The organism is Virgibacillus sp. Bac330, assembly GCF_003667845.1.
Lineage (GTDB): Bacteria > Bacillota > Bacilli > Bacillales > Amphibacillaceae > Virgibacillus > Virgibacillus chiguensis.
This window is the reverse complement of the sequence record NZ_CP033048.1, coordinates 4,094,665-4,151,040: the sequence shown is the minus strand read 5'-3', so window position 1 is coordinate 4,151,040 and position 56,376 is coordinate 4,094,665. Positions and strand designations below refer to the sequence as shown.

The 56,376-nt window shown below is 38.5% G+C and carries 71 protein-coding genes, 2 pseudogenes and 1 other annotated feature (2 of these 74 cut by a window edge); of the genes and pseudogenes, 10 read left to right on the top strand and 63 right to left on the bottom strand.

Going from position 1 to position 56,376, the window contains the following annotated elements:
* The 3 genes in view from D9780_RS19425 to pdhA are tightly spaced (at most 22 nt apart) and all read right to left on the bottom strand, a layout consistent with a single transcriptional unit that may run on beyond the window.
* Positions 1–90, bottom strand: the beginning of a protein-coding gene (locus D9780_RS19425) for a dihydrolipoamide acetyltransferase family protein (RefSeq protein ID WP_121641207.1). Its footprint begins 1,242 nt before the window's first position; only the first 90 of its 1,332 coding nucleotides appear in the window; its start codon is at positions 88–90; the stop codon falls past the left edge of the window.
* A 22-nt stretch (positions 91–112) separates the two neighbouring features.
* On the bottom strand, positions 113–1,087 hold the full coding sequence (locus D9780_RS19420; RefSeq protein WP_121641206.1) for an alpha-ketoacid dehydrogenase subunit beta: 975 nt from the start codon (positions 1,085–1,087) through the stop codon (positions 113–115).
* On the bottom strand, positions 1,080–2,198 hold the full coding sequence (gene pdhA, locus D9780_RS19415) for a pyruvate dehydrogenase (acetyl-transferring) E1 component subunit alpha (RefSeq protein WP_121641205.1): 1,119 nt from the start codon (positions 2,196–2,198) through the stop codon (positions 1,080–1,082). The genes D9780_RS19420 and pdhA overlap by 8 nt, the downstream gene beginning before the upstream one ends.
* Positions 2,199–3,764: 1,566 nt before the next feature.
* On the opposite strand from pdhA, the gene D9780_RS19410 reads away from it, so the two are divergent.
* Together D9780_RS19410 and D9780_RS19405 are read left to right on the top strand one after the other, a co-directional pair.
* Positions 3,765–4,406, top strand: a complete 642-nt coding sequence (locus tag D9780_RS19410; protein ID WP_121641204.1) for a hypothetical protein — start codon at positions 3,765–3,767, stop codon at positions 4,404–4,406.
* 95 nt (positions 4,407–4,501) lie between these two features.
* A complete protein-coding gene (locus tag D9780_RS19405) occupies positions 4,502–5,038 on the top strand; it encodes a DUF3267 domain-containing protein (RefSeq protein WP_162985938.1) in 537 nt (178 codons plus the stop codon).
* Positions 5,039–5,645: 607 nt separating this feature from the next.
* Here D9780_RS19405 and D9780_RS19400 read toward each other — a convergent pair.
* Complete coding sequence (locus D9780_RS19400; protein WP_121641202.1) at positions 5,646–5,975, bottom strand: hypothetical protein; 330 nt, start codon at positions 5,973–5,975, stop codon at positions 5,646–5,648.
* Positions 5,976–6,085: 110 nt separating this feature from the next.
* Between D9780_RS19400 and D9780_RS19395 the strand changes: the two genes are divergently transcribed.
* Complete coding sequence (locus tag D9780_RS19395) at positions 6,086–6,328, top strand: hypothetical protein (RefSeq protein ID WP_121641552.1); 243 nt, start codon at positions 6,086–6,088, stop codon at positions 6,326–6,328.
* A 365-nt stretch (positions 6,329–6,693) separates the two neighbouring features.
* On the opposite strand, the gene D9780_RS21730 is transcribed toward D9780_RS19395, so the two are convergent.
* Positions 6,694–6,774 (bottom strand): putative holin-like toxin, encoded by an 81-nt coding sequence (locus tag D9780_RS21730; protein ID WP_367946665.1) that lies wholly within the window; start codon positions 6,772–6,774, stop codon positions 6,694–6,696.
* Between the two features lie 286 nt (positions 6,775–7,060).
* A pseudogene (locus tag D9780_RS19390) lies at positions 7,061–7,465 on the bottom strand (class I SAM-dependent methyltransferase); the annotation flags it as partial.
* A 94-nt stretch (positions 7,466–7,559) separates the two neighbouring features.
* Between D9780_RS19390 and D9780_RS19385 the strand changes: the two are divergent.
* Positions 7,560–8,468: pseudogene (locus D9780_RS19385) on the top strand (DUF2268 domain-containing protein).
* Positions 8,469–8,868: 400 nt separating this feature from the next.
* Here the strand turns inward: D9780_RS19385 and D9780_RS19380 are convergent.
* Entirely contained in the window at positions 8,869–9,141 is a 273-nt protein-coding gene (locus D9780_RS19380) for a VOC family protein (protein WP_121641201.1), read from the bottom strand.
* Between the two features lie 166 nt (positions 9,142–9,307).
* Positions 9,308–10,252 (bottom strand): serine hydrolase domain-containing protein, encoded by a 945-nt coding sequence (locus D9780_RS19375; protein ID WP_240458730.1) that lies wholly within the window; start codon positions 10,250–10,252, stop codon positions 9,308–9,310.
* A 507-nt stretch (positions 10,253–10,759) separates the two neighbouring features.
* Here D9780_RS19375 and D9780_RS19370 point away from each other — a divergent pair.
* Together D9780_RS19370 and D9780_RS19365 are read left to right on the top strand one after the other, a co-directional pair.
* Positions 10,760–11,059 (top strand): DUF2089 family protein, encoded by a 300-nt coding sequence (locus D9780_RS19370; protein WP_121641199.1) that lies wholly within the window; start codon positions 10,760–10,762, stop codon positions 11,057–11,059.
* Positions 11,059–11,346, top strand: coding sequence for a hypothetical protein (locus D9780_RS19365; RefSeq protein ID WP_121641198.1), 288 nt, complete (start codon positions 11,059–11,061; stop codon positions 11,344–11,346). Before D9780_RS19370 ends, D9780_RS19365 begins: the two co-directional genes overlap by 1 nt.
* Before the next feature lie 484 nt (positions 11,347–11,830).
* Here D9780_RS19365 and D9780_RS19360 read toward each other — a convergent pair whose 3' ends face one another.
* The 6 genes from D9780_RS19360 to D9780_RS19335 form a co-directional block, all read right to left on the bottom strand.
* A complete protein-coding gene (locus tag D9780_RS19360) occupies positions 11,831–12,118 on the bottom strand; it encodes a hypothetical protein (protein WP_120381443.1) in 288 nt (95 codons plus the stop codon).
* A complete protein-coding gene (locus D9780_RS21310) occupies positions 12,070–13,746 on the bottom strand; it encodes a hypothetical protein (protein ID WP_205601102.1) in 1,677 nt (558 codons plus the stop codon). Before D9780_RS21310 ends, D9780_RS19360 begins: the two co-directional genes overlap by 49 nt.
* A gap of 333 nt (positions 13,747–14,079) precedes the next feature.
* Positions 14,080–14,505: a hypothetical protein gene (locus D9780_RS19350; RefSeq protein ID WP_121641197.1), complete on the bottom strand. Its 426-nt coding sequence runs from the start codon at positions 14,503–14,505 to the stop codon at positions 14,080–14,082.
* Positions 14,506–14,833: 328 nt separating this feature from the next.
* Positions 14,834–16,411, bottom strand: a complete 1,578-nt coding sequence (locus D9780_RS19345) for an IS66 family transposase (RefSeq protein WP_121641196.1) — start codon at positions 16,409–16,411, stop codon at positions 14,834–14,836.
* A 67-nt stretch (positions 16,412–16,478) separates the two neighbouring features.
* Positions 16,479–16,829 carry an IS66 family insertion sequence element accessory protein TnpB gene (tnpB, locus tag D9780_RS19340; RefSeq protein ID WP_162985763.1) on the bottom strand — a complete coding sequence of 117 codons (351 nt, stop codon included), beginning with the start codon at positions 16,827–16,829 and terminating at the stop codon, positions 16,479–16,481.
* Between the two features lie 8 nt (positions 16,830–16,837).
* Positions 16,838–17,173 carry an IS66 family insertion sequence element accessory protein TnpA gene (locus D9780_RS19335; protein WP_121641195.1) on the bottom strand — a complete coding sequence of 112 codons (336 nt, stop codon included), beginning with the start codon at positions 17,171–17,173 and terminating at the stop codon, positions 16,838–16,840.
* 59 nt (positions 17,174–17,232) lie between these two features.
* Here D9780_RS19335 and D9780_RS19330 point away from each other — a divergent pair, with 59 nt between their 5' ends.
* Both D9780_RS19330 and D9780_RS19325 read left to right on the top strand, forming a co-directional pair.
* Positions 17,233–17,643, top strand: coding sequence for a hypothetical protein (locus tag D9780_RS19330; RefSeq protein ID WP_121641194.1), 411 nt, complete (start codon positions 17,233–17,235; stop codon positions 17,641–17,643).
* 18 nt (positions 17,644–17,661) lie between these two features.
* Positions 17,662–17,976, top strand: coding sequence for a hypothetical protein (locus D9780_RS19325; protein ID WP_121639562.1), 315 nt, complete (start codon positions 17,662–17,664; stop codon positions 17,974–17,976).
* A 256-nt stretch (positions 17,977–18,232) separates the two neighbouring features.
* Here the strand turns inward: D9780_RS19325 and D9780_RS19320 are convergent, their stop codons facing one another.
* On the bottom strand, positions 18,233–18,901 hold the full coding sequence (locus tag D9780_RS19320) for an SAP domain-containing protein (RefSeq protein ID WP_121641193.1): 669 nt from the start codon (positions 18,899–18,901) through the stop codon (positions 18,233–18,235).
* Positions 18,902–19,572: 671 nt separating this feature from the next.
* Here D9780_RS19320 and D9780_RS19315 point away from each other — a divergent pair.
* Positions 19,573–20,028 (top strand): MarR family winged helix-turn-helix transcriptional regulator, encoded by a 456-nt coding sequence (locus D9780_RS19315; protein ID WP_121641192.1) that lies wholly within the window; start codon positions 19,573–19,575, stop codon positions 20,026–20,028.
* 110 nt (positions 20,029–20,138) lie between these two features.
* Positions 20,139–20,471: a class I SAM-dependent methyltransferase gene (locus D9780_RS19310; protein WP_121641191.1), complete on the top strand. Its 333-nt coding sequence runs from the start codon at positions 20,139–20,141 to the stop codon at positions 20,469–20,471.
* A gap of 89 nt (positions 20,472–20,560) precedes the next feature.
* Here D9780_RS19310 and rpsI read toward each other — a convergent pair whose 3' ends face one another.
* The 48 genes from rpsI to rplK all read right to left on the bottom strand — a co-directional run.
* Positions 20,561–20,953 carry a 30S ribosomal protein S9 gene (rpsI, locus tag D9780_RS19305; protein ID WP_073012653.1) on the bottom strand — a complete coding sequence of 131 codons (393 nt, stop codon included), beginning with the start codon at positions 20,951–20,953 and terminating at the stop codon, positions 20,561–20,563.
* Positions 20,954–20,973: 20 nt separating this feature from the next.
* On the bottom strand, positions 20,974–21,411 hold the full coding sequence (gene rplM / locus D9780_RS19300; RefSeq protein WP_073012650.1) for a 50S ribosomal protein L13: 438 nt from the start codon (positions 21,409–21,411) through the stop codon (positions 20,974–20,976).
* A 329-nt stretch (positions 21,412–21,740) separates the two neighbouring features.
* Positions 21,741–22,481 (bottom strand): tRNA pseudouridine(38-40) synthase TruA, encoded by a 741-nt coding sequence (gene truA / locus D9780_RS19295; RefSeq protein ID WP_077706766.1) that lies wholly within the window; start codon positions 22,479–22,481, stop codon positions 21,741–21,743.
* Between the two features lie 19 nt (positions 22,482–22,500).
* Positions 22,501–23,298 carry an energy-coupling factor transporter transmembrane component T family protein gene (locus D9780_RS19290; RefSeq protein WP_073012644.1) on the bottom strand — a complete coding sequence of 266 codons (798 nt, stop codon included), beginning with the start codon at positions 23,296–23,298 and terminating at the stop codon, positions 22,501–22,503.
* The gene (locus D9780_RS19285; RefSeq protein ID WP_121641190.1) at positions 23,291–24,163 is read right to left on the bottom strand and encodes an energy-coupling factor ABC transporter ATP-binding protein; all 873 of its coding nucleotides are present in this window, start codon (positions 24,161–24,163) and stop codon (positions 23,291–23,293) included. The genes D9780_RS19290 and D9780_RS19285 overlap by 8 nt, the downstream gene beginning before the upstream one ends.
* Positions 24,139–24,984 (bottom strand): energy-coupling factor ABC transporter ATP-binding protein, encoded by an 846-nt coding sequence (locus D9780_RS19280; protein WP_073012640.1) that lies wholly within the window; start codon positions 24,982–24,984, stop codon positions 24,139–24,141. Before D9780_RS19280 ends, D9780_RS19285 begins: the two co-directional genes overlap by 25 nt.
* 212 nt (positions 24,985–25,196) lie before the next feature.
* Positions 25,197–25,550, bottom strand: coding sequence for a 50S ribosomal protein L17 (rplQ, locus tag D9780_RS19275; RefSeq protein ID WP_073012637.1), 354 nt, complete (start codon positions 25,548–25,550; stop codon positions 25,197–25,199).
* A gap of 259 nt (positions 25,551–25,809) precedes the next feature.
* On the bottom strand, positions 25,810–26,754 hold the full coding sequence (locus D9780_RS19270) for a DNA-directed RNA polymerase subunit alpha (RefSeq protein WP_073012634.1): 945 nt from the start codon (positions 26,752–26,754) through the stop codon (positions 25,810–25,812).
* Positions 26,755–26,966: 212 nt separating this feature from the next.
* Entirely contained in the window at positions 26,967–27,356 is a 390-nt protein-coding gene (gene rpsK / locus D9780_RS19265; RefSeq protein WP_073012631.1) for a 30S ribosomal protein S11, read from the bottom strand.
* A gap of 23 nt (positions 27,357–27,379) precedes the next feature.
* Positions 27,380–27,745 carry a 30S ribosomal protein S13 gene (rpsM, locus tag D9780_RS19260; RefSeq protein WP_073012629.1) on the bottom strand — a complete coding sequence of 122 codons (366 nt, stop codon included), beginning with the start codon at positions 27,743–27,745 and terminating at the stop codon, positions 27,380–27,382.
* Between the two features lie 23 nt (positions 27,746–27,768).
* Positions 27,769–27,882, bottom strand: a complete 114-nt coding sequence (gene rpmJ, locus D9780_RS19255; RefSeq protein WP_005999442.1) for a 50S ribosomal protein L36 — start codon at positions 27,880–27,882, stop codon at positions 27,769–27,771.
* Positions 27,883–27,913: 31 nt separating this feature from the next.
* Positions 27,914–28,132, bottom strand: a complete 219-nt coding sequence (gene infA, locus D9780_RS19250) for a translation initiation factor IF-1 (RefSeq protein ID WP_003354757.1) — start codon at positions 28,130–28,132, stop codon at positions 27,914–27,916.
* A complete protein-coding gene (locus tag D9780_RS19245; RefSeq protein ID WP_073012626.1) occupies positions 28,110–28,445 on the bottom strand; it encodes a KOW domain-containing RNA-binding protein in 336 nt (111 codons plus the stop codon). The genes infA and D9780_RS19245 overlap by 23 nt, the downstream gene beginning before the upstream one ends.
* Before the next feature lie 174 nt (positions 28,446–28,619).
* Positions 28,620–29,261, bottom strand: coding sequence for an adenylate kinase (locus D9780_RS19240; protein WP_073012624.1), 642 nt, complete (start codon positions 29,259–29,261; stop codon positions 28,620–28,622).
* Between the two features lie 32 nt (positions 29,262–29,293).
* The gene (gene secY / locus D9780_RS19235; RefSeq protein WP_073012621.1) at positions 29,294–30,586 is read right to left on the bottom strand and encodes a preprotein translocase subunit SecY; all 1,293 of its coding nucleotides are present in this window, start codon (positions 30,584–30,586) and stop codon (positions 29,294–29,296) included.
* Positions 30,586–31,026, bottom strand: coding sequence for a 50S ribosomal protein L15 (rplO, locus tag D9780_RS19230; protein WP_073012618.1), 441 nt, complete (start codon positions 31,024–31,026; stop codon positions 30,586–30,588). Before rplO ends, secY begins: the two co-directional genes overlap by 1 nt.
* A gap of 31 nt (positions 31,027–31,057) precedes the next feature.
* The gene (gene rpmD / locus D9780_RS19225) at positions 31,058–31,240 is read right to left on the bottom strand and encodes a 50S ribosomal protein L30 (RefSeq protein WP_073012615.1); all 183 of its coding nucleotides are present in this window, start codon (positions 31,238–31,240) and stop codon (positions 31,058–31,060) included.
* 13 nt (positions 31,241–31,253) lie between these two features.
* Positions 31,254–31,757 (bottom strand): 30S ribosomal protein S5, encoded by a 504-nt coding sequence (rpsE, locus tag D9780_RS19220; RefSeq protein ID WP_073012612.1) that lies wholly within the window; start codon positions 31,755–31,757, stop codon positions 31,254–31,256.
* A gap of 20 nt (positions 31,758–31,777) precedes the next feature.
* Positions 31,778–32,143 carry a 50S ribosomal protein L18 gene (gene rplR / locus D9780_RS19215; protein WP_073012609.1) on the bottom strand — a complete coding sequence of 122 codons (366 nt, stop codon included), beginning with the start codon at positions 32,141–32,143 and terminating at the stop codon, positions 31,778–31,780.
* Between the two features lie 28 nt (positions 32,144–32,171).
* Positions 32,172–32,708, bottom strand: a complete 537-nt coding sequence (gene rplF, locus D9780_RS19210; protein WP_077706771.1) for a 50S ribosomal protein L6 — start codon at positions 32,706–32,708, stop codon at positions 32,172–32,174.
* A gap of 31 nt (positions 32,709–32,739) precedes the next feature.
* Complete coding sequence (rpsH, locus tag D9780_RS19205) at positions 32,740–33,138, bottom strand: 30S ribosomal protein S8 (RefSeq protein ID WP_073012603.1); 399 nt, start codon at positions 33,136–33,138, stop codon at positions 32,740–32,742.
* A gap of 30 nt (positions 33,139–33,168) precedes the next feature.
* Positions 33,169–33,354 (bottom strand): type Z 30S ribosomal protein S14, encoded by a 186-nt coding sequence (locus tag D9780_RS19200; protein WP_019375521.1) that lies wholly within the window; start codon positions 33,352–33,354, stop codon positions 33,169–33,171.
* Positions 33,355–33,384: 30 nt separating this feature from the next.
* Positions 33,385–33,924, bottom strand: coding sequence for a 50S ribosomal protein L5 (rplE, locus tag D9780_RS19195; protein WP_073012600.1), 540 nt, complete (start codon positions 33,922–33,924; stop codon positions 33,385–33,387).
* A 24-nt stretch (positions 33,925–33,948) separates the two neighbouring features.
* The gene (rplX, locus tag D9780_RS19190; RefSeq protein ID WP_073012598.1) at positions 33,949–34,260 is read right to left on the bottom strand and encodes a 50S ribosomal protein L24; all 312 of its coding nucleotides are present in this window, start codon (positions 34,258–34,260) and stop codon (positions 33,949–33,951) included.
* Between the two features lie 143 nt (positions 34,261–34,403).
* Positions 34,404–34,772, bottom strand: a complete 369-nt coding sequence (rplN, locus tag D9780_RS19185; protein ID WP_073012595.1) for a 50S ribosomal protein L14 — start codon at positions 34,770–34,772, stop codon at positions 34,404–34,406.
* Positions 34,773–34,814: 42 nt separating this feature from the next.
* Positions 34,815–35,078, bottom strand: a complete 264-nt coding sequence (gene rpsQ / locus D9780_RS19180; protein ID WP_050349629.1) for a 30S ribosomal protein S17 — start codon at positions 35,076–35,078, stop codon at positions 34,815–34,817.
* 26 nt (positions 35,079–35,104) lie between these two features.
* Positions 35,105–35,305, bottom strand: a complete 201-nt coding sequence (gene rpmC, locus D9780_RS19175) for a 50S ribosomal protein L29 (RefSeq protein ID WP_073012592.1) — start codon at positions 35,303–35,305, stop codon at positions 35,105–35,107.
* Entirely contained in the window at positions 35,295–35,729 is a 435-nt protein-coding gene (rplP, locus tag D9780_RS19170) for a 50S ribosomal protein L16 (RefSeq protein ID WP_073012590.1), read from the bottom strand. The genes rpmC and rplP overlap by 11 nt, the downstream gene beginning before the upstream one ends.
* A gap of 18 nt (positions 35,730–35,747) precedes the next feature.
* Positions 35,748–36,389 (bottom strand): 30S ribosomal protein S3, encoded by a 642-nt coding sequence (gene rpsC / locus D9780_RS19165; protein ID WP_116279174.1) that lies wholly within the window; start codon positions 36,387–36,389, stop codon positions 35,748–35,750.
* Positions 36,390–36,392: 3 nt separating this feature from the next.
* Positions 36,393–36,734 (bottom strand): 50S ribosomal protein L22, encoded by a 342-nt coding sequence (gene rplV, locus D9780_RS19160; protein ID WP_073012585.1) that lies wholly within the window; start codon positions 36,732–36,734, stop codon positions 36,393–36,395.
* Between the two features lie 20 nt (positions 36,735–36,754).
* On the bottom strand, positions 36,755–37,033 hold the full coding sequence (rpsS, locus tag D9780_RS19155) for a 30S ribosomal protein S19 (RefSeq protein ID WP_073012582.1): 279 nt from the start codon (positions 37,031–37,033) through the stop codon (positions 36,755–36,757).
* A 57-nt stretch (positions 37,034–37,090) separates the two neighbouring features.
* Positions 37,091–37,921, bottom strand: coding sequence for a 50S ribosomal protein L2 (rplB, locus tag D9780_RS19150; protein ID WP_073012579.1), 831 nt, complete (start codon positions 37,919–37,921; stop codon positions 37,091–37,093).
* Positions 37,922–37,952: 31 nt separating this feature from the next.
* Entirely contained in the window at positions 37,953–38,240 is a 288-nt protein-coding gene (gene rplW / locus D9780_RS19145) for a 50S ribosomal protein L23 (RefSeq protein ID WP_073012576.1), read from the bottom strand.
* Positions 38,240–38,863, bottom strand: a complete 624-nt coding sequence (rplD, locus tag D9780_RS19140) for a 50S ribosomal protein L4 (protein ID WP_073012573.1) — start codon at positions 38,861–38,863, stop codon at positions 38,240–38,242. Before rplD ends, rplW begins: the two co-directional genes overlap by 1 nt.
* Before the next feature lie 26 nt (positions 38,864–38,889).
* Positions 38,890–39,519, bottom strand: a complete 630-nt coding sequence (rplC, locus tag D9780_RS19135; protein WP_121641189.1) for a 50S ribosomal protein L3 — start codon at positions 39,517–39,519, stop codon at positions 38,890–38,892.
* 29 nt (positions 39,520–39,548) lie between these two features.
* On the bottom strand, positions 39,549–39,857 hold the full coding sequence (gene rpsJ, locus D9780_RS19130; RefSeq protein ID WP_021292712.1) for a 30S ribosomal protein S10: 309 nt from the start codon (positions 39,855–39,857) through the stop codon (positions 39,549–39,551).
* A gap of 650 nt (positions 39,858–40,507) precedes the next feature.
* Positions 40,508–41,698, bottom strand: coding sequence for an elongation factor Tu (gene tuf, locus D9780_RS19125; protein WP_116279130.1), 1,191 nt, complete (start codon positions 41,696–41,698; stop codon positions 40,508–40,510).
* A 126-nt stretch (positions 41,699–41,824) separates the two neighbouring features.
* Positions 41,825–43,903, bottom strand: a complete 2,079-nt coding sequence (fusA, locus tag D9780_RS19120) for an elongation factor G (protein WP_121641188.1) — start codon at positions 43,901–43,903, stop codon at positions 41,825–41,827.
* 39 nt (positions 43,904–43,942) lie between these two features.
* On the bottom strand, positions 43,943–44,413 hold the full coding sequence (gene rpsG / locus D9780_RS19115) for a 30S ribosomal protein S7 (protein ID WP_073012561.1): 471 nt from the start codon (positions 44,411–44,413) through the stop codon (positions 43,943–43,945).
* 41 nt (positions 44,414–44,454) lie between these two features.
* Positions 44,455–44,868: a 30S ribosomal protein S12 gene (rpsL, locus tag D9780_RS19110; protein WP_073012557.1), complete on the bottom strand. Its 414-nt coding sequence runs from the start codon at positions 44,866–44,868 to the stop codon at positions 44,455–44,457.
* Positions 44,869–44,979: 111 nt separating this feature from the next.
* Complete coding sequence (locus tag D9780_RS19105) at positions 44,980–45,234, bottom strand: 50S ribosomal protein L7ae-like protein (protein ID WP_073012554.1); 255 nt, start codon at positions 45,232–45,234, stop codon at positions 44,980–44,982.
* A 180-nt stretch (positions 45,235–45,414) separates the two neighbouring features.
* Positions 45,415–49,023: a DNA-directed RNA polymerase subunit beta' gene (rpoC, locus tag D9780_RS19100; protein WP_116279128.1), complete on the bottom strand. Its 3,609-nt coding sequence runs from the start codon at positions 49,021–49,023 to the stop codon at positions 45,415–45,417.
* A gap of 229 nt (positions 49,024–49,252) precedes the next feature.
* Positions 49,253–52,789 carry a DNA-directed RNA polymerase subunit beta gene (rpoB, locus tag D9780_RS19095; RefSeq protein ID WP_116279127.1) on the bottom strand — a complete coding sequence of 1,179 codons (3,537 nt, stop codon included), beginning with the start codon at positions 52,787–52,789 and terminating at the stop codon, positions 49,253–49,255.
* A gap of 390 nt (positions 52,790–53,179) precedes the next feature.
* Positions 53,180–53,782 (bottom strand): class I SAM-dependent methyltransferase, encoded by a 603-nt coding sequence (locus D9780_RS19090; protein ID WP_121641187.1) that lies wholly within the window; start codon positions 53,780–53,782, stop codon positions 53,180–53,182.
* Between the two features lie 140 nt (positions 53,783–53,922).
* On the bottom strand, positions 53,923–54,288 hold the full coding sequence (gene rplL, locus D9780_RS19085; protein WP_073012543.1) for a 50S ribosomal protein L7/L12: 366 nt from the start codon (positions 54,286–54,288) through the stop codon (positions 53,923–53,925).
* Between the two features lie 46 nt (positions 54,289–54,334).
* Positions 54,335–54,835 (bottom strand): 50S ribosomal protein L10, encoded by a 501-nt coding sequence (rplJ, locus tag D9780_RS19080; RefSeq protein WP_073012540.1) that lies wholly within the window; start codon positions 54,833–54,835, stop codon positions 54,335–54,337.
* A gap of 49 nt (positions 54,836–54,884) precedes the next feature.
* Positions 54,885–55,035 (bottom strand) — a sequence feature (ribosomal protein L10 leader region).
* Positions 55,036–55,084: 49 nt separating this feature from the next.
* Positions 55,085–55,780 (bottom strand): 50S ribosomal protein L1, encoded by a 696-nt coding sequence (rplA, locus tag D9780_RS19075; RefSeq protein ID WP_073012537.1) that lies wholly within the window; start codon positions 55,778–55,780, stop codon positions 55,085–55,087.
* A gap of 221 nt (positions 55,781–56,001) precedes the next feature.
* Positions 56,002–56,376 carry the 3' portion of a 50S ribosomal protein L11 gene (gene rplK, locus D9780_RS19070; protein WP_019375547.1) on the bottom strand. It continues 51 nt past the right edge of the window, so 375 of the gene's 426 nt are visible here — the last part of the coding sequence; the start codon falls outside the window, past its right edge — the gene reads right to left on this strand; its stop codon occupies positions 56,002–56,004.

Here is a 56,376-nt window from a genome sequence, read left to right as displayed (position 1 = left end):
TACTTTATCCCCAGGTTGTACAACCCACGAGACAATTTCACTTTCGTGTATCCCTTCACCGCTATCAGGTAATATAAATGAATAAATCATTCAGCATCCTCCTTCATTTATTCTAAAAATCATATACTTCCTTCACTTTTTTAATAATATCTTTCGCATTAGGGAGCCAGTCTGCTTCAGCTGCACCAAACGGGTAAACGGAATCTGGTGCGGTAACTCTTGAAATAGGTGCTTCTAAATACATAAAGGCACGCTCCCCAATTTCTGACATTAATTGTCCCGTGACACCTGCCTGACGTTGTGCTTCTTGTGTCACCACAACACGACCTGTTTTCTTAACGGATGCAAGCACTGTGTCCATATCAATTGGTGCAATCGTTCTTAAATCAATAACTTCTACAGAAATTTCATCTTCTAATTCTTTAGCTGCTTTAAGTGCTTCACTAATCATAAGACCATACCCTATAACGGTTACATCAGATCCTTCACGTGTAACTGCTGCTTTATCTAAAGGTACACGATAATCTTCATCTGGAATGTCCTGTTTCATGGAGCGGTAAAGCTTCAAATGTTCTAAGAAAATAACCGGATCATTACTTTCAATCGCAGAAATAAGTAGCCCTTTGGCATCATATGGGTTACTTGGAATAACAATACGCATCCCCGGCACCTGTGCTAATATACCTTCTAAACTATCGGAGTGAAGTTCTGGTGTATGCACTCCACCGCCATATGGTGCTCTAACTGTAATTGGCATACTTCTTGTGTTTGCCATCCGGTAGCGCATTCGAGAAAATTGGGCTACAACTGGAGACATTGCTTCTAGAATAAATCCTAGAAACTGTATTTCAGGGACAGGTCTAAATCCTTCTGTAGCTAATCCTACAGACATACCTAGAATTCCTGATTCTGCTAATGGTGTATCAAATACACGATCCTCTCCATGTTTAGCTTGAAGCCCATCTGTAACCCTGAAAACACCACCGTTAGGTCCAATATCTTCGCCAAACAATAAAACGTTTTCATCTTTATTTAATTTATAGTCCAGTGCATCATTAATAGCCTGTACCATTGTTTTTTTACTCATCTTCCTTCATCTCCCTTGCTTCGTATTCAGCAATTTGTTCTTGAATATTTTGAGGAGAAACTTCATACATGTTCTTCAAGAAATCAGACACTTTTTGTTTGTCAACTTGACCAATTGCTGCAACGGCGTCTTTAATCTCTTGCTTACAAGATTCTGCAACTTCTTTTTCTTGTTCTTCCGTCCATAAGCCTTTATTGCTTAAATACGTTCTCATTCTAACTAGGGGATCTTTTTGCTCCCATTCTCCTAACTCCTCAGCTAAACGATAACGATTTGGATCGTCAGACATCGTATGTGGTCCAAAACGGTAGGTTAACGCTTCTATAACGACAGGCCCTTGCCCTGCCAAGGCATGTTCACGAGCTGTAGAGACTGCTGCGTACATAGCAAGTGGATCCATTCCATCTACTCGAATACCCGGAATTCCAGCCGCTACAGCTTTCTGTGCCAATGTTTCAGCGGCCGTTTGTTGTTCGACTGGTACCGAGATACCATATCCATTATTTTGAACAACGGCAATATAAGGAACCTGATAAGCACCAGCAAAGTTAATGCCCTCATAAAAGTCTCCTTGTGATGTCGCCCCATCACCACTTAATGACAATACGATTGATTTTTTATTTCGCTTTTTCATTCCAAATGCAACACCCATTGCGTGTGTAATGTGCCCACCAACAATCACTTGCGGTGCATAAGCTTGGAGGTCTTCTGGATACTCATTTCCTTTCATATGCCCTTTATACCAAAGGAAAGCTTTTTCTAAAGGTAAGCCATGTAAAATAAGCGGTGCTAAATCTCGGTAGGTTCCTGCAAAAAAATCCTTCTCACCTAAAGCATATTGTGTAGCAATTTGACTAGCTTCTTGTCCTCCACCTGGAGCATAATTTCCTAAAGCTCCTTGACGGTTTAGTAATGTAACTCTTTTATCATATGTCCGGGCCCATACAAGTCTTTTCATTAATGTAGTCAGTTCTTCATCACTTAGCTTAGGTTCTAGGTCAGAATGCACAATTTCTCCTGATGGAGCTAGTACTTGGTAAAAAGGAAACGAATCTTTATATCCTTTTACAAGGCTAACTAAATCTAACTTTGTTGTACTTTTTTTAGACATGCGTTAACATTCCTTTCTGTTTTTACTGGTGAACCTCTTCACAATTCAACCTTAGCATTGATTGAAAGACTTGGATAATTGATAAATTTTATAGCCATATAGAAAATATTTAAGCGCTTACAATACAAGACTTTGAAGACTTCTGTTCATTATTAGTGTCTAAATTATGAATGGTATTATTTGCTAATAAAAAGCAGGGATCAATACTAGAGAAAAAACATCTTCCATTCGAGGAAGTTTTCTATGATTGCTCTCCGATTGTTTAAGTGTTGTTCTTTCCAAAGGAGATGACAAGAACAGAGACGTAAGCGCCCATTTAGCAACGTAGCGAGTGGAACGAATTAACTAAAGTTTTAGCAATCATGTCACTAAAACGGGAGTATGACGACGTTTTGGGCAAGCCAGTTTTAATCGACCTTCCTCTTAGGCACGAACCGATGGTGACTTAGCTTAGGGCGATTGTAAAGTACCTAGTTGCTGGGCGATGGAGTCGGACGGGGCTGATTTGGTTATTTGGTTATCTTATAGCATCATAATTTTATACTTTCTTATCTTGCTAAAAAGGCGCACACCGCCCCGTAACGCCATTACTCCATTGCTTTCAGCAGATGCACATTTTTACTGCATTTACTTCATTATATTTTTTACTTTCGTTAGGTATAACCTATCTTCTAAATCAAAACAAACCTTTTTTCGAAATGCTTGGTTATTGCCAAGCTATCTAGCTATAAAATATCATCGTTTTGCTTATTCTCTATAAAAATATTATATTTGCCTATCCTGTAAAAACTATGTTTCCTTCTTTATTGGGCACCAGTTTTATCATAGGCTAGATTCTTATCCTAGCCACTCTTTCATAATTCCCTTTAACTGTCATTTACGATCAGCCTTTTGCTATACCAAGGGATATGCTCCAACCATTGGCAGAGCGCATTTATTATTTCCTGCTTATTAGACTTTTTCTTTCCTATCTAGACTTGCCTTAGGCACTATCACAGGTCTATTATTTGGCTATATAGCTTATGAACTTATAGTGGAAAATGGTAGAATAAGGGGAAATGTTGTCACTTATTCTATGGGGGGATGTAAGTTCGAATGTACACATGTTAAATTTGAAGTATTAATGCTGGAAGATTATATTAATTTTCAAACGAACCTGCTAATATTGCGTCATTACAATGCTATGTTTGAACAAATGCGCAAGCGTCCGATTAGCAACGTAGCAAGTGGAGCGAATCAATTAAAGTTTTAGGAATCATGCTCCCTGCAACAGGAGTATGCCGGCTCCCTCCAACAAGCCCGTCTTTAGCCGGCCTTCCTATTTAGTACGAATCGATGATGACTTATTCGTAGTGTATTTCGTGAAGTCGCCTAGTTTTGCTGGGCGCTGAAGCCGGACGGAGCCCGTTCGGTTGTTTGGTTACGTCATAGCATCAAATTTCTTTTTAGAAAAACTTGGTTTTCCGTTTTCCGCCAAGTCTCATAGCGGAAGCCTTCGTTTTTCTTAACTATAATCAATAATAATTTTTATACTCCCTATAGTGTAAAGAAAGGAATGTCGGTTACATGAAGAATCAAACAAAGAAGATTTATGGAAGCTTTGTACTTACCCTGTTTATTTTCTTACTCGCAGGATGTGCAAATAGCATGGAGGAAGAATCAGAAGCGGAGAATTCAGAGAAGGATGTCACTACAGTATCGGAAACAGATAATAAGGAAGATACTAAAAACAACGACTTAGAAAAAACGCCATCTAGCAACACATCTAATAAAGGGAAAACAGGTGAATCCAAAGATGCTTCTTCAGAAGACAACGCGGAAAAAGATACCTTATCCAATTATTCTACAGAGGAAATTGAATATGCACGTATTTGGCTACAGCTTGGGGCAATTAAAGATGTAGAGGAATTGAATATCCGCCATATTTCCGCTGGGACACCACTTAACCCCGATGATGAAACAAGTGCGAGCTATCCCGAAGACGTCATTCAGTTATCTGGTAGCCGTTTAGTAGCGGGTTCCGTAACATATAGTAGCAATGGAGACGGAACAATAAATGTATATAACATCCCCTTACGTTGGGACGGCAGCTACCCAACAGGAGAAGATTTTTACAAAGATTTGATTGAAAATACGGAGTTAGTGCGTGTAGATAGAGGAGAAGATACTAAAATTAGTGCGCTCATTAACAAAATGAATACTCTGTAAAGACAGTTCTCTAGTTTTGTAGAACCTAACATCATTTAGAATATGGAAGATACAGAAGAAAAACAGGAAGACCTTAGTGAATGAAGGAGTTACTTATGAAACTATATAAGGAATTAAACATTCTAGAAGATAAAAAATTATACAATAAAATAAACCTATTTAGTATAGCGATCCTAATAATTACAACGGTTGCTGTGTTGGTAGCTCACACCATTATAATCGGAGAAGTTCGTTTATTCTTTTCTCTATCTACATTGGTGTGGGTACTAGGAGTAACGTTAGTCTCCTTACCAATTCATGAGTTTATTCATGGAATATTTTTCAAAGCCTTTTCTACATCTAGAAAAGTGAAGTATGGGTTTACAAAAGGGATGCTTTATGCGACGAACCCTGGACAAGTTTATACAAAGCGACAGTTTATGATCATTATTTTAGCCCCGTTTGTTATAAATAGTATACTATTTTGTCTTCTATTTATTTTTGGAATGGAAAGCACTGCTTTTTGGATTGTATTCATTCTCCATACAGCAGGATGTGCTGGTGACTTTTGGTATATTTATGAAATCATTAAAAATCCAAACATCACCCATTGTGAAGATACGCCAGTTGGCGCTAAATTTTTTGTAGCGTAATGGAAGAAAAACGTTTGGTGTGGGGAAAGGATAGAGGGATGTAGTTTGACCAAAGTTTTCGTCCCGCTTTTACTAATTTTAAAGCGTACGGCGGACAACTTTAATCATTTGTACAACCTTTTATACCACCTTTATCGGAAAAGTGTATCAATCATTGTGACGTGCTTACCACGTATGGGAAGAATGTGTTTATGTGTTGACCCAAAAAAAAGGAAGTTATTTTTATTAATTTACATACTTTACAACATCCATTGGCGAGCCATACATGTTTATTTTGTAAAGAAAATGAGGTATAACTATATATAGAAGATTATACGATAATAAAAGACCGCCCATGCTAGTACACGGAACAGTCTGATGTGTAACAGTCCTTCAAAAGGGTAGCTTACATTGTAGAATTAAAAAGTAACCACCCAAATGCTTGTTAGGCGTTCAATGGGGGTTACTTTTTTTGTTGTGAAAGTATGGTAACAATTGAGGTTGAGAAAGAGATCATCACTGTTTTATCAATACCTTTTCATAAAAAAAGCGTGAATTTAAAATTGTTGTATTTCCCTATATACATGTATTCAAAGCATAAATGTATCCTCCCCGTTCCATCAAATTATTAAAGGGCAATTGTATGGGTTAAATAATAGTTATTAGAAGCGCTGCTCCACATGCAACCATTAAAGCTATTGAACGTCCTATTTGGCTCGCGTTCTTCATGTTTTAGAGGTAGTAAGTTATGACTAACAGCGACTTGATACTTAAATGACAACACAGGAGCATAATTAACTCGCTTCCTTATCTCTGCATCATAGTTTGCTTCAAAAAATAAATCAGTTGCATCTATTTCATCTTTGAAAATATTTGACTGTGCACGGGATATTAGTTTGGAACCAACAACTTCTGTTCTTAATTTTTTTGTAGAAGCGATATAAAAGTATTGCGTCACTCTTTTCCTCCTAATATTTATTCACTTTAGATGATATTTTCTGTATATAAAAGGAATAATGTTCAAAAATGATGTACAAAGTGATAAAATATGGAAAAGAGGTGTGGCAATTGAAGATACTAAGATTACCTTTTGTTCGTACACTTATATTTTGTATTTTAGTTCTCTTTTTACTAGTTATAAATAAATTAACCGTTTTGAATTTTTTCGTTTTAGGGGGTTTATACTCTCTTATTGAATCACTTATGGCAAAAAAGGAACTTGATGTAGAGACAGGCAATAAATGGATGGATATTGGATGGGTATTTATTTTACTAACGACCATGATTTTAGTTATCATTCATACCTTTTAAACAAAGCCGATCCATGTACAATACAGACTTTCACTAAAAGGAAGCTTTAAAATAATATAAACACCACTATTTAACTAAATGGTTAAAATATACTTTCTTGTAAGGATATTGTTACCCAGATCATTTTTAAGTTAATTAAACAGTCAAATAAATATTGCATTATAAACATCCATTGGTGGGTCATACATGTTTATTTTGTAACGAAAATGAGGTATACTATATATAGAAGATCATATGATAATAAAAGACCGCCCATGCTGGTACATGGAACGGTCTAATGTGTAATAGCCCTTCAAGGGGGTAGCTCACATGTTTTGTGGTTAAAAAGTAACCAACCAAAATGCGGCTAGGCATTCATCGGGTGGTTACTTTTTTTGTTGTGACAGTATAGCTACAACTAAGGTTGAGAAAGAGATCATCAACACCAATGTTTCAAATACTGTCATACTATCACCCCCTTTCTTCAAAAAGGGGTGAACTACCACCCATGAAAGCCCTATTACACTTACAGCAAGTATAACAAACTATTCAATCTTTTCACATCATTTTTAAATCATCTGCTTTTATCGTATTCTTTTGTCGTTTTATTTTTAACTCATCATGTATATCTGTTTAGGTTAAAGTTACACCCAGCTTATAAAGCATCATTTGGTGCTTTTCCTAAACTGAAAATAACTATTTTTCCACTCGTTCTTTCCTTATTTAGTTTTAGCATTTGTTTCTTTATGAAAATCATCTCTTTACAGCATGAACGAAATGAATGGTCTCAAAAGCTGATAAATAATCCGTTCTATTTTTAAAATAAAGCTCATTTATCGAATCTGGCGTCAAATGCTCATAAATTAGCAAGCCCGATTTTTCCAACATACTCTCTATTTCATTATAAGTGAATGCTGATTTCATTGGCTCTCCGCTTGCCGAAGCCATTTTCACCATGTTTTCAACTCGATTAGACACGCCCTTTTCTTGAAAAAGTGTTTCATCAGCAAAATCAAAAACAATAGAACTACCTTCCGGGATGCCCGCAAATAAGTCTTTTATCAAATTTTCGTTACTCTCTTTAGTGAGATAATAGGAAACCCCCAAAAAGCTAAAGAAAGTTTTTTTATGATCAAACCCTTTTTCTATTAAGCCTTGCTTCTTTTTTATCAATTAATATATCCAAGCAAGGATAACCTCTTGACTCTAACGTCACGTTAAACCTTATGCTTAGAATAAGGAGGTGTTTCAAATGAGCATCGATTATAAAATAGTTAACTCATTAGAACAATATGAAAGATTACTTCAAATTACCAATTCGGAAGAGAGGAAAGATTTCTTTCGCTATATGATGATGTAGCCACTTGAAAAAATGTGGAAATTAATTAATGTCCCTATAAAAGCGAAGAAAGAAAATGGTTATGATGTATTAATGGCTACGAAAATGCTTGGTTATGCAGACATTTCTGATGATAAAACCATTAAAGAAGCACTCACTATTTTAAAAGATAGCAATGCTTATGCAGTAGCAGAAAATACGATTAAAACATGTATAGATAAAGCGGTTCATGCAGGTTTGAAAATAAATGCTAAGGAAATAAAATTAGGACTGTATATTTCTGATCCTGAAAAATTAAAACTATCAAATGGCTATACAGGGTTTGGAGGAATACCTGGATTTATTACGGTAAATATATATCCAAATCATTATAATTTGCCGAGAATCCCAGCGGTAATAGCTCATGAATTTCATCATAATATACGTTTTTCTTATTTTGATTGGGATTACGGAAATGTTACAGTAGCTGATTATCTCGTTATAGAGGGGTTAGCTGAATCATTTGCAAGAGAGTTATATGGAGCAGAGCAATTAGGCCCTTGGGTTACAAGTATGAATAAAGAAGAAGTAGAGTATTCCACCAATGTTATTAGAGAAGCGCTTGAGTTAAAGGGGTTTGCAGAGGTAAGCAGCTATATGTTTGGCGATGAAATTGCTGCGCAAGAAGGGTATCAACCTGTTGGTCTTCCTTTCTGCGCTGGTTATGCAGTAGGATATAAAGCTGTTCAAGCTTATATGAAAAAGTATAACAAAACCATATACGAAGCAACCTTAGCTTCAACAGATGACATAATTAATGGTTGTGAATTGTTTGCCACATAAATTTCTTTGTAAAATAGCTTATCACATAAAAGCACAGATATCGTTCTGTGCTTTTTATCCTTGGATATTTATAGCTGAAAATTTTATAGGTAATGGTCTGCCTAACGCGTATAGAGCAAATTCTACAAGCTAGGTCAGGGATTATAGTTATTCCAAAAAGCCGCTCAACCTCTGCAATTGGGTCAAAATTGGTTCGCATAAATTTTTAAAGTCCTCTCCAAAAGATAGAAAAATGATTGGGAAATTTCTGGAGCTTCGTAGTGGTTAAACAGGAATTACAGCTGTTTTAAAGGGCAAATTATAACTTTGTTATGTCACAATCGCGCCCGTTAGCAAAGCGAAAAAAATTAGTCATTTGCCGATGAGGAAGTGATCCTTAAATAATATCCATCTGGATCCATTATTCTGAAACCCTCCAATCCCAAGGTCTTTTTGTTATTTCATTCTGTATTGGATATTCTTTAGAGACTACGTTGTTATGTGCTTCCTGTAAATCTTCAACTTCCAAAACTATTTCTATTCCTAAACCAACTTGTTGACCATGAAGGGCACTAAGTGAATGATTTTGAGACAAATTTCCCATTTTCTCCAAACCTAAAACTACATCATCATTCCTAACAGATATGTAGCTTTTATTAGCATCCATATCTTTAGGAAGCTGAAAGCCTAACACATCATATAAAACTTGATGGATTTTTCTATATCTGCCACGAACAATTCTAGTCTTAATTTCATTTTATCTCCGTTTCCCCATATTTTGTTACGTTTAAAATTACCGGTATGTTTGAATCAACTCAAGTATTTGATAATAGTAGATTCGTCATCCTAATTTATATTTTTTATAAACAACTCATTATAGTATTACCGAAAGACCTGATATCAGATAAATAATCATATCCTTCTGGTGAACCAAAACTATTAAACATGCGAACAGCAACCAAGTTTTCACGGGGAATTACTAATAAATTAACACCTGTATAACCCAGTATTTGATATGAATCTTTCGGAACTCTTTCACCTATTTCTGATTTCTTTGTAGGTAAATCTTTTACAAACCATAAGAAACCATTTTGCGGTAGACTTTTATCTATACTTCTTGGGCTTTGTACAGATGTAGCCAATTGTATAATTTCTTTTGGTACAGTTTGTCTTCCGTCTATATTTCCTTGTTTAAGGTGCAAATAACCCCAAAAGGCCAATTCACGTGCTGACACATACATATTCATCTTGTCGCCTTCTGTGCTTTCAGGAGTTTTCCAATTTGCATCTTTCTTATCACGAAGTATTACATCAACAAGTTTTTCGTGTTTGTGCGCATACCAATTTGATTCAGAGAATGCTAACGGCGTAAACACATTTTCGTTAACTATTTCGGACACCGTTTTCCCTGTAGCCCTCTTAACAATTTGAGTTAAAGCATGAACTCCAACCTGTCTATATGCCCAGTTTCGCCCAACAGGATACTCGCGAAAAACAGTTTCTTCCTTTTGATTCAAACCGTGAGTATGTGTTAATAAATGTCTGATTTTAGTATTTTTCCAAATGGCATCTTCCAATTCTGGCAGGTATGTTAATACCGGATCATCTATACTTTGTATGTAACCGTAATAATTGGCATATGCAACAGCAAAACCAATATAGCTTTTTCGTACAGAGGCTACGTGAAATTGAGTATCTTCTTGAACATCACTTGCATTTGGTTTGTTTGATTTTTTCCCAATATATTCTTCTAAAACAATGGCATCATTATGAATAACAAATACAGCAGCTCCAGAACAAATCAATTGGTTAAATGTATTAATAACGTGGTCTAATATGAAAGAAAAATTATTATTACCTTTATACTTAGGAAATAATTAAAGCACCTCCAATCCCTTGCAAATACTCGTAAAGACTTGTTAGCTGATATCTTCATTAATGAAAGTAAGTCTTACAGCACTTTAGTAGATCTGTCTTTTAATTGTTATTTAAACTTCCTGTACCTCTAATAAATTCTACAAAAAAGAGTCCTTATCCTTCTTTAAGAATAATACTCACTAATAAATATGGAATTATTACAACTTATTATGCTAATTGTTTGCATGTACATAAACACCCCCCTCTATATTAGGATAGATGTCGTTCACAGTTTAATTTACATATTATAACAGATTTAAGATCCTTTTTTCAATTGCCCTTTATCATCACAATAATATTGATTTTTATAAAAAACTTCAATTTTATTAAATTAAACTTTAGTTTTGTTTATCTTTATGTTAAAGTTTTCTTAAACATTATAAAGGGGTGTATAAATGGGTATAAAAGATGTTCCTGGTTGGATATTGTCATTGGATGAAGAAGATCTGGAATTCATTAAGAAATTTGTTATGCAATCAGGTTCCTTAAAAAAAATCGCGAAAATTTATGATGTATCTTATCCAACAGTGAGGATTAAGTTGGATAGGTTAATTGAGAAAATAAAATTAAATGATGATACGGATAATGAGGAATTTATTCAGTTTATTAAAAAACTATCAATAGATGACCGGATTAACTTAGAAGAAGCAAAACTAATTATTGAAAAATATAAACAGGAAAAAGGTGACAGATAATGTTTGGTTTTGGTTTTTTTGATGCTTTTATTGCTGCTGGATTATTTGGTTTGCAATACTTTTTATCAAGCAGAAATAGTGTTTACTGGGGAGGAATAATTCCATTATTATTCGTGGTTTGGCGTACTTGGACATTCGTTAATGAAAATGAAAAGTTGCTCCATTATGTCTTAATTCTTTCAGTTGGTCTAGCCTTTCTTATTGGGGGATGGTATGAGGGAAGAAATGTTGTTCGTGAAAAGAGGAAACAGGAATTGAATAAAATGAAATCCTATGACATGAAGTAAATAACTAAAAAAAGTGTGGATAAGGTTCTGCATAAACTGCAACAATTACGTTGTTATGCCAGTTTTTTACTTTCTAATTCGATTATGAGTTGCTCAACAAGGACAATGGATTACTCGTTATTAAGAGAGCAAAATACATGTGAATTTTCTACATTTTAGACCAACGTATAAAATAAGAAATCCCTCAACCGCAGACGATTGAGGGATTCCAAAAACTTGTATAATTCGTTTTGAGAACTGTGGTTGATTGTAAAATAAGGGATTTAACGTGATTTTGTATATTACCTGTATATTACGTGTGTTTATCCACAGAATTTCAGACAAATGTGTATAACTATTTTAAATACGGTTTTAAGTTTTCTTGTATTTAAATATATCTTTTAATATCCACCCAAGGGGTTGAAATACAATAGGAGCTTTTTAGAACTAACAATTAAAATAATCCTTTTATATTTTAAATTCTTTTTATTTATTCTAAAAATAACTAGGTTAACTTTTTATAATCCTCGTATAAATTAAGTAGTTGTTTTCCAAGTTCGCTATTGAAGTCCCACGAGTCAGCAATAGCTCTTGGATATGATGGTATGTGCCTTTTGCTTTCAATCATTAGTTCTATATCTTTATGGAAATTTTCGAGTTGACTTATCGTTCCATCTTTACCTTGACCTAGTTTATGAGCATTAATCTCATGCTCAAGCTTCTCCTTCATTTTTTCGGCTTCTTTTATAAAGTATACGGTTTTATTAAGCTGTCTAGGTTCGTTATATACCATTGTTCTACGCCTCCAATATATTGATTTCCCATTTGAAGCTGCGGACCTGCTTTTCCTTTTATTATAATTGTGCCTGGCTTAACTTGCCATTGTTGAATACTCGTCATTTTGTTCCAATCTGGCGGAAGTGCTAAGTTACTTCTATTAACCTGTGGAGAAAATGTTTCAAACAAAAACCTTCCTTTTGCATAAGCGTTAAGATTATCATAAAATCTTAACCCATAAGTATTTGATCCTGCCACATCAAGCCTAATTGTACCGATTTCAAATGATTCTAATGTAGTCTTTCTAAATTGACGTGGTACTCCTAGCGATTTTAAATATTCAGATGCTTGTTTTACACCAACGTATGGATCATTAAGGTTACCTGTACCCCTAGTCTTTGACTTTTCTCCCTCACCATGTTGCATGTTAAACGTCTGTGACTTAGCATCAACTGCAAATTCTTTATCTCTAAGTATAAAGTTTGCGCCACCAGTTGAAAGGGCATAGTCTTTACCAAAAGAGAACTTCTCTGTCACTTTAGCCATTCCATCTTTAGCTGCCTCTATCTTTTTCCGATAATAATTACCACTAAAAGGCTTACTATCCAATAACTTCGGAGCTCTTCTTGCTGCGCCTGCGCCTAGTTTGGCAACGCCTGATGCTCCTTTGACAGCCATACTACCTGGTATTAAGGCTGGAATAGTCGCACCAGTGACGTACATAACTCCCTCTTGTTCCACATTATCTGTGAAGGCTTGGGCAGTTGATTCCACTGCACGCATAGGGTCTTGTAAGAATTGTATCGCAGCTTGTGTGTAGGCATCAACTGTTTCATCTGCGCTATCTTTTAACCAAGATGGCTCCACAGGATCAGGAACAACGCCAGATACGGCGACAACACCTGCATCTTTAACAACGGTTAGCAGTCCCGTAACCATGCCCGCAATACTGTTTACTATTCCTTTTTCAAAGTCATCGACAGCTTTGTTTACACTACTGACAACATCCATGACACCTTCAAAGAAATTCGTATATTTCCTTTTTACGTTTCCGGCCAAGTTATTGTATTCATCATCCGCATTCTCAAATTTTTTTACCTTAGAATTATATAAATCCCATAACTCGTCCATATTACGTTCCAGCTTTTTTCTCGTTGCTTCAATACTCGTTTGGATTCGCTCCATATGACGTCGGTTGATCTCACTTGCTTCTTTTTCCGCATCCGTCGGGTCATCAAACATACCGAAAAATGAAGCAGGTTGCTGATAGCTTTTGTTTAATGCCTTAAACAGATTATTCGTTATACCGCCCTCTATTTGCTTTAAATTCGCCCAAATATCATTACGATCCACACGCATCATCGTATTTCTTGAAATCGGTGAGATATATCTCGTCGTGTCTGTTACATAATTTTCAAACAGGGATAAAAGGTCATTGATCTGTGTTTCATAATTAGCAATTTTTTCTTTCGAGCTGCTAATGTTCTGATCCCATGCTTCAACACTTTTCCCCTCATTTGTTTGCACAAAGGTACTCACTTTATCAAGTGAATCGTCCATTTTTTCTAAAGCACGCTTATATGTCCGAAGTTCGCCAATAATATCATCTAAAACCCCATAATTAATTTGTAAGTCACGCTTCACAACTATCCCCCTTCTCCCTCTCCCTCGTTATTAAGACATTTCAGTTTTCTTCCTCTATATAAATTCTAGTGGTAAAATAACCCATACACCATGCATCTTTTTTACCTGTTTTTATATAGGTGATTTTTACTACTTAAACATTTTTGGTCTATATTTGAGTAAATAAAAACACCATCTCTTGTAACTAATTTCATTTTTAGTTACAGAAGATGGTACCGTTAATAAAAAGATGATGTCCTCACTTCATTTTATCCACACATCCATAATGCATTCAAAAGGCAAACGTTGCCCAGTTATACTTATGTACTTATTTTGTTTTGTTTGATCCGACTGTTATTCATATACAAATTCAACACGTCCAATAAAATCTGCTACAGTGTATGGATCGAACGGCTCTACATATATTGTATAAGCATTATCTAAAACTTCTTGGGCAAGTTGACGATTTTCTTCTTCTGATTGTTCAGCTTGATAATGAGACGGATTAGGATAAATCGTGATATATCCGCCGCCATTAGGTGTGTAGTTAATGTGATTAGAATCCGTCATAGTGCTAGATAAATGAGTTACATCTTCTGGATAAACAATATCATCAATCTGAAAGACTGGATCATCAGCTGAACTATGATTTATCTTAACAACAGGATCTTCCCACAAAATCCATTGATCTAAACTTGGTTCACCATTTATTGTCAAAATAATTCGTGCATAATCAATTTCTGATTGATTATAGTGAGTTTGTAAATCCTGACTAGACATAGAATAAAATGATTGTCCATTTGTAATTGAATGCAGAATTTTTTTATCACCTTCATAACGTAGCTCGAATTGTTCTGTTTCACGTTCGCTATAGAGCGTTAAAACATTTCCCTCTATTGTTTTATCAAGAATGGTAGAAGTCCTATCGAAATCCCAAGATTAAAACTTCGATAGGAATCGTCTCCAATCACCATTATATCTGGTCCTATAGGAGAGTTGTAAGGCTCTCCTTCAAAAGTAGCATATGTTCCTTTAAAATCTTCATATGTATAAGTGTAAGCGTAAAACAGCCCACACCTATTATGTAGATGTGGGCCTATGTTAAGATTTACTTAGATTTCGTAGGAACGCGACACTCTTGAGGCAGCGTGGTTGACCACGGTAAGAGTTGGGCTAGTTGTTCCCTGTCTGTTGTATCTATATTGGGAAGTCGTTCAAATAAGTAGCTAAGATAATGGAATGGATTTAATCCGTTTTCCTTGGCTGTTTCCACTATGCTATAAACAATGGCACTGGATGTAGCTCCTTTGGCGGTATTACTAAACAGCCAAGCTTTTCTTCCGATCACAAAAGGCTTGATCGACCGCTTTGCACGGTTGTTGTCTATCTCCAATCGACCATCCTTTAAAAATCCTTCTAAGCGATCCCATTGTTTACGGCAATAGGTAACAGCTTTGCCTAGTTTACTCTTCGGAAGAACACGCGGCGTTTGCTGTTTTAGCCATGCTGAAAAAGCATCCAGCACGGGCTGACTGCGCTCCAAACGTTGTTCGTACCGTTCTTGTGGGCTAACGCTCTTTAGGTCGCGTTCGATATCGAATAATTGATTACAAAAGTCTAAGCCTTCTTTCGCTTTTACCGCTGTAGTGGTCGAAGACTCTGGAAGCGATTGTAATGCTTCTGTGAATTTACGACGTGCATGTGCCCAGCAACCAATCAGTACGACATTCTTTATTCCATTATAACCAGGGTAACCGTCTACTGTTAAGTAGCCCTGATATCCCTGTAGGAATCGTCGTGGATGTTTGGATGCTCTTGTTTGCTGGTACTCATACAAAATGATTGGCACATCCGTGTGTCCAGAGCGATACAGCCACATATACGAATTGGAAGTAGCTTTTCTACCTGGTTCAGATAAAACTTGTACAACTGTTTCATCTGCATGTATGGTATCCAATTCTAATAGGGCGGTATGCATCTCTTTGTAAATGAGTGTAAGCCAAGTGGTCGCACCATATATGACCCAATTAGCTAGTGTTTGACGTGGAATAAAGACGCCAAATCGTTCGAATTGCTTCTCTTGGCGATACAACGGCATTCCTTCCACGTATTTTTGCGACATCGTATAGGCCATGGCGGAAGGAGAGGCTAAACTCCCTGGAAACACAGGCGCTGGCATTTTAGCTGTTTGAATAGGCGTTTGTATCTCATGTTGTTCACAATGACGACAGCTATAGACGTACTGGACATGTTCCACCACTTTCACCTGCGCAGGAATAACCTTTAATTCTTTACGCACTTGCGTGCTCATTTCATGCAGTTCACCAGCGCAACACGAACACACCTGTTCCTCAGCAGGTAAACGGTATTCTACCGTTTCCGTAGGCAGGTTGTCTAATTGCTCCTTGCGTTGCCCTTTTTGCTTCTTGCGTTTATATGTAATCGTCTCCACCGTAGGCTCTTCATGGTTGGAATCCGAAGTGTCCTCTACCTCGTTAAAAAGAGACAGTTGGTCAGAATTGGTCTTCTCGCTAGAAGAGCCGAATTTTTGTTGTTGAAGCAATCTAAATTGTTCTTCATACCATTTTAATTTTGCTTCTAACTCTTCTTTTTCCAACTCTAGCTTTTCGTTGAGCTCTTGATAATATTCCATTGTTTTCTTGTTTGTTTCCGCTGTTTTATCCATAAAATTAGTATACGAAAAAGAACCCGACTTGCCTAGTCGAATTCCCGTATTTCTATATTTCAATTTTTTATAGAATCGTGCGCGCTAGTACTTCTCTGTGTGCTTGGTGCTGGTTCATCGACATACCATCCAACAACCAGCGAAATTGACGTGGGCTAATAGATATAGGCGTTAAGTCTTTATCGGATGGCCATTGAAATGTTCCTTTTTCAAGCCGACGATAATACAGCCAAAATCCGTTGACTTCCCATTGCAGTATTTTTAACTTATCACGCTTTCGGTTACAAAATACAAACAGGCAAGGAGAAAAAGGGTCTAAATCGAAGCATTCTATCACAATGGCAGCAAGTCCATCAATCGATTTACGCATATCTGTGCTACCGCAAGCTAAATACACTTTTTCAAATGGCATATTCATGAACGTGATTACTTCCCTAAAACATGAATAATATCCGAGAGTAAGTTCATATCCGTTCCTGATCGCACTTCAATGGAGGTAGAACCAACGTGAATAAAGATCGGTTCTTTCTCGTGAGGTGGTACAAGTGGAAAATCACCCATTTGAACGGTTAGCCATTGTGTTTCCCTGGATGCGCTTTTCTTGATGGAAGTTTTGCCGTGCTCACGAAATTGTTGCACCCAATAATACATCTGATGCGTTTTAATTTCTTTCCCTCGGCACCATGCAGATATACTTTGTCCGCTTTCCTTCCAGGCATCATACCGCGCTTTCCATTCTATTCGCTTGTCTTTTAGGGTCATCGCATAACCTCCTAATTTATTTTCTAAGAAGATTATCACATAGATGCCCTGTGATTGTTATGTGTATTTTATTTTACGCTTACATCCAAACAGAACTTATGCATCAATTAGCCACGGAAATGGAGGAAAGTGAAGAACTAATTGCAACCACAAGAGCTGCGCTAATTCGATTACTGGACGATCATCTAGATTCAATGAAACAATTAAGAAATACATATAGAAACATAGTTGGATCAGGAAAATACGATAAATTAAATACCTCTCATGTGGATGAAATATTTCGTGAATTAACAAATGTTGGGGCAGATGGAATTCCTTCTTTAATCGATATAGATGAGTTTGAACATCTTTTGGAAAAGCTTCGAAAGAATCAAAATGATACAGGAGAAATAGCTTACCATATGGTTAAAATGAGTAAAAATTTTAAACAAATCGATCAAATACTTGCTCAATGGCTACATATACATTAATAAGGGGATTGTGAAATAATGAGTAGTAGAAGTGATTGGTGGAAAGATTACCTAGAAACTAAAGCACAGAAAGAAGCGTTAGAGAAGCAAATTAAACAGAACTTAGAAGAAAATGTGGACATTACAAAGATGCAATTAGAGCACAGTTACGCTGTTTTGTCACTTTTACAAAAACATCAGGTTATTTTAAGCAAAATCAACCAATACTTTGACGGAAAAGCAAATCACGCTTTAATGGAACGCTTTATAGATAATATAACTCAACTCAAAGAAATGGATCGTATTTACAAGGAAAACTATGAAAATATTCAACTTAAACAATGGTTTTGGTAGGAATAAATTTTAATAAAAGATTACATTCATTGAAAAGAAGTTTTGAACAAAAGTAAAGAAAATGTATACAATTATATACTTGGTCTGTCATATTTAACTGGAATCAGGAGGGGTTACGCATTATTAACATTGACACAATTATTATAGAGTTAGTAAAAGACATTAAAAAGGAAACAAAATACAAAAGAAAAAATGCTCAGTTTATTAAAAGCCAGTTCGTATCATTAGTTAATTTTGCCGTTAACGATAGAACTATTTACTCATCATTTTTTGAGTTTGAAATCTGTTCAACTTCGCGAGGAAATTGTTCTAATAAATCTTTATTATATTTCTTGGGTCCTGGATTTGTTTTTACATAATTCCACAAAAATGCAGCAACTTTCATTTTATTTTTCATACCCTGCGTCCTTATATCTCTATTAAAATCACTAACAAAATTATTCCATTGGTATGTTTTTTCTTCAGGTGAATTTACAACATTATTTTTCTTCTTACCATCTTTTCCTTTTTCATAAATCTTTATTAAATCCGCTACTGTCATATCAAGATCACCTTGACGCTCCGCTTCTCGTAGCGCCGATGCCATATCCTTTGTAAATTTAAACTTTGGAACGTTGTAGTAATTTGCAAAAAATTCCCTAGCTTTCTGATTAAACTTAAAACCCTCAGGAATTAATTTCGTATCTACAGTTATACTATTTGAACTCATTCCTTTTCTCATATTAGACATTTGTTGACGGTGATCAACTACTTTTTTTCCAGATAGATAGTTTTTAATTTTTGTTTCCAATTCCGCTTTCGTTCCATAGGATGGTATTTTACAATCAGCACAAATTCTCTTTAACTCTTCTTTATACCAATAATGTTGAGAAAACTCCTCAACTGACATATTCCGATTAAAGTCCGGTCTATTTATTTTATCCATAATACTCCTCCTGTAAATATTAGATTTAATTTAATTTACTACCAACTAATCCAAAAGCATATTTTTTATTAAGCTTCTTTTATCACCTTTATTTACCTGGGCTATTTTAAATGAGCTTGTTTTGTTTAAAACAGGGAATATGGAACAAAGATATGGGGCTGGGAAAGTTCAAAATGATTTTTTGATTTGAAAATTAAATTAATCCTCTTTCTTTGGATTTTAATATGCTCTATTAAGCCCATCGAAACAAAGAATTTAAAGTCATTAATCTTTTCGATTGGAAATAATTAATTTCGATTAAAGCACTAGTCTTGGAGTTAAATAGTCGTGGATGAAGCTTTTAGAGTGATGTAAATTCTTACATATTTCTAAAGATGTGGTGATATGTATTTCTTTCAATGGTTAAATTTACTACTTTTATAACAGATTGAATAATTCCGTTTAAATCATTTTATCTAATTTTGTTATTCGATACCGTTTCTTTAATTGATTATAACAAATTCCCCCCCCTTTAAATTTTACAGAATTAAAAATATGAAATTATGTCCCCTATAAATTACCATACCAGAAATTTTTAATAAAACAATGTAAATGGTGCCTTGACAACAAGGAAATTATTAATTAAGATAAGTCAAAGGCTAGTTAGCCTAGCTATCTAAAGGAATGATTTAATGAATCAGCTTAAAAATTACATGTTACCTGCATATATTAATAGGCTTTCCCACTTTTTATCCCAGTTAATTCAAATAAAAGCCGAACCGTACGGAATAACAAACGCACAATTAAATGTGTTGTTTTGTCTCCTAGGTGGTGATCCCATTACACAAAAGCAATTACTCCACTATCTTGATGTCAAATCCTCAACTTTAACTGTTTTACTTGAACGTTTGGAACGTAAAGGATTAGTTTTTCGAAAACAACACCCTGACGATTCAAGAGCTAAAATTTTATCACTAAGTGAAAAAGGAAAGCATTTTATTCACCAGACAGTAGAACCGATGGGTTACGAATTGGAAAAGAATTTGCTAAGAGGATTTAATCAAAACGAAAAAGAGCAACTATTCGAGCTCTTTGACCGTTTACTTTCGAATATGGATCAGCTTAAAAAGGAATTGCGCCAAGAGTAAATATGATTTTAATATAAAATGAAGGGAGATTTGAATATGGGGTTGGTAAAAAGTTTGCTTTAAAGTTTGGGAAGCCTGACGGCCTTTTAGGCAGCATTGCAGGTAAATTAATGGCGTCCACAGGTGTTGAAAAGAACAAGCGGACGATATCGTTGTTAAATATTCAAAAAGTAGATAACGTCTTAGAAATTGGTTTCGGTCCAGGGATTGCGATTGAAATGGTTTCCAATATTAACCGGGATGGTTATGTTGTAGGGATTGATTACTCCGATGTCATGTTACAGCAAGCCAAAAAAGTATGGGGCTTGCAGATAAAGATATCACCGACAAAGTCTATACACATAAAGATATCAAGCAGCTTCTTATGGCAATTGACAAGCTATAAGAAAGCTGCTTTTTCTTTAAATTATTTGTCTGCTACTTGTATGTTACGTGTATATTAGGTGTGAATTTCCCCCTGTTTTTAAAGCCCCGCATATACAGTAAAATCCCCCAACCATAGGTGATTGAGGGATTTGCAAGTGTTGATTTATTAACGTTTTGAGAACTGTGGTGCACGACGTGCTTTTTTAAGACCGTATTTATAACGTTCTTTCATACGAGCATCACGAGTTAGGTAACCCTCTGATTTTAGAGCGCTACGGTACTCAGGATCAGCTTCTAGCAATGCACGTGCAACTCCGTGACGGATAGCTCCTGCTTGACCAGTGAAGCCACCACCATGAACGTTGACAATAATGTCATATGTTCCTTGTGTTTCTGTTGCTACAAGTGGTTGGTTTAAAATTAACAACTGTGTTTCATATGGGAAATAATCAGCTGCATTACGACCGTTAATTGTAATGTTGCCCGTACCAGGTACTAAACGTACGCGCGCAGTTGATTTTTTACGACGACCTGTGCCATAGTATTGTACTTGTGCCAAAATGATTTACCTCCTTTTAATTACCCACGAAGCTCATAAACTTCTGGTTTTTGTGCTTGATGATTGTGTTCAGCGCCTCTGAATACATGAAGTTTCTTAGCCATTCTGCGACCTAGAGGACCGTTTGGAAGCATGCCTTTAACTGCCAACTCTAGCATACGCTCAGGATATTTTGTACGCATTTCCTCTGCATTACGTTCTTTTAAACCACCAGGGTGGTTTGTATGACGGTAGTATTTTTTATCTGTTAGTTTATTACCAGTTAATTCAATTTTCTCTGCGTTAATGATGATGACATGGTCACCTGTATCTGCATGTGGCGTGTAAGTTGGTTTATGCTTTCCACGAAGGATCGCAGCAACTTCACTTGCTAAACGACCTAATCGTTTGCCTTCTGCATCAACAACTAGCCATTTGCGTTCGATATTATTTTCATTTGCCATGAAAGTTGTGCGCATGTGTCTTTCCCTCCAAAATAATTAAATTCAAATTTCTATTCGTTCGTCTATTTCAACATAATTAGTTTCCGGGGCTAATCATGGTTTAGAAATAAAATGCCATTAATCATAATACACCAAATATCACTATTATGTCAAGGTTTATTCCTCTTCAACTTTACGAGATCGCCTTTTTTCACCCATAGAGCAAAGAATGCTTTAATATAGGCTCTTTACCATGTCCCACCCAAATGCGCACCGCCCTATTTATTCCGTTTAGATTAGTAGTTACACTCTTCCAAATGGTTTGTGTTGCCGCAAATCACTACCCTTATCACTTGCAAGAATAATTAGTACTTCACACGACACAAATAGAGGCCTTGTGCGGGCACTGTTTCTCCTACTGCACGTCTATCCCTTTTTGACAGTAAAACAGCTATATCAGACGCTTCTCGCCTTCCTTGGCCTATGTCTAATATTACACCAACGATGATGCGCACCATATTATATAAAAATCCGCTGCCGCGAAAAATAAATTCGATTTCGGCGCCTCTTTTTTCACAGGTTACTTGATAAAGCGTACGCTGTTTGCTCCCTCTTGTTGTTGCTTTAGCAGAGGAAAAGGTTGTAAAATCATGCGTTCCTTCCAAATAACGGCATGCTACTTGCATGGAAGCAACGTCTAATGCATACGGGAAAAAATAAGCATAATGGCGTCTAAATACATCCGGTTCCTTTGCATGATATACATAATAGCGATATTCCTTCTCTACTACATCATACCTAGCGTGGAACGTATTAGGAACCACTTCTACCTGCTTAACATAAATGTCATCAGGGAGCAAGGTGTTTAATGCTTGCTTCCAATTGTACATAGGGATGTTGTATGGAGAATCAAAGTGAATCGTCTGTCCTTTCGCATGAACGCCTGTATCGGTTCTCCCTGAAGGATGAATGCGTACAGGTTCACCTTTATGCATTTTTTGTAATGCTTTTTCTAGTATTCCTTGTACGGTTCTTTTTCCAGGTTGGATTTGAAATCCCGAGAAATGAGAGCCGTCATATTGAAGTGTACATTTTAGTCGTTCCATGTTTTTGCAGCCTTTCTATCTAGTTCCTTGTAAAAAATAGTCCTAAGATGACGAATATAAATAAAATGTATATTCCTACGTCTAGCTTCGTAAATTTTAATTCTCGTAACTTGGTACGACCTTCGCCACCTTGATAGCCTCTCGCTTCCATCGCCATAGCTAGCTCTTCTGCTCGTTTGAAAGCACTGACGAATAATGGAACGAGCAATGGCACGACGGCTTGTATGCGATCTTTGAGCTTCCCTGTTCGAAAGTCAACGCCACGTGACGCTTGCGCTTTTGAAATTTTATCTGTTTCTTGTAACAACGTTGGAATGAAACGGAGTGATATCGACATCATTAACGCCAATTCATGAACAGGAAATTTCACTTTTTTTAATGGTTGCAACATGCTTTCAATCGCATCCGTTATTTCTATCGGTGTTGTTGTCAATGTTAGTAGCGACGTGACTAAAATAAGTAGAAAGAATCGCATGGAAATAGCAAAACCTTGAATTAACCCACCAGAGTATACTTGAAAGGTAAAAATCTCGAATACGACATCACCTTCTTTTGTAATAATTACATGGAGTAGAAAGGTAAAAATAATTAAAAACCAAACAGGCGTTAAACCCTTTAAAACAAATCGTAATGGTACACGAGATGTTATCATACTTAAAAGTGCGAAAACAGTTAATATTGTATAGCTCCACACATTGTTCGCTAAAAAGACGACAAACACAAAGATAAATATAATTGTAATCTTCGTTCGTGGGTCTAATCGGTGAACAACGGAGTTCCCTGGTACGTACTGACCAATAACCATGGCATTATTCATGGCTTTTCCCTCCTTTAAGCACGGCGGCAATAGCAGTTGCTAATTCGCGCTCAGACTGCTTCGTAAAAGGAAGTTTGGTGTGAAATTTTTCATTCCAACGATTAATAAAGGCTACCATTTCGGGAACATCCAGTTGAACTTGTTGCAATGCTTCCTTTTGCACAAACACTTCCTCTGGTTTCCCTTCCATATATTTACTACCTTTATTTAAAATAATGACATGATCCGCATACGTAACGGCATCCTCCATGCTATGTGTGACGAGTATCGTTGTAAGCTGTTCAGACCGATGGCGTTCATAAAACATCTCCATCATTTCTTTTTGCCCTCTTGGATCAAGTCCTGCAGTCGGTTCATCTAAGACAAGGACGTTTGGTTTTGTAGCTAAAACACCAGCAATAGCGACCCTGCGCATTTGCCCACCACTTAAATCAAAGGGGGAGCGCTCTACATAATCTGCTGATAAACCAACAGCTTGTAATGCTTCTGTCACTCGCCGTTGTATTTCGCTATCCCCAACACCAAAATTTTTAGGTCCAAAGCTAATATCCTTCGCAACCGTCTCTTCAAATAGTTGATGCTCCGGATATTGAAATACGACACCGACCTTGCTTCTTAGCTGTTTCAAATGTTTCGGCTTTTTTTCTGCCGTGAGCTCAAAGTCTCCTATCTTTACTTTTCCTGCTGTCGGCTGAACAAGACCATTTAAATGCTGAATTAGAGTTGATTTTCCTGAACCCGTATGACCTACAATGGCTACAAATGTTCCAGAAGGGATATGAAAACTTAATTGGTCAATCGCTTTATGAGCAAATGGGGAGTGCTGTTGATAGATATAGCTTACGTTCTCGAATGTAATGTCCATAGTTCCTCCAACAGTTCTTCATGATTTAATGGTTCTTTTGTGATGGGAATGCCCGTCTGTTTTAAAGCTTTTGCTAAGGAAGCAATAAACGGAACATCTAATCCAATTGCAAGTAGATCATCTTGCTTAGAAAAAAGCTCTCTCGGATGAGACTCGTCCCAAACTTGACCTTCATTCATTACAATAACCCGATCTGCTTGGACAATTTCTTGCAGGTCGTGCGTAATCGTTAGTAAGGATACATCCTTATTTGCTTGCAAATGAGCGACGGTTTGCATAATATCTCTTCTTCCTCTTGGGTCTAACATCGCCGTTGCTTCATCTAAAATAAGCACTTTGGGAGATACAGCTAGCACGCTTGCAATAGCTATACGTTGCTTTTGTCCACCAGATAGACGATGAGGCTCCGTTAAGCGATAATCCACCATGCCAACTGCATGTAACACATCATCAAGTCGCTGTAGCATTTCCTCTCTTGGAAAACCTCTATTCTCCATGCCAAATGCAACATCGTCTTGTACAGTTGTACCTACAAATTGATTATCTGGATTTTGAAACACCATGCCGACATCTTTACGTACATCCCAAATGGTATCTTCCTGCACTTTTTTCCCAGCTACATAAATTTCCCCTTCTTGCGGAAATAAAAGTCCATTCATTAATTTAGCTATGGTAGATTTCCCCGAACCATTATGACCAATAATGGCAACCCATTCTTCGCGATCGATCTCAAAGCTACAGTTTTTCAGTACCCATGGCTGCTCTGCTCCATATCGAAATGATACATTTCTAAACTCTACCAATTTTTCATTGCTACTCATCTAAACTCCTCCTCTTGCCAAAAAGGGTACTTGTTACAAAACGCAAATTATAGTATTAGAAAAACTTGGCTTGTCGCCGCATCTTATGGTGGAAGCCGTTGGTTTGCTAATACTATAATCCTAGAAACTTTATACTTTCCTATAGACAAAAAAAGGGCTTGGATGTACCTCGTAGAAGAGATTCAGTCCTGCCCTTGTCGCCTGTGGTTACATTAAACTAGTTCAATGATTGCCATTTTCGCACCATCACCTTGACGAGCGCCCAGTTTAAGAACACGTGTGTACCCACCTTGACGGTCTTCGTAACGCGGAGCCACATCATTGAAAAGCTTCTGAATAACGTTTTGATCTTCATTAGCTTCTTGATTATATAGAAATGAGGCTGCTTGACGGCGTGCGTGCAGATCCCCACGTTTGCCTAATGTAATCATTTTATCAACAACGGATTTTAACTCCTTCGCTTTTGCTTCTGTTGTTTCAATCCGCTCATGAATAATTAAATCAGAAGCAAGATTACGAAGTAGCGCCATGCGTTGATCCGATGTACGACCTAATTTTCTAGCCATGGACTATCCCTCCCTTTCTTTGATGACTTTTAAAAACTTCCATTCAAACGACCTTGTATACTCACATTAGGTCTACCTTGTTTTATCTTTTCCTACGCACATCCTCTACTCTTCGGAAAAAAGCGATGACAGCTCCTTTTCCAAAACGCAAAAAAGTGATGCAACGAACGAAAGCAAACTAAAAATACTGAATGGAGTAATTCGTATATGCAAGCACTATTTATCCGTGTGCCTTAATTTTCTAATGATGTCTATATGATTAGTCATCGTCTCGCAAGCCAAGACCTAAATCGTTAAGCTTCACTTTTACTTCTTCTAACGACTTACGTCCAAGATTGCGTACCTTCATCATATCTTCTTCAGATTTATTTGCTAATTCTTGTACGGTGTTAATCCCAGCGCGCTTTAGACAGTTATAGGACCTGACAGAAAGATCGAGTTCTTCAATCGTCATTTCCATCACTTTTTCTTTTTGGTCTTCTTCCTTCTCGACCATCACTTCAGCGTTTTTCGCTTCATCTGTTAAACCTACAAAAATATTAAGATGCTCTGTAAAGACTTTCGCACCTAAAGAAACAGCTTCTTCTGGACGAATACTGCCATCTGTACGTACATCTAATGTCAATTTATCAAAGTTAGCTACTTGACCAACACGTGTATTCTCTACTTGGTAGGTTACACGTGATACTGGAGTAAAAATGGAGTCAACTGGAATTATCCCGATTGGCTGATCATCACGTTTGTTTGCTTCAGCAGGTCGATACCCACGTCCACGTTCTGCAGTAATTTTCATAAACAAGCTGCCTTTGTTATTCAATGTAGCAATTAACAAATCCGGATTTAGGACCTCTACATCACTATCATAGGTTAGATCTGCAGCCGTAACTTTTCCTTCTCCCTGCACATCAATCTCCAATGTTTTTTCTTCATCTGAGTAGATTTTTAGCGCTAATTTTTTCAAGTTCAAAATAATTGTTGTTACATCTTCAACAACACCATCAATCGTTGAAAATTCATGTAGCGCTCCATCAATTTGAACTGAAGTCACAGCAGCACCTGGAAGTGAGGATAGTAGGATACGACGCAAGGAGTTTCCTAGAGTGGTACCATATCCACGTTCAAGCGGTTCGACTACGAATTTTCCAAATGTAGCATCATCGCTGATTTCTACCGTCTCAATTTTTGGTTTTTCAATTTCGATCATTCCATAAAACCCTCCTTTAAAACGTCGAAACCCCGGTTAGACAGCGGTCTAACCGAAATTCCTCAAAAATGCAGTTGGCGTTTCTGCACTACTTGTAAATCTTTCGTACGTTCTTGTCTTCTGGAAGCTCTATTCCTAAAGGAAAACCAACCTTTAGACTTTTAGCTATCATAACCCATTATAGACAGGGTGACAAATTATATACGGTATAATTATACACGACGACGTTTTGGTGGGCGGCAACCGTTATGTGGTACTGGCGTTACATCACGAATAGCTGTAACTTCCAAACCTGCTGCCTGAAGAGAACGAATAGCTGCTTCACGGCCGGCTCCTGGTCCTTTAACGGTTACTTCAAGAGTTTTCATACCATGGTCAATTGCAGATTTAGCAGCAGTTTCAGCTGCCATTTGGGCAGCAAATGGAGTAGATTTCTTTGAACCTTTAAAGCCCAATGCACCAGCAGAACTCCATCCAAGAACATTTCCTTGCGTATCTGTAATCGTAACGATGGTGTTATTAAATGTTGAACGGATATGGGATATACCTGACTCAATATTTTTTTTCACACGACGTTTACGTGCGCTTGACTTTTGTGCCATTACCTTTTAACCTCCTTTAACATTTATTTTTTCTTTCCAGCGATCGCGCGACGCGGCCCTTTACGAGTACGTGAATTATTTTTTGTTTTTTGTCCACGAAGAGGAAGTCCACGACGATGGCGGATTCCGCGATATGAGCCGATCTCGATAAGACGTTTAATATTTAGAGATACTTCACGACGAAGGTCTCCTTCAATGGTATACTCGTCTGTAGCTTTACGAATTCTTCCTAATTCGTCCTCAGTAAGGTCGCGTACACGAGTGTCTTCAGAAACGCCTGCTTCTTTAAGGATTTTTTGAGCAGTAGTTTTTCCAATACCGTAAATATACGTTAGGGAAATGACTACGCGTTTATCACGTGGGACATCAATACCTGCAATACGTGCCATAAAGCTTTAACACCTCCTGTTTGTTATCCTTGTTTTTGTTTATGCTTTGGATTTTCACAAATAACCATTACTTTACCATTTCGTTTAATGACTTTACATTTTTCGCAAATGGGTTTTACAGATGCTCTTACTTTCATCATCTTTACCTCCTTTAATATCGGAGCTCACTTATTTATAACGGTACGTAATTCGTCCTCTAGTTAAATCATACGGAGAAAGTTCAACCGTTACTTTGTCGCCAGGAAGAATGCGAATAAAGTGCATACGAATTTTCCCGGATACGTGGGCTAATACAGTATGACCGTTTTCCAATTCGACTTTAAACATCGCATTCGGCAATGTTTCCGTTACGGTTCCTTCCACTTCAATTACATCGTCTTTCGCCATCGTGTTGATCTCCCTTCTTCAAATCAGTCACAACTTCATTGATAAATTTAGCTATGGCAAACCGCAGTTTACCATTTGTGACACGACCAGTTTCTAGAAGGCTGTTTTGGACTTCTGGAGAAATATAATCCATTAACTCGATATGATGAAGATTCTTTTTCTTTGGTCGATCATATTTACGTTTTTCCCCATCTGCAAGCAAGACATACTTATCATCGACAGATTTAATAACGACTGCATATTGACCCGCTTCACGACCTTGCATAATTCGAACAACTTGACCTATCCGCGGTATCGAATCATCTTCGTTCAACAACGATCACCTTCACTTAGGCTATAGTTTATATCAATGCCTGTTTATTGAAAAGAATTACTCACTTTTATCCTGTGTCACCTTATTATCTATATAGAAATATGCCGCACTGTACTCCACGACTTATTATAACTTTTCATTACTAGAAATGCACTTCATACAATTCTAAGGCTATTATTGTACTTTAGCTTGAATATCTTGAAACACTTGATCAATATCCTGATCGCCATTAACTGTTACTAGATATCCTTTTTCATTATAAAAGTCTAATAACGGCTTCGTCTGTTCTATATTTACAGATAGACGCTTTTTCACCGTAGCTGGCTTATCGTCATCACGTTGGATTAAGGTTGAGCCATCTTTATCACAGACCCCGTCTTCTTTTGGCGGATTATAAACTACATGGTACGTTGTTCCGCATGTTGGACAAATTCTACGACCAGTTAGACGCTCCACTAATTTTTCTTCTGGTACATCTACATGAATGACATAATCAATGGATTGATTGATATCCTGCAATAGACTTTGTAATGCTTCTGCTTGAGCAATAGTCCTTGGGAAACCATCCAATAAAAATCCATGTTTACAATCATTTTTACTCAAGCGTTCTTTAACAATACCATTCGTAACTTCATCTGGAACAAGTTCTCCTCGGTCCATGTACGCTTTTGCTTTTTTACCTAAGTCTGTTCCCTCTTTAATAGCTAAACGGAACATATCTCCTGTTGAAATATGAGGGATATCATATTTTTCGTTTATTTTCTCTGCCTGTGTGCCTTTTCCAGCACCGGGCAGGCCCATTAAAATTAAGTTCAACAGATTTCTCCTCGCTCTCGTCTTCAGCAAAATTACTTAATAAATCCTTTATAGTGACGTTTTACCAATTGACTTTCCAATTGCTTCATCGTCTGAAGTGCTACTCCAACAACAATCAGTAAACTAGTTCCGCCAATTTGTATGGACTGCGGCAAGTTAGCAACTCCGCTTAAAGCAAGCGGTAAGACAGATACAGCAGCTAAGAATAGTGCACCTACGAATGTGAGACGGTACAGTACTCTAGTCAAATAGGCCTCTGTGTTTTTACCTGGACGAATCCCAGGTACATAACCGCCTTGTTTTTGTAAATTCTCAGCCATTTGCTCTGGGTTTACTTGAACAAACGTATAGAAGTACGTAAAAGCGATAATTAACGCAACATAGATAACCATACCTATTGGCTGTGTATAATCAAAGATACGTTGGATGGTTGCAGCAATATCGTTTCCTTCAAAGAATGTCGCAATTGTACTTGGCGCCATAATAAACGCTATGGCAAAGATAACTGGAATAACACCAGCAGCGTTCACTTTTAAAGGTAAGTGTGTTGACTGACCACCTACTGGAGAACGATTGACAAGTTTTTTTGCATATTGAACGGGTATTTTACGTAACGCTTGTTGAATAAAAATAACTCCAACGGTTACGGCAACCACAACCAAAGCAATCAACGCAACAATAACAATATTAATGAACAGTTCATCGCCAGGGTTAATAAAATACTGGCTGTATAGCTGTTGTACGCCATTTGGTACTGCTGCAACAATACCTGCAAAAATGATAATCGAAATTCCATTACCGACTCCATTCGCAGTAATTTGTTCTCCAAGCCACATTAAAAATGCTGTCCCACTCGTTAAAACAATGGCAATAACAATAAATTTCATGGGACCAGGATCAGCAATTAACATACCACCAGCCATAGCATTAAATCCTACTGACATAGCAATCGCTTGGATAAAGGCAAGGACAATGGTACCATAACGCGTAACTTGGGCAAGCTTTTTCCTACCTGCATCACCTTGTTTTTTCCACTCAGCAAATTTAGGTACGACATCCATTTGTAGCAATTGCATAATAATAGACGCCGTAATATAAGGCATAATCCCCATCGCAAAGATGGAGAAATTTTGCAATGCGCCACCACCAAATGTGTTTAAAAAGCCAAACACATTTTGGGAATTCATAAAGTCAATTGCCTGTTTATCAGTAAATGGCACAGGTATAAATGTGCCAAGACGGAAGACAACCAACATTAATAACGTGAAAATTATTTTCCGTCTTATATCACCTACGCGCATAAAATTGGAGATTGTACGGAACATTAAATCACCTCTGTTTGACCGCCCGCTGCCTCGATTGCTTCTTTAGCGGAAGCAGAGAACTTGTGAGCTTTTACTGTTAGTTTTTTCTCGATCGAGCCGTTGCCAAGTACTTTAATACCTGCTTTCAACTTGCTAACTACGCCTTCTTCCAGTAATAGCTCAGGTGTTATTTCTGTGCCTTCTTCAAACCGATTTAACGTTTCTACATTTACAATAGCAAACTCTTTACGATGAATGTTTGTAAACCCACGTTTTGGTAAGCGTTGGAATAGTGGTAACTGACCACCTTCAAACCCTGGACGAGTACCGCCACCAGAGCGCGCTTTTTGACCTTTATGTCCACGTCCTGATGTTTTCCCGTTGCCAGATGACATTCCACGACCTACACGATTACGGTTTTTACGTGTACCTTCTGCAGCCTTCAATTCATGAAGTTTCATGCGAGCACCTCCTCTTACGCTTATTTCTTATTTAAACCTCTTTAACCGTTAGTAAATGAGATACTTTATTGACCATGCCGCGAAGAGCTGGAGTATCTTCATGAACAACCGATTGACGAATTTTCTTTAATCCCAATGCTTGAACAGTTTTTCTTTGAACTTCTGTTCCACCAATAACACTGCGCGTGAGGGTTATTTCTAGTTTTTTAGACATAACAGTTCCCTCCTTATCCTAACAGTTCTTCTACAGACTTTCCACGTAGTTTTGCTACATCTTCTGCGCGCTTTAAGTTTGTTAAACCATTGATTGTTGCACGAATCATATTAATCGGCGTATTAGAACCTAATGATTTTGTTAGTATATCACCAACACCAGCAAGCTCTAAAATCGCACGTACTGGGCCACCAGAGATAACTCCTGTACCTTCCGTAGCTGGTTTCAACAATACATTACCTGAGCCGAATCGACCATGAATTGCATGTGGGATGGTAGTTCCAACAATAGGTACTGTAATTAAATTTTTCTTCGCATCATCTACTGCTTTTTTAATTGCTTCTGGTACTTCTTGTGCTTTTCCTGTACCAAAACCTACATGACCATTCTTGTCTCCGACAACAACTAGAGCTGCAAAGCGGAAATTACGACCACCTTTAACAACTTTTGCAACACGGTTTACCGCAACAACACGTTCTTCAAGATCTAATTTGTTCGGATCAATGTTTTTATTCATGTATGTCCCTCCTTTATCGTTTAAAATTCAAGACCTGCTTCTCTTGCAGCCTCTGCTAAAGCTTTCACACGTCCATGATAAAGGTAGCCACCGCGGTCAAAGACAACCGATTTGTAACCTTTATCCTGAGCACGTTTAGCTATTGCTTCTCCGACTTGTCTTGCTGCTTCTACATTACCAGTTGCACCTGTTAAGTTCAACTCGTTATCTTTTGTAGAGGCACTAACCACTGTGTTTCCACTTGTATCATCAATAAGCTGTACATAGATGTGTTTATTTGAACGGTAGACGTTTAGACGAGGACGCTGTGCTGTTCCGTGAACGGTTTTACGTACACGAGCGTGCCTTCTCTTACGCACCATATTTTTATCAGGTTTTGTAATCACTTAGGTCACTCCTTTCTGCTACCTAATCTTACTTGGCAGTTTTACCTTCTTTACGACGTACATATTCACCTTCGTAACGGATTCCTTTACCTTTATAAGGCTCTGGTGGGCGAATTGCTCTAATTTTAGAGGCAACAGCTCCAACAAGCTCCTTATCAATACCTTTAACAATAAGTTGTGTGTTTTTTGGTACGTCAATTTCAATCCCGTCAATTGGATCGATTTCTACAGGGTGTGAGTAACCAGCGTTGACGATTACTTTATTTCCCTGCTTCTGCGCACGGTAACCAACACCGATGATTTCAAGCGATTTTTCAAACCCTTTACTTACACCTTCAACCATATTGTTAATGAGGCTACGTGTCGTACCGTGTAATGCGCGATGATCCTTATGATCGCTTGGGCGCTCTAGCTTAATCACGTTGCCTTCCATGTTAACTTTAATATCTTGATGTAGATTTCTTGTTAATTCACCTTTAGGTCCTTTAACTGTAACGACAGTTCCATCGAATTTCACTTCTACTCCTTCAGGAACTTCGATTGGCTTCAGTCCTATACGAGACATTTCATGCACCTCCTCTTCTTTAACTACTCTATTACCACACGTATGCTAATACTTCGCCGCCAACAGCTTGAGAACGCGCTTCTTTGTCAGAAAGCACACCTTTTGAAGTTGAAACGATAGCAATTCCTAAACCGTTAAGTACACGTGGCACTTCATCAGCTTTCGCATAAACACGTAATCCTGGTTTACTTATACGTTTAATACCTGTAATTACACGCTCTTCGTTTGCTCCATATTTAAGGAAGATGCGAAGAACACCTTGCTTGTTATCTTCTACAAGCTCATAATCTGTAACGAAACCTTCTCGTTTAAGAATATCAGCGATCTCTTTTTTCATCTTTGATGCTGGAAGCTCTAACTTTTCATGTCTTACCATATTCGCATTACGAATGCGAGTAAGCATATCTGCAATTGGATCTGTCATAACCATTCATCATTACCTCCTTCCCAAAATCGGGTTTTACCAGCTTGCTTTTTTGACACCAGGAATTTGACCTTTATAGGCAAGTTCACGGAAACAAATACGGCAAAGTTTAAATTTACGGATTACAGAATGCGGACGTCCACAGCGCTCACAGCGTGTATATTCACGTACTTGGTATTTTTGCGGACGTTTTTGCTTTGCAATCATTGATTTTTTAGCCACTATTTTCCCTCCTTGTATTCGCTCTTTTGCTTACTTTTGGAAAGGCATGCCTAACTGAGTAAGAAGTTCACGAGCTTCTTCATCCGTGTTAGATGTTGTTACGATAACAATGTCCATTCCACGAATCTTACTCACTTTATCATAGTTAATTTCTGGGAAAATAAGCTGTTCTTTCACTCCTAAAGTGTAGTTTCCACGACCATCAAATGCCTTTTTAGACACACCACGGAAGTCACGTACACGTGGAAGTGATACAGCTACTAGTTTTTGTAAAAATTCGTACATACGCTCACCGCGAAGGGTTACTTTAGCACCAATCGGCATTCCTTCACGTAGGCGGAATCCAGCAATTGATTTTTTTGCACGAGTAATCATTGGCTTTTGTCCAGAAATTAACGCCAACTCTTCGACAGCATTATCTAAAGCTTTTGAGTTCTGAACAGCATCACCAACACCCATGTTCACTACTATTTTTTCAATAGCTGGTACTTGCATTACAGACTCATAGTTAAATTTATTCATTAAAGATGGTAGTACTTCATCTTGATATTTTTTCTTTAATTGATTCATCATGTCGCCCTCCTTTCGCTGAACCTATTTATCTAACGCTTCTCCGGATTTCTTAGCGATACGGACTTTCTTTCCATCACGTACTTCGTAACCAACACGGGTTGGCTCTCCGGTTTTACGATCTATTGGCATCACGTTAGAAACATGAATTGGTGCCTCCTGATTAAGAATTCCACCTTGTGGATTTTCTTGGGAAGGTTTGGCATGTTTTTTAATCATGTTAATTCCTTCTACAAGCACACGCTCTTTTTTTGGGTATGCTTCTAAGATAGTGCCTTCTTTTCCGCGGTCTTTGCCGGAAATAACTTTTACTTTATCACCTTTTTTTACATGCATGCTTAACGCACCTCCTAACAAGGCTAAATTTTAGCTTATAAAGGCTGTTCAAAATTTATAGGAAGAAGGCATCTTGAAATTCTGGTTGACTTTAAAAGCCTGTTGAAAATCAAAATTCAATCATCCTCTTTTTGAACACACACTTATAATACTTCTGGAGCAAGAGATACGATTTTCATGAATTTTGCATCACGCAATTCACGTGCAACTGGTCCAAAAATACGAGTTCCTCTTGGACTCTTATCATCACGAACAATTACCGCTGCATTTTCATCAAAACGAATATATGAACCATCTTTACGACGTGCACCAGATTTCGAACGTACAATAACAGCTCTTACAACATCACCTTTTTTGACAACGCCGCCTGGTGTTGCTTCTTTTACCGTACAAACAACAACGTCGCCAATATTAGCGGTTTTTCGTCCGGATCCGCCCAATACTTTAATAGTTAATAGTTCACGTGCACCAGAGTTATCTGCAACTTTTAAACGTGTTTCCTGTTGAATCATATCGCTGTAACCTCCCTTCGGATACCTTCCGAGCGAACTTTATTATATAATTACCGCTTCTTCAACAATCTCAACGAGGCGAAAATGTTTTGTAGCTGATAGCGGACGAGTTTCCATGATGCTTACGATATCGCCAACTTTTGCTTGGTTATTCTCATCATGTGCTTTGAATTTTTTTGAATATTTAACACGCTTGCCGTATAGCTTGTGGAATTTATATGTTTCCACTAGAACAGAAATGGTTTTATCCATTTTGTCAGAGACAACACGTCCAGTGTAAACTTTACGATCATTACGTTCTGTCATTTTGAGGTTTACCTCCTCTCGAGATTCTAGTTATTTACGCTTAATTCACGTTGACGAACAACAGTTTTCATGCGAGCAATTGACTTTCTTACCTGACGAATTCGTGCAGTGTTTTCTAGTTGGCCAGTTGCAAGCTGGAAGCGTAAGTTGAATAGCTCTTCTTTTAAGTCTTTTACTTTTTGTTCAATTTCGGCAGTGGTTAGTTCTCTAATCTCATTAGCCTTCATTGCTTTCACCACCAATTTCTTCACGTTTTACAAATTTTGTTTTAATCGGAAGTTTGTGAGAAGCAAGACGTAACGCTTCACGAGCAACTTCTTCTGGTACACCAGCGATTTCAAACATAATTTTTCCTGGTTTTACTACTGCTACCCATCCTTCTGGAGCACCTTTACCAGAACCCATACGAACCTCTAGGGGTTTTGCAGTATATGGTTTGTCAGGAAAGATTTTTATCCAAACTTTACCGCCACGTTTCATGTAACGAGTCATTGCAATACGAGCAGCCTCGATTTGACGGCTAGTAATCCACGACGCTTCTACTGCTTGTAGACCATATTCACCGAAAGCAACACTTGTGCCACCTTTGGCTTGGCCTCTCATTTTACCACGATGTTGTCTACGATATTTCACACGTTTAGGCATTAACATAATGCAGTGCCCCCTTCCTTATTTGTCAGTTTTCGTTGGAAGGACTTCTCCACGGTATACCCACACTTTGACACCTAACTTACCATACGTAGTGTCTGCTTCTGCTGTACCATAATCGATATCAGCTCTTAATGTGTGTAGTGGTACTGTCCCTTCACTATAATGTTCCGCACGAGCGATGTCTGCGCCACCTAGACGTCCGGATACTTGTGTTTTAATTCCTTTTGCGCCAGCACGCATCGCACGTTGAATGGATTGCTTTTGTGCACGACGGAAAGAAATACGATTTTCTAATTGACGAGCAATATTTTCAGCAACTAATTTTGCATCAAGATCTACTTTTTTAATTTCTACAATATTGATGTGAACTCGCTTGCCAGTTAAGCTATTTAAAGCTTTACGCAAAGATTCCACTTCAGAACCGCCTTTACCGATAACCATACCTGGTTTACCAGTGTGAATCGTAATATTCACTCGGTTTGCTGCACGCTCAATATCAATAGATGAAACAGCAGCTATTTTCAAGCGGTTTTCCAAGTATTCTCTAATCTTAATGTCTTCATGTAATAAGTCTGCATAGTCCTTGCCGGCATACCATTTTGACTCCCAGTCTTTAATGATGCCAACGCGAAGACCAGTTGGATTTACTTTTTGACCCACTGACTAACCCTCCTTTTTTTCTGTTACCACTACTGTAATGTGGCTTGTGCGTTTATTAATTCTACTTGCACGACCTTGTGCACGTGGACGGAAACGTTTCAAAGTAGCGCCTTCGTTTACATATGCTTCTGAAATGACCAGGTTATCTGTATCCATTTCATAATTGTGCTCTGCATTAGCAATCGCAGAGTTTAATACTTTTTCTACGACTGGAGAAGCACCGCGTTGTGTATGGCGTAAAATCGCAATTGCTTCACCTACATTTTTTCCTCGAATAAGATCAACGACTAATCGTACTTTACGAGGAGCAATACGAACCGATTTTGCAACGGCTTTAGCTTGCATGTTGTGTGCCTCCTCTCCTATTAGCGTTTTGTTTTCTTATCATCGCCACCGTGCCCTTTAAAGGTACGTGTTGGCGCGAATTCACCTAATTTATGTCCGACCATGTCTTCTGTAACGTAGACTGGTACATGCTTACGTCCGTCATATACCGCTATTGTATGTCCTACAAAATTAGGAAATATAGTTGAACGACGTGACCAAGTTTTAATTACTTGTTTTTTATCACTTTCGTTTAATGCTTCGATTTTTGACATAAGATGGTCATCTGCAAAAGGTCCTTTTTTCAAACTACGACCCATGGATAAACCTCCTTTCGCATTGGAGAGACGGGCTTATCTTCCCGCCACTATTTTTGGTTATTTTTTACGTTTACGAACGATATACTTATCAGATGGCTTGTTGCGTTGACGTGTCTTGTAACCAAGAGTTGGCTTACCCCAAGGTGACATTGGTGATTTACGACCGATTGGTGCGCGTCCTTCACCACCACCGTGTGGGTGATCATTCGGGTTCATAACAGACCCACGAACAGTTGGGCGAATGCCTAACCAACGAGAACGACCTGCTTTACCTACACGGATAAGCTCATGTTCGATATTACCGACTTGACCGACAGTTGCACGGCAAGAAGAAAGAATCAAACGAACTTCTCCTGAAGATAAACGAACTAACGTGTATTTACCGTCACGACCAAGGACTTGTGCTTCTGCACCGGCTGAACGAACAAGCTGTCCGCCACGTCCTGGCTTCAACTCAACATTATGAATAACTGTACCTACTGGGATATTTACTAATGGTAATGCATTTCCCATTTTAATATCCGCATCTTCACCAGAAATAATTTCTTGCCCCACTTTTATACCTTTTGGAGCTAATATATAACGTTTTTCACCATCAACATAATGAATTAATGCGATGTTTGCTGAACGGTTTGGATCATATTCAATAGTAGCAACGCGTCCTGGTATACCATCTTTATCACGCTTGAAATCGATGATACGGTATTGACGCTTGTGACCGCCACCTTGATGACGAACGGTTAACTTCCCTTGATGGTTACGACCACCACGTTTGTGTAGTGGAGCTAAAAGGGATTTCTCAGGCGTATCTGTAGTGATTTCTGCAAAATCAGATACGGACATATTACGTCTACCGTTGGACGTTGGTCTGAATTTTTTAATCGCCATCTTTATTTCCCTCCTTCACGAACTTTATAATTTATGCTTCAAAGAAATCTAATTCTTTACTGTCTTCAGAAAGCTGAACAACAGCTTTTTTACGATCTGAACGGTAGCCACCGTAACGACCCATACGCTTGAACTTACCTTTTACGTTTAACGTGTTCACTTTGATTACTTTCACTCCAAAAACTTGTTCTACAGCGTTTTTTATCTCTGTTTTATTCGCTTGAGGAGTTACTTCAAACGTGTACTTTTTTTCTGCCATTAAATCAGCTGAGTGTTCTGTAATGACAGGGCGCTTTATAATATCACGTGGATCTTTCATTATGCAAGCACCTCCCCTGCTTTTTCAGCTGCCTCTTTTGTTAAGATCAGCTTGTCATGGCCAAGCAAGTCTAATACATTCATTTCTTCCACTGTTAAAATAGAGACAGCCGGAAGATTATTTACGGAACGAACAACGTTCTCTTCTTTTTCAGTTACAACAATTAAAGCTTTTGCATCTACATTTAATGCTGCTAGCATTTTTACTGCTTCTTTTGTTTTTGGTTCAGCAAAAGTAAGACTTTCCAAGACAACAAGATTATTTTCTTTTGTTTTGGAAGAAAGCGCAGATTTAAGTGCTAAGCGACGGACTTTCTTTGGCAATTTATAGCTATAGCTGCGTGGTGTTGGTCCAAATACAGTACCTCCGCCAACCCACTGTGGGGAACGAATAGAACCTTGACGTGCACGACCAGTTCCTTTCTGACGCCATGGTTTACGACCACCACCGCGTACTTCAGAACGGTTTTTTACCGCATGCGTACCTTGACGTAAAGACGCACGTTGCATAACTACTGCTTCATGTAATACATGCTCATTTGGTTCAATTCCAAATACAGCTTCGTTTAATTCCAACTCACCAGCTTGAGCTCCATCTTGTTTTAGTAGTGCTACTTTAGGCATGACATATCCTCCCTTCGTCTGTATGATTAGTTAGCCTTGATTGCACTCGTTATTTTTACGAATGATTTCTTTGCACCTGGCACATTGCCTTTTACTAGTAGTAGATTACGTTCTTCGTCTACTTTTACTACTTCAAGGTTTTGGATCGTTACTTGTTCTCCACCCATACGTCCTGGAAGTGGTCTTCCTTTAAATACACGCATTGGGTCAACCGCACCTAACGAACCTGGTGCTCTATGATAGTGAGAACCATGAGTTTCTGGTCCACGTTGTTGATTGTGACGCTTAATCGAACCTTGGAATCCTTTACCTTTTGTAGTTCCTGTCACATCAATTTTATCACCAGAAGCAAATACGTTTACGCTCACTTCCTGACCAACTTCATATTCGTCAAGCTTCGCGTTACGGATTTCACGAACGTAGCGCTTAGGGTTTGTGTTTGCTTTTTCAGCATGACCTTTTTCCGCTTTATTCGTACGTGATTCCTTTACGTCAGCAACACCTAGTTGGATTGCTTCATAACCATCATTTTCTAATGTTCTCTTTTGTAATACGACGTTTGGCTCAGCTTCAATTACAGTTACAGGCATTAGTTCGCCTGTTTCAGAGAATAGCTGAGTCATGCCGATTTTACGACCTAAGATTCCTTTCGTCATCCGTTACACCTCCTATTAAAAACTTTCATTTATAGTTTAATTTCAATGTCTACACCAGACGGTAAGTCTAAACGCATTAGTGAATCAACAGTTTGCGGTGTAGGGTTAACAATGTCGATGAGACGTTTATGTGTACGCATCTCAAACTGCTCACGTGAATCCTTATATTTATGAACCGCACGTAAAACCGTGTAGACTGATTTTTCCGTAGGTAGTGGGATTGGTCCAGATACATTAGCACCAGAACGTTTCGCTGTATCTACAATTTTTTCAGCTGATTGATCTAAAATACGGTGATCATAAGCTTTCAAACGGATTCTAATCTTTTCTTTTGCCATTATTTTCCCTCCTTTATTCGCCCATTTATAATAGACATACTCTGCAGAAATTTCTTGGTAACTCCCGCCATGGCAAAGGGGCCGGGTGTGCCAACAACCTTCTGCTTCATCGCCTTTAGCAAGCAACATTCTTATTATATAGAATGTCATTTGTTTCTGCAATCTTTTTTATGAATAATGATTGCACATCTACATATTATACGTACTTTACTACTTGATTGCAAGGGGTTTTACAAAAAATTATTAATAAGTTTAGTCAAAACAGACTGCTTTTAATCATAGTAAATAGTTTTAAAAACTTTCGATTGAGATTTTTAAGTGGCAAGGTATAATACCATATTTATAGGACGAGATTTTTTTAAGTTAAGAGAAGGGTTTAGGGGATACGGTTGGGTGACTTTTAATACAAAGGCAATTGCTACTATGTATCGCCAAACTTAATAAAGATGAAAAGAAAAACAGAGGTTTATCTTTTATTCTTGTTTAGAGGTACGGTGATACGCTATCGTGTTGACTAACTTACAAAAAGCGTTAGAAAAATTGGGTCTAGCAACAAGTAACATGCTGATAAAACGCCTTTGTTTTATTTTTCTATATTGTAAAAAACACAGGTTACGTCGTCACGTAACCTGTGTTTCTAAACTTGGTGCTTACTCAATAATTTCTGATACAACACCAGATCCAACTGTACGGCCACCTTCACGGATAGAGAAGCGAGTACCGTCTTCAATTGCAATTGGTGAAATAAGCTCAACTGTCATTTCAATGTTATCGCCAGGCATTACCATTTCTGTTCCTTCTGGAAGTTGGATAACACCAGTTACATCCGTTGTACGGAAGTAAAACTGTGGACGATAGTTAGCAAAGAATGGAGTATGACGCCCACCTTCTTCTTTAGATAGAACATAAACTTCAGCTTTAAACTTTGTGTGAGGTGTGATTGAACCTGGTTTTGCTAGTACTTGACCACGGTTAATGTCTTCACGTGCTACACCACGAAGTAGTGCACCGATGTTGTCGCCAGCTTCTGCATAGTCAAGAAGCTTACGGAACATTTCTACACCAGTAACTGTAGTTTTTTGTGCTGCTTCGTTTAAGCCGATGATTTCTACTTCATCACCAACACGTACTTCTCCACGCTCAACACGACCAGTTGCAACAGTACCACGACCTGTAATAGAGAATACGTCCTCTACAGGCATCATGAATGGTTTGTCTTTATCGCGGTCTGGAGTTGGAATGTACTCATCAACAGCGTTCATTAATTCAACAATTTTTTCTTCGTATTCTTCTACTCCTTCAATTGCTTTCAATGCAGAACCAGCAATTACAGGAACATCATCACCTGGGAAGTCGTACTCAGTTAATAGATCGCGAACTTCCATTTCTACTAATTCTAATAGTTCTTCGTCGTCTACCATATCTACTTTGTTAAGGAATACTACAATAGAAGGTACACCAACGTTACGAGATAATAGGATGTGCTCACGAGTTTGTGGCATTGGGCCATCAGCAGCAGATACTACTAGGATAGCTCCGTCCATTTGTGCAGCACCTGTGATCATGTTTTTAACATAGTCAGCGTGACCTGGGCAGTCAACGTGTGCATAGTGACGCGTATCTGTTTCATATTCTACGTGTGAAGTAGCGATAGTAATTCCACGCTCTTTTTCTTCTGGTGCATTATCAATTTGGTCATACGCCATTTGCGTACCTTTACCAGATTTCTTATGCATTACAATTGTAATTGCAGCAGTTAACGTTGTTTTACCATGGTCAACGTGTCCAATTGTTCCAATGTTAACGTGACTTTTCGAGCGGTCGAACTTTTCTTTAGCCATTTATAGTTCCTCCTTTAAATAAATGAAATAGTTTATTTTAGAATGTTTAAGTAGCAAGAAACAATGGGTCAACATCACTTCTTAGCCTTTAATACAAGTTATACTTTAGATTTATGAAAAAATCAATTATTGACCAGCATTTTTCTTAATAATTTCTTCAGAAATACTCTTTGGTACTTCTTCGTAGTGATCAAAGTACATCGTAAATGTACCACGACCTTGTGTGTTAGAACGCAATGCTGTAGCGTAACCGAACATTTCAGAAAGTGGAACGAAGCCTTTTACCACTTGAGCAGGGCCTCTAGCTTCCATACCTTCTACACGTCCGCGACGAGAAGTAATATCACCCATAATGTCTCCCATATATTCTTCTGGGATAACAATTTCTACTTTAGCAATCGGCTCAAGAATAACTGGGTTACACTTATTTTTAGCAGCTTTTAGTGCCATAGAAGCCGCTACTTTAAATGCCATTTCGTTAGAGTCTACATCATGATAGCTTCCATCATACAATGTTGCTTTAATATCAATTAATGGATAACCAGCTAATACACCATTTTCCATTGATTCTTCAATACCAGCTTGAACAGATGGAATGTATTCACGTGGCACAACCCCACCGACAATCTTGTTCACAAATTCAAAGCCAGCGCCTTCTTCGTTAGGTTCAAATTTAATCCAAACGTGTCCGTATTGTCCACGACCACCAGATTGGCGAACAAATTTACCTTCTACTTCAGCAGCAGAGCGGAATGTCTCACGATAAGCAACCTGTGGCGCTCCAACGTTTGCTTCTACTTTGAATTCACGCTTCAAGCGGTCAACGATAACGTCAAGATGAAGTTCACCCATACCTGAAATAATCGTTTGGCCTGTTTCTTCATTTGTTTCTGTTTTAAAGGTTGGATCTTCTTCAGCTAGTTTCCCTAAAGCAATACCCATCTTATCTTGATCGGCTTTTGTTTTTGGTTCAATAGCTACTCCGATTACCGGCTCTGGGAAATCCATAGATTCAAGAATAACTAAATTCTTTTCATCACAAAGCGTATCACCAGTAGATGTATCTTTTAAACCAACAGCAGCTGCAATTTCACCAGCATATACAGTGGAAATCTCTTGTCTTGAATTTGCATGCATTTGTAGGATACGTCCAACACGCTCACGCTTATCTTTTACAGAGTTTTTCACATAAGAACCAGCATCTAATGTTCCTGAATATACTCGGAAGAAAGTAAGCTTACCAACATATGGATCTGTCATTACTTTAAACGCCAATGCTGAGAATGGTGCATTGTCTGTAGATGGACGAGTTACTTTTTCCTCTGTACCAGGGACAATCCCTTCAATATCAGCAACATCCGTAGGTGCTGGAAGATAATCAATCACACCATCAAGCATTAATTGTACACCTTTATTTTTGAATGCTGACCCACAATATACTGGGTAGAATTCAACATCTAGGGTAGCTTTACGGATAGCGACTCTTAACTCATCCTTAGAGATTTCTTCACCCTCTAAGTATTTCATCATTAAGTCTTCGTCAAGTTCAGCAACAGCTTCAATTAAGCTATTACGCCACTCTTGAGCTTTATCCTTTAAATCAGCCGGAATTTCACGAGTCTCTGCACGAGTTCCAAGATCATCTTCATAGAAGAATGCTTGCATGTCAATGAGGTCGATAATTCCTTCAAAGTTATCTTCTGCACCTACCGGAAGTTGAACCGGATGTGCATTAGCGCCTAGACGATCTTTTAACGTTTTTGTCGCATAAAGAAAATCAGCACCAATTTTATCCATTTTGTTAATGAAAACAATACGTGGTACACCGTATGTTGTAGCTTGGCGCCATACTGTTTCCGTTTGTGGTTCCACACCTGACTGCGCATCAAGAACGGTTACGGCGCCGTCTAACACACGTAATGAACGTTCAACTTCAACAGTGAAATCTACGTGTCCTGGTGTGTCAATAATGTTAATTCGATGGTTTTTCCATTGAGCAGTTGTTGCAGCTGAAGTAATAGTAATACCTCTTTCCTGCTCTTGCTCCATCCAGTCCATCTGTGAAGCACCTTCATGCGTTTCACCAATTTTATGAATGCGTCCTGTATAGAAAAGAATACGCTCCGTAGTAGTAGTTTTACCTGCATCAATGTGTGCCATAATACCAATATTTCGCGTCTTTTCCAAGGAGAACTCTCTAGCCATGTATTCTTCTCCTTTCTAGCTTGAATTTGATTTATTAATTTACCAGCGGTAATGAGCAAATGCTTTGTTAGCTTCTGCCATTTTATGCAGTTCTTCGCGTTTCTTCACAGAAGCACCTGTATTGTTAGAAGCATCTAAAATTTCATTAGCAAGACGTTCTTCCATTGTTTTTTCTCCGCGTAAACGAGAGTAATTAACAATATAACGTAGTCCTAGCGCTTGACGACGTTCTGGACGTACTTCCATTGGTACTTGGTAGTTTGATCCACCAACACGACGTGCACGTACTTCAAGAACAGGCATAACATTTTTCATCGCTTGTTCAAATACTTCCATTGCATTTTGGCCGCTTCTCTCAGCAACCAATTCAAATGCTTTATAAAGAATTTTTTGTGCTTTTCCTCTTTTTCCATCAACCATAATTTGATTGATTAAACGAGTCACAAGTTTTGAGTTGTAAAGCGGATCTGGTAAGACATCCCGTTTAGGTACTGGGCCTTTACGTGGCATATGTCCTTCCTCCTTTCCTATTGGGCTTTTTTAAAATATGCTTATTTCTTCGGTCTTTTCGTACCGTACTTAGAACGACCTTGCATTCTACCTTCTACACCTGCTGTATCCAACGCACCACGAACAATGTGATAACGAACACCAGGTAAGTCTTTTACACGACCACCACGAAGAAGTACAACGCTGTGTTCCTGAAGATTGTGACCAATTCCAGGAATGTATGCTGTTACTTCCATGTTGTTAGACAAACGTACACGAGCGTATTTACGAAGTGCTGAGTTTGGTTTCTTCGGTGTTAATGTTCCAACACGTGTACATACACCACGCTTTTGTGGAGAATTTTGGTCTGTAAATGTCTTCTTAAAGCTGTTATACCCCTTGTTTAGAGCTGGAGAGTCAGACTTTTTTGGTTTGCTCACGCGACCTTTACGCACTAATTGGTTAATTGTTGGCATAACTATTTCCTCCTTTCCGTCATGAATATATCACTAATTCAGCTTGAGTTTTGTAATCCCACACATCCAGGTGGTTCATCTTTGGGTAAAAAAACAGTTTTTATAATAACTCTAGTCCTGTTTTATACCAACAGCGGCTGCACCAACCTCGATACCACATGCTACTCCTAATTTCTTTTTAGAATCAACATGATGACAAGGAATGCCCAATTCTTCAGCTAAATGTGTAACCTTTTGTACCATATGTTGATCTGCATCAACAGCAACAAACACTTCGCTAATATGCCCATTTTTCATGGCTTTGAGCGTTTGTTTTGTTCCGATAATTACACTAGATTTCACTTGCATTACTTTTTCATAAGACATCTCATATCCTCCAAAGCACCAAGTATAACCGGAAGCACCTTGAATATTCTACCACTCTGCATTTTCTATGTCAACATGATTTACATATTTTTTACGCTTCCGCTTAAAAACTTATTCTATTTTGTATAGAACTGGTGAGTTTCCCACACCAAAATTGATATGGGAAACTACTTCATCCAGTTACTGAACTGTTTCTGTTTCTTCAATTGGTTCTGTCGTAATTGGTTCAGATGTAGCAGGTTTGATACGACGGTAACGCTGCATACCTGTTCCAGCAGGTACAAGTTTACCAATGATAACATTTTCTTTCAAACCAAGAAGCTCATCCCGTTTTCCTTTAATAGCTGCATCCGTTAATACTCTCGTTGTTTCTTGGAAAGATGCAGCAGATAAGAAGGAATCTGTCTCAAGTGATGCTTTTGTAATACCGAGTAACACAGGTTTACCTATAGCTGGTTGCTGTCCATCTTGTAGTACTTTACGGTTTGCATCACGGAACTGGTGCAACTCTAATAAAGAACCTGGCAGAACATCTGTATCTCCAGAGTCAATTACGCGAATCTTACGAAGCATTTGGCGAACCATAACTTCTACGTGTTTATCGCCAATTTCAACACCTTGCATACGGTATACGCGTTGAACTTCACGCAACAGGTAGTTTTGTACACCTTCTACACCTTGAACGCGTAATAAATCCTTAGGATCAATAGAACCTTCCGTTAGTTCTTGACCAGCAATAACCTTGTCACCAACGGTCACCTTCATGCGAGCATTGTAAGGCACTGCGTAAGAGCGTTGCTCAACATCGCCTTGAACGACAATCTCTTGTTTATCTTTCACTTCTTTAATTTCTTGTACGGTTCCGTATATTTCACTAATAACTGCTTGCCCTTTCGGATTACGAGCTTCAAACAACTCTTGAATACGTGGCAAACCTTGTGTAATATCGTCCCCGGCTACCCCACCAGTATGGAAAGTACGCATCGTTAGCTGTGTTCCTGGCTCACCAATGGATTGAGCTGCAATAATTCCTACTGCTTCCCCAACTTCTACATCAGCACCAGTTGCCAAGTTTCTTCCATAACATTTTTGACATACACCATGCTTCGTATTACAAGTGAATGCACTACGTATGGTTACTTTTTCAATACCAGCATTGGTAATTTCTTTTGCTTGATCCTCGCTAATAATTTCATTTGCTTCAACAATGACTTCATTCGTTTCTGGATGCTTAATATCATAGAATGCCGTACGCCCTATTAAGCGATCAACTAATGGTTCGATCATTTCCGTACCATCTTGTAAGGCAGTTACAGTCAAGCCACGATCTGTCCCACAATCATCTTCTCGTATGATAACGTCTTGCGCCACATCAACAAGACGACGTGTTAGGTATCCTGAGTCAGCTGTTTTCAATGCTGTATCCGCAAGACCTTTACGAGCACCGTGCGTAGATATAAAGTACTCTAATACGGTTAAACCTTCACGGAAGCTTGATTTAATCGGTAATTCAATAATCTTACCAGCCGGGTTAGCCATTAAACCACGCATACCTGCAAGCTGCGTAAAGTTTGAGGCGTTACCACGAGCACCAGAATCACTCATCATATAAATCGGGTTTCTTTCGCTAAGGGATAACATCAACTTATCCTGTATCGTATCTTTGGCTTGTGACCAAATTGCAATAACGCGGTCGTACCTTTCATCATCCGTAATTAATCCTCTACGGAATTGTTTTAGTACTTTATCTACTTTATTTTGTGCTTCTTCAAGGATCGTTTCTTTTTCTTTAAGTACAACAATATCAGAAACACCGACTGTCATACCTGCTTTTGTGGAATAGCTAAAGCCAAGATCCTTCATTCTATCAAGCATTTTAGATGTTTCACTAATTTTAAACCGTTTAAAGACTTCAGCGATAATATCTCCTAAGAAGCCTTTCTTAAATGGTTTTACCAACTCAAATGACTTAATAAGCTCAGGGATATTCGCACCCTTTTCCACAAAATACTTTTCTGGTGTATGATACTCTAAGTTCTCTTTTGTTGGCTCATTTATATAAGGGAAGGAGTCTGATAAGATTTCGTTGAAAATCAGCTTCCCAACTGTTGTAATAAGCAATTGTGATTTTTGCTTTTCCGTAAATGTTTGGTTATTTAAACCTGATGCGTGTACAGCAACACGGGTGTGTAGATGTACATACCCATTCCGATAAGCCAACACCGCTTCATTCGTATCGTTAAAGACAGATCCTTCTCCGATAGCATTTTCTCGTTCTAAAGTAAGATAATAGTTTCCTAATACCATATCCTGAGATGGTGTTACAACTGGTTTTCCATCTTTAGGATTTAAAATATTTTGAGCTGCAAGCATTAAAATTCTTGCTTCCGCTTGAGCTTCTCCAGACAACGGTACGTGCACAGCCATTTGGTCCCCATCAAAGTCGGCATTATACGCCGTACAAACTAATGGGTGCAAACGAATTGCACGACCTTCTACAAGTGTCGGCTCAAAAGCTTGGATTCCAAGTCTGTGTAATGTTGGTGCGCGGTTAAGCAATACAGGATGCTCTTTAATAACTTCTTCTAAGACATCCCACACTTCAGGGTGCACACGCTCAATTTTCCGCTTGGCAGACTTGATATTATGTGCAATTCCTTTTTCCACTAGCTCTCTCATCACAAATGGCTTAAATAGCTCTAAGGCCATTTCTTTTGGTAGTCCACATTGGTACATTTTCAAATGCGGCCCAACTACGATAACAGAACGACCGGAGTAATCCACACGTTTACCTAGTAGGTTTTGACGGAAACGTCCTTGCTTCCCTTTCAACATATGAGACAAGGATTTCAATGGACGGTTACCTGGTCCAGTTACTGGACGGCCACGACGACCATTGTCAATTAGGGCATCTACAGCTTCCTGAAGCATACGCTTTTCGTTTTGCACGATAATGCTTGGTGCTCCAAGATCTAATAAACGTTTTAACCGATTGTTTCGATTAATTACACGACGGTATAAATCATTTAAGTCAGAAGTAGCAAAACGACCCCCATCGAGCTGCACCATTGGGCGAATTTCAGGTGGGATGACTGGTAACACGTCTAAAACCATCCAAGATGTTTCGTTTCCGGAATGACGGAACGATTCTAATACTTCTAAACGCTTGATCGCACGCGTTCTACGTTGTCCTTGTGCTGTTTTTAGTTCTTCTTTTAAAATACCTGCTTCTTTTTCTAAGTCTATATCCTGAAGTAATTTACGGATTGCTTCAGCTCCCATTTGTGCTTTAAAAGACTTACCATATTTATCGTAGTATGCACGGTATTCTTTTTCTGATAGGAGTTGTTTTTTCTCTAACGGTGTGTCACCTGCTTCCGTAACGATATAAGCAGCGAAGTAAATGACTTCCTCTAACGCACGAGGTGACATATCTAAGACAAGCCCCATACGACTTGGAATACCTTTAAAGTACCATATGTGAGATACAGGTGCAGCAAGTTCAATATGCCCCATCCGCTCACGACGAACTTTTGCTTTTGTCACTTCAACACCACAGCGATCACAAACCACGCCTTTATAGCGCACGCGCTTATATTTTCCACAGTGACATTCCCAATCTTTTTGTGGACCAAAAATCCGCTCACAGAACAATCCGTCTTTTTCAGGCTTCAATGTTCGATAATTAATCGTTTCTGGTTTTTTTACCTCACCATGTGACCAAGAGCGAATTTTCTCTGGTGAAGCTAAACCAATTTTCATATACTCAAAGTTATTTACATCTAGCAAGGGGTCAACCTCCCTCTTAGTGTCCGATTTTACCAAGCTATCAACGGTTACTTTAAGAAAACACAGCTACTATATTATTTCCTCTAAGCTACTGTTCACTGCAACTAACAACTATTCTTGTAATCAATACTTTTGGTGCAAATTATTAAAAATACTTGACTTGTCGCCTCGTATTTATAAGAGAATTTGAAGGTCAGCCTTACAATGTAAAGCTGCCCTTATCCTTTATTTAGCTTTCTTCCACTTCTATATTTAGCTTACTAGCTTGTTGTGTATCTTCTTCTTCTAGTTCCATCATGTCAATCTCTTTTTCATCACTGGATAACATTTTTACATCCATACCTAGACTTTGCAGCTCTTTGATAAGTACCTTGAAGGATTCAGGGACTCCTGGTTCAGGTACATTATCCCCTTTGACAATGGATTCGTATGCTTTCACACGTCCCACTACATCATCTGATTTAACCGTTAGAATTTCCTGTAGGGTATATGCTGCACCGTAAGCTTCTAAAGCCCACACTTCCATCTCTCCAAAACGCTGACCACCAAATTGCGCTTTACCACCCAATGGCTGTTGCGTTACAAGGGAGTATGGTCCAGTAGAACGAGCATGTAATTTATCGTCTACCATATGAGCAAGCTTAATCATATACATAACACCAACAGATACTCGATTGTCAAATGGCTCTCCAGATCTTCCGTCATAAAGAATCGTTTTCGCATCACGAGGCATACCAGCTTCTTCTAATGTTTCCCAAACATCGTCTTCTGTCGCTCCATCAAATACTGGTGTGGCAACATGGATGCCTAGTGCACGTGCCGCCATTCCTAAATGGAGCTCAAACACCTGTCCGATATTCATACGAGATGGTACCCCTAATGGGTTTAACATAATGTCAATTGGCGTTCCATCAGGCAAGAAAGGCATATCTTCTTCAGGAAGAATTTTAGAGATAACACCCTTATTTCCGTGACGTCCTGCCATCTTATCGCCTTCGTGAATCTTCCGTTTCTGTACGATATATACACGTACAAGCTCATTAACTCCTGGTGGAAGTTCATCGCCATCCTCGCGGTTAAAGATTTTCACATCAAGCACAATACCTCCAGCACCATGCGGCACACGCAGGGAAGTATCACGAACTTCTCGTGCTTTTTCACCAAAGATAGCATGCAACAAACGCTCTTCAGCGGATAGCTCCGTTACACCTTTTGGCGTTACTTTCCCAACCAAGATGTCTCCATCTGTTACTTCAGCACCAACGCGAATAATTCCATACTCATTGAGGTTCTTTAATGCATCTTCACCAACATTAGGAATATCTCTTGTAATTTCTTCTGGACCTAATTTCGTATCACGCGCCTCCGATTCATATTCTTCAATATGGATCGATGTATACACATCATCTTTCACAAGGCGTTCGCTCATGATAATAGCATCCTCGTAGTTATAACCTTCCCACGTCATAAAACCGACGAGTACGTTTCTGCCAAGTGCTAATTCTCCGTCTTCCATAGAAGGGCCATCAGCAAGGATTTCTCCTTTCATAACGCGGTCGCCTTCGCTTACAATCGGGCGTTGGTTATAGCAAGTTCCTTGGTTAGAACGTATATATTTTTGTAACTTATACTGATCGAGGTCACCTTTTACTTCGCGCCCATCAACAACGGACGTTCGGCGTACAAGTACCTGTTTGGCTTCTACACGCTCTACAACACCTTCATGGCGACAAATAACAGCAGCCCCAGAGTCCTTCCCGTTCACATATTCCATTCCTGTTCCAACAATTGGCGCTTCTGGTTGCATTAATGGAACAGCTTGACGTTGCATGTTCGCACCCATCAATGCACGGTTAGAGTCATCATTCTCAAGGAAAGGAATACATGCTGTTGCGGCAGATACGACCTGCTTCGGTGATACATCCATATAATCGATTTTTTCTCTAGCGACAATCGTGTTTTCTCCACGGAAACGCGCGATTACCTCGTCTTCAGCAAACGTGCCATCATCATCCAATTTTGCGTTAGCTTGCGCAACGATATAGTTATCCTCTTCGTCAGCAGTTAAATAATCAATGTGGGCAGTTACTTTGCCTGTCTCTGGGTCCACACGTCGGTAAGGCGTTTCAATAAATCCGAATTTATTCACTTTCGCATAGCTGGAAAGTGAGTTGATTAATCCGATGTTCGGTCCTTCTGGTGTCTCAATTGGGCACATACGGCCATAGTGAGAGTAGTGAACGTCACGAACTTCAAACCCTGCACGCTCTCTTGTTAAACCACCCGGGCCTAATGCGGATAAACGTCGTTTATGCGTTAATTCAGCGAGCGGATTCGTTTGATCCATAAACTGTGACAATTGGGAGCTACCAAAGAACTCCTTGATCGACGCAATGACGGGACGAATATTAATTAATTGCTGTGGCGTTATGCTAGACGTGTCTTGAATGGACATTCTTTCACGTACCACACGCTCCATTCGCGATAACCCGATACGAAATTGGTTCTGTAAAAGTTCTCCTACAGAACGAAGTCTACGGTTACCTAGATGATCAATATCATCTGTCCCTCCTACTTGATGCAACAAGTTAAAGAAATAACTGATGGATGCTAATATGTCAGCAGGCGTAATATTTTTCACACTTGCATCAACACCAGCATTTCCGATTATATTTAACACTCTTTCTCCACTTGGGTCTGTAGGGTCAACAATTTTCACAGTCTGCAAATGAATAGACTCATCCAACACGCCTTCTTTTGGTTGTAATTCCTTATAACCTAACTTATCTTCTTCGCGTTCTAGATAAGGAATTAATTTATCTAATAGCTTTCTTTCCAGCTTATCACCTTTTTCAGCTAACACTTCCCCAGTTTCAGGATCGACAATAGTTTCAGCTAATACTTGGTTAAACAAGCGGTTTTTTATATGCAGCTTTTTATTCATTTTATAACGACCTACATGCGCTAAGTCATAACGCTTTGGGTCAAAAAAGCGAGATACGAGCAAGCTTTTTGCATTTTCAACGGTAGGAGGCTCACCAGGACGTAAACGCTCATAAATTTCCAATAATGCCTTTTCTGTTGTTTCCGTATTATCCTTTTCAAGCGTGTTTTTCAGGTATTCATTCTCCCCAATGAGTTCAATGATTTCCTGATCATCACCAAAACCAAGCGCTCGTAATAATACGGTGATTGGCAATTTACGTGTACGATCAATTCGGACATGGACAACATCCTTTGCGTCCGTTTCAAATTCCAACCATGCACCACGATTTGGAATAACGGTTGCAGCTACGCCTCGTTTACCATTTTTATCAATTTTTTCATTGTAATACACGCTTGGCGACCTTACGAGCTGAGATACAATGACACGTTCTGCTCCATTAATAACAAACGTTCCTGTATCTGTCATTAAAGGAAAATCGCCCATAAACACTTCCTGTTCTTTCACTTCGCCGGTTTCATTATTAATTAAACGAACCTTCACACGAAGCGGAGCATTATACGTAACATCTCGCTCTTTCGATTCATCCACAGGATATTTGGGCTCTCCTAAACTGTAGTCAACAAACTCTAGTGATAAATTGCCTGTAAAGTCTTCGATTGGAGAAATATCTTTAAACATTTCTCGAAGCCCTTCCTCTAAAAACCAATCATAAGAAGCTGTTTGGATTTCAATTAAATTCGGCAATTCTAGCACTTCGCTGATTCGTGCGTAGCTTCTGCGCTGGCGGTGCCGCCCATATTGAACTAGTTGTCCTGTCAACTGCTTCACCCCTTAAATCATCCATTTATTCGTAGATTGTCATTCTACGTAAAATTTATTATAATAAGAAAAACCAAGCAAAACAGGCTAGCTAAAAATTCGATAAAGCGACCATGCTATCTAGATCGACATCACGACTTTTTGAACACATGCTTAAAGAAGCGAAAAGCCCCCTTGGTTTTTCGAATATCAACAAAATTAGTATAATCATGCAAAGTTACATTACATACAAAACTCTGCGCTTTACACTAGCAAAAAACAAATAAAACACCTATTTTACCATTGTTTCCCAACAATCTAAAAATATACTAGTGCCTTATTTCTTTATTCGCTTGACATAATAAGCGCCATGTTAGCATTTTCCTATCTTACCACAAGACATCCTCTTGGTCAAACCTTAACTGCTCGAAATATATAATAACCTTTACGCTTAGCGACGGTATCTACTTCTGCGAACAATTGCTCCAATTTTTTCTTCGCCGAAGGCGCTCCTTGCTTTTTTTGGATTACCACCCATAAAGCCCCACCTTGAAATAATACTTGCTCCGCTTGCTCAAACATCTCATGCACAACCAACTTACCAGCTCGAATTGGCGGGTTTGTAATTATAGCTGCAAACTTCCGATCCATAACAGCTGATAATTTATCACTTTGCAAACACGTAATATTTTCCACCGTATTTTGCGCTGCATTTTTTTTCGCTAGTTCCAATGCTCGCTCATTAATATCAACCATTACAATATGTCGATCTTTATATCGGTCTGCTACCGTTATACCGATCGGTCCATATCCACAACCAAGATCCAAGAAATCTCCTATTATATCAGGAGGAGTAAACTGTTCCAATAAAAAGCGACTTCCGAAATCGACTTCATTTTTCGAGAATACACCTACATCACTTGTAAAGGAGTATTTTTTTCCATTCGCATTGTATAGCCATGTTTTTGGTGAACTTATCGTTTGGGGTTTTTGTGAAAAGTAATGCTCACTCATTCCAGCACCTACTTTGTTTTTATTGAAGACGCTCATCAGCTACGTATGCACGCTAAAGCAAACTGATGATTCCATGAAATAAGACTGAGGTATATAGAAAGCCCGCCGCAATCATTACGACGAGCTCATTTTGAACAAAATTACTTCACTTCTACAGTTGCGCCTGCTTCTTCTAACTTACCTTTAACTTCTTCAGCGTCCTCTTTAGACACGCCTTCTTTTACAGGTTTTGGAGCATTGTCAACTAATTCTTTCGCATCTTTTAATCCTAGACCAGTGATTTCACGTACTGCTTTAACAACTTTGATTTTTGATGCACCAGCGTCGTTAAGAACAACGTCAAATTCTGTTTGCTCTTCAGCAGCTTCAGCGCCACCAGCAGCACCAGCTACCGCTACAGGTGCTGCAGCTGTTACTCCAAATTCTTCTTCAATTGCTTTTACTAAATCATTTAGTTCTAGTACAGTCATTTCTTTTACTGCTTCAATGATTTGTTCTTTAGTCATGATTTTTTCCTCCTAAAAATTGTTTTTTTATACCGCTACACGCAAATTATGCGCCTTGTTCTTCTTTTTGTTCTGCCACCGCTTTTGCTGCATATGCAAGATTACGGATCGGTGCTTGAAGCACGCTAAGAAGCATAGAGACCATACCTTCGTAATTCGGAAGATCGGCAAGCTCTTGCAATTGGTCGATTGTAGCAACACTACCTTGAATCACGCCACCTTTGATTTCAAGTGCCTCATTTTCTTTAGCGAATTTTTTAATAATGCGAGCTGGAGCTACAGCATCATCTTTGCTAAATGCAAGCGCAGAAGGGCCAACTAAAACATCACTTAGCTCGTTTAGTTCAGCAGCTTCTACTGCACGACGAGTCATGGTGTTTTTGTAGACTTTGAAATCAACGCCTTCTTCACGTAGTTGTTTACGTAGTTCGGTTACTGCAGCAACATCTAAACCACGATAATCCACTACTACGACCGTTTCACTAGAAACAAGCTTATCTTTAATTTCTTCTACTAATTGTTTCTTTTGCTCAATAATACTAGACATTCTTCCACCTCCTAAAAAATCGTGATTATACCGTATCGATGCGGCACATAAGCGCAAATAAAAAGCCCTCACGTAGACATGAGAGCTTATTCATCGATTGGAATATAAACCGTATATATCCAATTTATCTATAAACACCTCGGCAGGATAATTAAGCGCAAAGACGCTCCTACTGTCTACGGTACATCCTATTCTATTAAATACAGATTACAGTATAGCGAAACATACTGATAAAGTCAACACTTTTTATTAGCGCACCATGCTAGAAACATCAACGCGAATTCCTGGTCCCATTGTAGAAGACACAGACGCATTCTTCATATACGTTCCTTTAGCAGCTTGCGGCTTCACTTTTACAAGTGTTTCTGTAATAGCAACAAAGTTTTCAATTAACTTCTCGTTATCGAATGAAACTTTACCAATTGGAACATGCACATTGGAAGACTTATCGACACGATATTCTACTTTACCAGCTTTGACATCGTTGATAGCCTTTTCTACATCAAATGTAACTGTTCCAGTCTTAGGGTTTGGCATAAGACCTTTTGGACCTAATACCCTTCCTAATTTACCTACTTCTGCCATCATGTCTGGAGTTGCAACTACTACATCGAAGTCGAACCAACCTTGGTTGATTTTGTTAATGTAATCTGTATCTCCTACATAGTCAGCTCCAGCAGCTTCCGCTTCTTTCGCCTTTTCACCTTTTGCGAAAACAAGCACACGCTGTGTTTTACCGGTTCCATGTGGTAAAACCATCGCTCCTCTGATTTGCTGATCTGCTTTCTTAGGATCAACACCTAAACGAAAAGCAGCTTCGACTGTTTCATCGAAATTAGCTTTGGCAGCTTCTTTTACAAGCGCAATTGCTTCTGATACTTCATACGCTTTCGAACGATCAACAAGCTTTAATGCTTCTTGATGTTTTTTTCCTTTTTTAGCCATTTTATTTCCTCCTCAAATGTGGTTATAACGGTATTACCTCCCACTTATAAAAGCAAACACGCTTTTATAAAGGCAAAGTGGATGACGAACTATAAAGAAGTCATCCACTTCACGAAAAAGGTTGCGTAGGGAATCCAACCGCAACCTATACCGTACTAGTGACTTCAAAAAAATCAAATAATACAATCATTCACAACAAACATCACGAAAGTGAAGCGCAATTAGTCTTCGATCGTAATACCCATACTACGCGCTGTTCCTTCAACCATGCGCATCGCTGCTTCTACATCAGCAGCATTTAAGTCAGGCATTTTTGTTTCTGCAATTTCTTTTACTTTATCGCGCTTAACTGTTGCTACTTTATTACGATTTGGTTCACCAGAAGCAGTTTCAATGCCTGCTGCTTTTTTAAGCAAAACAGCTGCTGGTGGAGTTTTTGTAATAAACGTAAACGAACGGTCTTCAAACACTGTTATCTCAACAGGGATAATCATACCCGCTTGATCTTGCGTACGTGCGTTAAATTCTTTACAAAAGCCCATGATATTAACACCTGCTTGACCAAGTGCTGGTCCTACTGGTGGTGCCGGGTTCGC

Excerpts from the sequence above, each read along its gene's own strand:
- D9780_RS19420 (WP_121641206.1), bottom strand. The coding sequence starts at position 1,087 with ATGAGTAAAAAAACAATGGTACAGGCTATTAATGATGCACTGGACTAT.
- pdhA (WP_121641205.1), bottom strand. The coding sequence starts at position 2,198 with ATGTCTAAAAAAAGTACAACAAAGTTAGATTTAGTTAGCCTTGTAAAA.
- D9780_RS19410 (WP_121641204.1), top strand. The coding sequence starts at position 3,765 with ATGAAGAATCAAACAAAGAAGATTTATGGAAGCTTTGTACTTACCCTG.
- D9780_RS19405 (WP_162985938.1), top strand. The coding sequence starts at position 4,502 with ATGAAACTATATAAGGAATTAAACATTCTAGAAGATAAAAAATTATAC.
- D9780_RS21730 (WP_367946665.1), bottom strand. The coding sequence starts at position 6,774 with ATGACAGTATTTGAAACATTGGTGTTGATGATCTCTTTCTCAACCTTA.
- D9780_RS19370 (WP_121641199.1), top strand. The coding sequence starts at position 10,760 with ATGGGTATAAAAGATGTTCCTGGTTGGATATTGTCATTGGATGAAGAA.
- D9780_RS19365 (WP_121641198.1), top strand. The coding sequence starts at position 11,059 with ATGTTTGGTTTTGGTTTTTTTGATGCTTTTATTGCTGCTGGATTATTT.
- D9780_RS19360 (WP_120381443.1), bottom strand. The coding sequence starts at position 12,118 with ATGGTATATAACGAACCTAGACAGCTTAATAAAACCGTATACTTTATA.
- D9780_RS19350 (WP_121641197.1), bottom strand. The coding sequence starts at position 14,505 with ATGTCTAGTCAGGATTTACAAACTCACTATAATCAATCAGAAATTGAT.
- D9780_RS19345 (WP_121641196.1), bottom strand. The coding sequence starts at position 16,411 with ATGGATAAAACAGCGGAAACAAACAAGAAAACAATGGAATATTATCAA.
- tnpB (WP_162985763.1), bottom strand. The coding sequence starts at position 16,829 with ATGAATATGCCATTTGAAAAAGTGTATTTAGCTTGCGGTAGCACAGAT.
- D9780_RS19335 (WP_121641195.1), bottom strand. The coding sequence starts at position 17,173 with ATGACCCTAAAAGACAAGCGAATAGAATGGAAAGCGCGGTATGATGCC.
- D9780_RS19330 (WP_121641194.1), top strand. The coding sequence starts at position 17,233 with ATGTGTATTTTATTTTACGCTTACATCCAAACAGAACTTATGCATCAA.
- D9780_RS19325 (WP_121639562.1), top strand. The coding sequence starts at position 17,662 with ATGAGTAGTAGAAGTGATTGGTGGAAAGATTACCTAGAAACTAAAGCA.
- D9780_RS19320 (WP_121641193.1), bottom strand. The coding sequence starts at position 18,901 with ATGGATAAAATAAATAGACCGGACTTTAATCGGAATATGTCAGTTGAG.
- D9780_RS19315 (WP_121641192.1), top strand. The coding sequence starts at position 19,573 with ATGAATCAGCTTAAAAATTACATGTTACCTGCATATATTAATAGGCTT.
- D9780_RS19310 (WP_121641191.1), top strand. The coding sequence starts at position 20,139 with ATGGCGTCCACAGGTGTTGAAAAGAACAAGCGGACGATATCGTTGTTA.
- rplM (WP_073012650.1), bottom strand. The coding sequence starts at position 21,411 with ATGCGCACAACTTTCATGGCAAATGAAAATAATATCGAACGCAAATGG.
- truA (WP_077706766.1), bottom strand. The coding sequence starts at position 22,481 with ATGGAACGACTAAAATGTACACTTCAATATGACGGCTCTCATTTCTCG.
- D9780_RS19290 (WP_073012644.1), bottom strand. The coding sequence starts at position 23,298 with ATGAATAATGCCATGGTTATTGGTCAGTACGTACCAGGGAACTCCGTT.
- D9780_RS19285 (WP_121641190.1), bottom strand. The coding sequence starts at position 24,163 with ATGGACATTACATTCGAGAACGTAAGCTATATCTATCAACAGCACTCC.
- D9780_RS19280 (WP_073012640.1), bottom strand. The coding sequence starts at position 24,984 with ATGAGTAGCAATGAAAAATTGGTAGAGTTTAGAAATGTATCATTTCGA.
- rplQ (WP_073012637.1), bottom strand. The coding sequence starts at position 25,550 with ATGGCTAGAAAATTAGGTCGTACATCGGATCAACGCATGGCGCTACTT.
- D9780_RS19270 (WP_073012634.1), bottom strand. The coding sequence starts at position 26,754 with ATGATCGAAATTGAAAAACCAAAAATTGAGACGGTAGAAATCAGCGAT.
- rpsK (WP_073012631.1), bottom strand. The coding sequence starts at position 27,356 with ATGGCACAAAAGTCAAGCGCACGTAAACGTCGTGTGAAAAAAAATATT.
- rpsM (WP_073012629.1), bottom strand. The coding sequence starts at position 27,745 with ATGGCACGTATTGCAGGTATTGATGTCCCACGTGATAAACGCGTAGTC.
- rpmJ (WP_005999442.1), bottom strand. The coding sequence starts at position 27,882 with ATGAAAGTAAGAGCATCTGTAAAACCCATTTGCGAAAAATGTAAAGTC.
- infA (WP_003354757.1), bottom strand. The coding sequence starts at position 28,132 with ATGGCGAAAGACGATGTAATTGAAGTGGAAGGAACCGTAACGGAAACA.
- secY (WP_073012621.1), bottom strand. The coding sequence starts at position 30,586 with ATGTTCCGTACAATCTCCAATTTTATGCGCGTAGGTGATATAAGACGG.
- rplO (WP_073012618.1), bottom strand. The coding sequence starts at position 31,026 with ATGAAACTTCATGAATTGAAGGCTGCAGAAGGTACACGTAAAAACCGT.
- rpmD (WP_073012615.1), bottom strand. The coding sequence starts at position 31,240 with ATGTCTAAAAAACTAGAAATAACCCTCACGCGCAGTGTTATTGGTGGA.
- rpsE (WP_073012612.1), bottom strand. The coding sequence starts at position 31,757 with ATGAATAAAAACATTGATCCGAACAAATTAGATCTTGAAGAACGTGTT.
- rplF (WP_077706771.1), bottom strand. The coding sequence starts at position 32,708 with ATGTCTCGTATAGGACTGAAGCCAATCGAAGTTCCTGAAGGAGTAGAA.
- rpsH (WP_073012603.1), bottom strand. The coding sequence starts at position 33,138 with ATGGTTATGACAGATCCAATTGCAGATATGCTTACTCGCATTCGTAAT.
- rplE (WP_073012600.1), bottom strand. The coding sequence starts at position 33,924 with ATGAATCAATTAAAGAAAAAATATCAAGATGAAGTACTACCATCTTTA.
- rplX (WP_073012598.1), bottom strand. The coding sequence starts at position 34,260 with ATGCATGTAAAAAAAGGTGATAAAGTAAAAGTTATTTCCGGCAAAGAC.
- rplN (WP_073012595.1), bottom strand. The coding sequence starts at position 34,772 with ATGATTCAACAGGAAACACGTTTAAAAGTTGCAGATAACTCTGGTGCA.
- rpsQ (WP_050349629.1), bottom strand. The coding sequence starts at position 35,078 with ATGACAGAACGTAATGATCGTAAAGTTTACACTGGACGTGTTGTCTCT.
- rpmC (WP_073012592.1), bottom strand. The coding sequence starts at position 35,305 with ATGAAGGCTAATGAGATTAGAGAACTAACCACTGCCGAAATTGAACAA.
- rplP (WP_073012590.1), bottom strand. The coding sequence starts at position 35,729 with ATGTTAATGCCTAAACGTGTGAAATATCGTAGACAACATCGTGGTAAA.
- rplV (WP_073012585.1), bottom strand. The coding sequence starts at position 36,734 with ATGCAAGCTAAAGCCGTTGCAAAATCGGTTCGTATTGCTCCTCGTAAA.
- rpsS (WP_073012582.1), bottom strand. The coding sequence starts at position 37,033 with ATGGGTCGTAGTTTGAAAAAAGGACCTTTTGCAGATGACCATCTTATG.
- rplB (WP_073012579.1), bottom strand. The coding sequence starts at position 37,921 with ATGGCGATTAAAAAATTCAGACCAACGTCCAACGGTAGACGTAATATG.
- rplW (WP_073012576.1), bottom strand. The coding sequence starts at position 38,240 with ATGAAAGATCCACGTGATATTATAAAGCGCCCTGTCATTACAGAACAC.
- rplD (WP_073012573.1), bottom strand. The coding sequence starts at position 38,863 with ATGCCTAAAGTAGCACTACTAAAACAAGATGGAGCTCAAGCTGGTGAG.
- rplC (WP_121641189.1), bottom strand. The coding sequence starts at position 39,519 with ATGACGAAAGGAATCTTAGGTCGTAAAATCGGCATGACTCAGCTATTC.
- rpsJ (WP_021292712.1), bottom strand. The coding sequence starts at position 39,857 with ATGGCAAAAGAAAAGATTAGAATCCGTTTGAAAGCTTATGATCACCGT.
- tuf (WP_116279130.1), bottom strand. The coding sequence starts at position 41,698 with ATGGCTAAAGAAAAGTTCGACCGCTCGAAAAGTCACGTTAACATTGGA.
- fusA (WP_121641188.1), bottom strand. The coding sequence starts at position 43,903 with ATGGCTAGAGAGTTCTCCTTGGAAAAGACGCGAAATATTGGTATTATG.
- rpsG (WP_073012561.1), bottom strand. The coding sequence starts at position 44,413 with ATGCCACGTAAAGGCCCAGTACCTAAACGGGATGTCTTACCAGATCCG.
- rpsL (WP_073012557.1), bottom strand. The coding sequence starts at position 44,868 with ATGCCAACAATTAACCAATTAGTGCGTAAAGGTCGCGTGAGCAAACCA.
- D9780_RS19105 (WP_073012554.1), bottom strand. The coding sequence starts at position 45,234 with ATGTCTTATGAAAAAGTAATGCAAGTGAAATCTAGTGTAATTATCGGA.
- D9780_RS19090 (WP_121641187.1), bottom strand. The coding sequence starts at position 53,782 with ATGAGTGAGCATTACTTTTCACAAAAACCCCAAACGATAAGTTCACCA.
- rplL (WP_073012543.1), bottom strand. The coding sequence starts at position 54,288 with ATGACTAAAGAACAAATCATTGAAGCAGTAAAAGAAATGACTGTACTA.
- rplJ (WP_073012540.1), bottom strand. The coding sequence starts at position 54,835 with ATGTCTAGTATTATTGAGCAAAAGAAACAATTAGTAGAAGAAATTAAA.
- rplA (WP_073012537.1), bottom strand. The coding sequence starts at position 55,780 with ATGGCTAAAAAAGGAAAAAAACATCAAGAAGCATTAAAGCTTGTTGAT.